48 protein-coding genes, 3 tRNA genes, 1 pseudogene and 1 other annotated feature (1 of these 53 only partly in view) are annotated in these 55,146 nt (G+C 42.2%); of the genes and pseudogenes, 48 read left to right on the top strand and 4 right to left on the bottom strand.

Features of this window, described 5'->3' with window-relative positions:
* Positions 1–290: transposase (locus BM294_RS01330; protein WP_139225832.1), on the top strand; the 290-nt coding region annotated here is incomplete at its 5' end.
* 671 nt (positions 291–961) lie between these two features.
* Here the strand turns inward: BM294_RS01330 and BM294_RS01325 are convergent.
* Positions 962–2,218 carry a hypothetical protein gene (locus BM294_RS01325; protein WP_091204122.1) on the bottom strand — a complete coding sequence of 419 codons (1,257 nt, stop codon included), beginning with the start codon at positions 2,216–2,218 and terminating at the stop codon, positions 962–964.
* 452 nt (positions 2,219–2,670) lie between these two features.
* Here BM294_RS01325 and BM294_RS01320 point away from each other — a divergent pair, with 452 nt between their 5' ends.
* The 5 genes from BM294_RS01320 (at position 2,671) to BM294_RS15775 (ending at position 4,107) form a co-directional block, all read left to right on the top strand.
* Positions 2,671–2,934 (top strand): hypothetical protein, encoded by a 264-nt coding sequence (locus tag BM294_RS01320; RefSeq protein WP_091204121.1) that lies wholly within the window; start codon positions 2,671–2,673, stop codon positions 2,932–2,934.
* A gap of 128 nt (positions 2,935–3,062) precedes the next feature.
* Positions 3,063–3,332 (top strand): damage-inducible protein J, encoded by a 270-nt coding sequence (locus BM294_RS01315; protein ID WP_242944379.1) that lies wholly within the window; start codon positions 3,063–3,065, stop codon positions 3,330–3,332.
* Positions 3,333–3,334: 2 nt separating this feature from the next.
* Positions 3,335–3,691 (top strand): hypothetical protein, encoded by a 357-nt coding sequence (locus BM294_RS01310; RefSeq protein ID WP_330389732.1) that lies wholly within the window; start codon positions 3,335–3,337, stop codon positions 3,689–3,691.
* Entirely contained in the window at positions 3,684–3,962 is a 279-nt protein-coding gene (locus BM294_RS01305; protein ID WP_091204119.1) for a DUF4160 domain-containing protein, read from the top strand. Before BM294_RS01310 ends, BM294_RS01305 begins: the two co-directional genes overlap by 8 nt.
* A 78-nt stretch (positions 3,963–4,040) precedes the next feature.
* Positions 4,041–4,107, top strand: a tRNA-Trp gene (locus tag BM294_RS15775).
* 617 nt (positions 4,108–4,724) lie between these two features.
* On the opposite strand, the gene BM294_RS01300 is transcribed toward BM294_RS15775, so the two are convergent.
* Positions 4,725–6,116 carry an IS4 family transposase gene (locus tag BM294_RS01300; protein ID WP_091204117.1) on the bottom strand — a complete coding sequence of 464 codons (1,392 nt, stop codon included), beginning with the start codon at positions 6,114–6,116 and terminating at the stop codon, positions 4,725–4,727.
* A 177-nt stretch (positions 6,117–6,293) separates the two neighbouring features.
* On the opposite strand from BM294_RS01300, the gene BM294_RS01295 reads away from it, so the two are divergent.
* From BM294_RS01295 to BM294_RS16770, 4 genes and pseudogenes are all read left to right on the top strand, one after another.
* Positions 6,294–6,710: a DUF6465 family protein gene (locus BM294_RS01295; protein WP_139225831.1), complete on the top strand. Its 417-nt coding sequence runs from the start codon at positions 6,294–6,296 to the stop codon at positions 6,708–6,710.
* A gap of 72 nt (positions 6,711–6,782) precedes the next feature.
* Positions 6,783–7,613: a hypothetical protein gene (locus tag BM294_RS01290; protein WP_091204114.1), complete on the top strand. Its 831-nt coding sequence runs from the start codon at positions 6,783–6,785 to the stop codon at positions 7,611–7,613.
* Between the two features lie 224 nt (positions 7,614–7,837).
* Positions 7,838–7,984 carry an ADP-ribosylglycohydrolase family protein gene (locus BM294_RS15625; protein WP_139225830.1) on the top strand — a complete coding sequence of 49 codons (147 nt, stop codon included), beginning with the start codon at positions 7,838–7,840 and terminating at the stop codon, positions 7,982–7,984.
* Between the two features lie 5 nt (positions 7,985–7,989).
* Positions 7,990–8,283 (top strand): annotated as a pseudogene (locus tag BM294_RS16770) (ADP-ribosylglycohydrolase family protein); the annotation flags it as partial.
* A 65-nt stretch (positions 8,284–8,348) separates the two neighbouring features.
* Here BM294_RS16770 and BM294_RS16765 read toward each other — a convergent pair.
* Positions 8,349–8,720: a cation:dicarboxylate symporter family transporter gene (locus tag BM294_RS16765; RefSeq protein ID WP_442950771.1), complete on the bottom strand. Its 372-nt coding sequence runs from the start codon at positions 8,718–8,720 to the stop codon at positions 8,349–8,351.
* Between the two features lie 340 nt (positions 8,721–9,060).
* On the opposite strand from BM294_RS16765, the gene BM294_RS01275 reads away from it, so the two are divergent.
* From BM294_RS01275 to BM294_RS01260, 4 genes are all read left to right on the top strand, one after another.
* Positions 9,061–9,798, top strand: a complete 738-nt coding sequence (locus tag BM294_RS01275; protein ID WP_139225829.1) for a hypothetical protein — start codon at positions 9,061–9,063, stop codon at positions 9,796–9,798.
* A gap of 128 nt (positions 9,799–9,926) precedes the next feature.
* Positions 9,927–10,169: a hypothetical protein gene (locus BM294_RS01270; RefSeq protein ID WP_091204109.1), complete on the top strand. Its 243-nt coding sequence runs from the start codon at positions 9,927–9,929 to the stop codon at positions 10,167–10,169.
* Positions 10,170–10,722: 553 nt separating this feature from the next.
* The gene (locus tag BM294_RS01265; protein ID WP_175494396.1) at positions 10,723–11,535 is read left to right on the top strand and encodes an SDR family NAD(P)-dependent oxidoreductase; all 813 of its coding nucleotides are present in this window, start codon (positions 10,723–10,725) and stop codon (positions 11,533–11,535) included.
* Between the two features lie 137 nt (positions 11,536–11,672).
* Complete coding sequence (locus BM294_RS01260; RefSeq protein WP_091204105.1) at positions 11,673–12,254, top strand: YcxB family protein; 582 nt, start codon at positions 11,673–11,675, stop codon at positions 12,252–12,254.
* 90 nt (positions 12,255–12,344) lie between these two features.
* Here BM294_RS01260 and BM294_RS01255 read toward each other — a convergent pair whose 3' ends face one another.
* Complete coding sequence (locus tag BM294_RS01255; RefSeq protein WP_139225828.1) at positions 12,345–12,782, bottom strand: hypothetical protein; 438 nt, start codon at positions 12,780–12,782, stop codon at positions 12,345–12,347.
* A gap of 272 nt (positions 12,783–13,054) precedes the next feature.
* On the opposite strand from BM294_RS01255, the gene BM294_RS01250 reads away from it, so the two are divergent.
* The 34 genes from BM294_RS01250 to pyrH form a co-directional block, all read left to right on the top strand.
* The gene (locus tag BM294_RS01250; protein WP_091204102.1) at positions 13,055–13,432 is read left to right on the top strand and encodes a hypothetical protein; all 378 of its coding nucleotides are present in this window, start codon (positions 13,055–13,057) and stop codon (positions 13,430–13,432) included.
* A gap of 280 nt (positions 13,433–13,712) precedes the next feature.
* Positions 13,713–14,552: a CPBP family intramembrane glutamic endopeptidase gene (locus BM294_RS01245; RefSeq protein WP_091204100.1), complete on the top strand. Its 840-nt coding sequence runs from the start codon at positions 13,713–13,715 to the stop codon at positions 14,550–14,552.
* A gap of 382 nt (positions 14,553–14,934) precedes the next feature.
* Positions 14,935–15,996 carry an MBL fold metallo-hydrolase gene (locus BM294_RS01240; protein WP_091204098.1) on the top strand — a complete coding sequence of 354 codons (1,062 nt, stop codon included), beginning with the start codon at positions 14,935–14,937 and terminating at the stop codon, positions 15,994–15,996.
* 27 nt (positions 15,997–16,023) lie between these two features.
* Positions 16,024–17,919 (top strand): ABC-F family ATP-binding cassette domain-containing protein, encoded by a 1,896-nt coding sequence (locus tag BM294_RS01235; RefSeq protein ID WP_091204097.1) that lies wholly within the window; start codon positions 16,024–16,026, stop codon positions 17,917–17,919.
* A gap of 370 nt (positions 17,920–18,289) precedes the next feature.
* Positions 18,290–18,373, top strand: a tRNA-Ser gene (locus tag BM294_RS15770).
* A 289-nt stretch (positions 18,374–18,662) separates the two neighbouring features.
* Positions 18,663–19,826, top strand: a complete 1,164-nt coding sequence (locus BM294_RS01230) for a hypothetical protein (RefSeq protein ID WP_091204095.1) — start codon at positions 18,663–18,665, stop codon at positions 19,824–19,826.
* Between the two features lie 51 nt (positions 19,827–19,877).
* Positions 19,878–21,992: a PIN domain-containing protein gene (locus BM294_RS15765; protein ID WP_175494394.1), complete on the top strand. Its 2,115-nt coding sequence runs from the start codon at positions 19,878–19,880 to the stop codon at positions 21,990–21,992.
* A 261-nt stretch (positions 21,993–22,253) separates the two neighbouring features.
* Positions 22,254–22,337 (top strand) — tRNA-Leu (locus tag BM294_RS01220).
* A 217-nt stretch (positions 22,338–22,554) separates the two neighbouring features.
* Complete coding sequence (locus BM294_RS01215; RefSeq protein WP_330389730.1) at positions 22,555–23,343, top strand: SDR family NAD(P)-dependent oxidoreductase; 789 nt, start codon at positions 22,555–22,557, stop codon at positions 23,341–23,343.
* 54 nt (positions 23,344–23,397) lie between these two features.
* Complete coding sequence (locus BM294_RS01210; RefSeq protein WP_091204091.1) at positions 23,398–24,444, top strand: RluA family pseudouridine synthase; 1,047 nt, start codon at positions 23,398–23,400, stop codon at positions 24,442–24,444.
* A gap of 235 nt (positions 24,445–24,679) precedes the next feature.
* Positions 24,680–26,437, top strand: a complete 1,758-nt coding sequence (locus BM294_RS01205; RefSeq protein ID WP_091204089.1) for a YifB family Mg chelatase-like AAA ATPase — start codon at positions 24,680–24,682, stop codon at positions 26,435–26,437.
* Positions 26,434–27,330 (top strand): DNA-processing protein DprA, encoded by an 897-nt coding sequence (dprA, locus tag BM294_RS01200; RefSeq protein ID WP_242944377.1) that lies wholly within the window; start codon positions 26,434–26,436, stop codon positions 27,328–27,330. The genes BM294_RS01205 and dprA overlap by 4 nt, the downstream gene beginning before the upstream one ends.
* A gap of 150 nt (positions 27,331–27,480) precedes the next feature.
* Positions 27,481–27,682, top strand: a binding site (T-box leader).
* 145 nt (positions 27,683–27,827) lie between these two features.
* The gene (locus BM294_RS01195) at positions 27,828–29,714 is read left to right on the top strand and encodes a threonine--tRNA ligase (protein WP_091204087.1); all 1,887 of its coding nucleotides are present in this window, start codon (positions 27,828–27,830) and stop codon (positions 29,712–29,714) included.
* A gap of 470 nt (positions 29,715–30,184) precedes the next feature.
* Positions 30,185–32,179 (top strand): type I DNA topoisomerase, encoded by a 1,995-nt coding sequence (gene topA, locus BM294_RS01190; protein ID WP_091204085.1) that lies wholly within the window; start codon positions 30,185–30,187, stop codon positions 32,177–32,179.
* 319 nt (positions 32,180–32,498) lie between these two features.
* Positions 32,499–33,245: a 30S ribosomal protein S2 gene (gene rpsB, locus BM294_RS01185; RefSeq protein WP_091204083.1), complete on the top strand. Its 747-nt coding sequence runs from the start codon at positions 32,499–32,501 to the stop codon at positions 33,243–33,245.
* Positions 33,246–33,485: 240 nt separating this feature from the next.
* Complete coding sequence (gene tsf / locus BM294_RS01180; RefSeq protein WP_091204082.1) at positions 33,486–34,430, top strand: translation elongation factor Ts; 945 nt, start codon at positions 33,486–33,488, stop codon at positions 34,428–34,430.
* A gap of 172 nt (positions 34,431–34,602) precedes the next feature.
* Complete coding sequence (locus BM294_RS01175) at positions 34,603–35,016, top strand: acylphosphatase (protein ID WP_242944376.1); 414 nt, start codon at positions 34,603–34,605, stop codon at positions 35,014–35,016.
* Between the two features lie 9 nt (positions 35,017–35,025).
* On the top strand, positions 35,026–35,802 hold the full coding sequence (gene truA / locus BM294_RS01170) for a tRNA pseudouridine(38-40) synthase TruA (protein WP_091204080.1): 777 nt from the start codon (positions 35,026–35,028) through the stop codon (positions 35,800–35,802).
* A gap of 75 nt (positions 35,803–35,877) precedes the next feature.
* Positions 35,878–37,245, top strand: a complete 1,368-nt coding sequence (locus tag BM294_RS01165; RefSeq protein ID WP_091204078.1) for a L,D-transpeptidase family protein — start codon at positions 35,878–35,880, stop codon at positions 37,243–37,245.
* Positions 37,246–37,556: 311 nt separating this feature from the next.
* Positions 37,557–38,366, top strand: coding sequence for a L,D-transpeptidase family protein (locus BM294_RS01160; RefSeq protein WP_242944375.1), 810 nt, complete (start codon positions 37,557–37,559; stop codon positions 38,364–38,366).
* Positions 38,367–38,404: 38 nt separating this feature from the next.
* A complete protein-coding gene (locus BM294_RS01155) occupies positions 38,405–40,339 on the top strand; it encodes an EAL domain-containing protein (protein ID WP_091204077.1) in 1,935 nt (644 codons plus the stop codon).
* Positions 40,323–41,189, top strand: coding sequence for a patatin-like phospholipase family protein (locus BM294_RS01150; protein ID WP_091204075.1), 867 nt, complete (start codon positions 40,323–40,325; stop codon positions 41,187–41,189). Before BM294_RS01155 ends, BM294_RS01150 begins: the two co-directional genes overlap by 17 nt.
* Positions 41,189–42,184: a tRNA dihydrouridine synthase gene (locus BM294_RS01145; RefSeq protein ID WP_091204071.1), complete on the top strand. Its 996-nt coding sequence runs from the start codon at positions 41,189–41,191 to the stop codon at positions 42,182–42,184. The genes BM294_RS01150 and BM294_RS01145 overlap by 1 nt, the downstream gene beginning before the upstream one ends.
* A complete protein-coding gene (gene fliB / locus BM294_RS01140; RefSeq protein ID WP_091204070.1) occupies positions 42,181–43,194 on the top strand; it encodes a flagellin lysine-N-methylase in 1,014 nt (337 codons plus the stop codon). Before BM294_RS01145 ends, fliB begins: the two co-directional genes overlap by 4 nt.
* 21 nt (positions 43,195–43,215) lie before the next feature.
* A complete protein-coding gene (locus BM294_RS01135; protein ID WP_091204069.1) occupies positions 43,216–43,824 on the top strand; it encodes a DUF4367 domain-containing protein in 609 nt (202 codons plus the stop codon).
* Between the two features lie 7 nt (positions 43,825–43,831).
* Positions 43,832–44,962, top strand: a complete 1,131-nt coding sequence (gene rsmH / locus BM294_RS01130; protein WP_091204067.1) for a 16S rRNA (cytosine(1402)-N(4))-methyltransferase RsmH — start codon at positions 43,832–43,834, stop codon at positions 44,960–44,962.
* 157 nt (positions 44,963–45,119) lie between these two features.
* Complete coding sequence (locus BM294_RS01125; RefSeq protein ID WP_091204064.1) at positions 45,120–46,502, top strand: MATE family efflux transporter; 1,383 nt, start codon at positions 45,120–45,122, stop codon at positions 46,500–46,502.
* 283 nt (positions 46,503–46,785) lie between these two features.
* Positions 46,786–48,270, top strand: a complete 1,485-nt coding sequence (locus tag BM294_RS01120) for a DUF1846 domain-containing protein (RefSeq protein ID WP_091204062.1) — start codon at positions 46,786–46,788, stop codon at positions 48,268–48,270.
* 481 nt (positions 48,271–48,751) lie between these two features.
* On the top strand, positions 48,752–49,669 hold the full coding sequence (locus tag BM294_RS01115; RefSeq protein WP_091204060.1) for an ABC transporter permease: 918 nt from the start codon (positions 48,752–48,754) through the stop codon (positions 49,667–49,669).
* 89 nt (positions 49,670–49,758) lie between these two features.
* The gene (locus BM294_RS01110; RefSeq protein ID WP_091204058.1) at positions 49,759–50,814 is read left to right on the top strand and encodes an ABC transporter permease; all 1,056 of its coding nucleotides are present in this window, start codon (positions 49,759–49,761) and stop codon (positions 50,812–50,814) included.
* A 10-nt stretch (positions 50,815–50,824) separates the two neighbouring features.
* Positions 50,825–51,889, top strand: coding sequence for an ABC transporter ATP-binding protein (locus BM294_RS01105; protein ID WP_091204056.1), 1,065 nt, complete (start codon positions 50,825–50,827; stop codon positions 51,887–51,889).
* Positions 51,889–52,875: an ABC transporter ATP-binding protein gene (locus BM294_RS01100; RefSeq protein ID WP_175494392.1), complete on the top strand. Its 987-nt coding sequence runs from the start codon at positions 51,889–51,891 to the stop codon at positions 52,873–52,875. The genes BM294_RS01105 and BM294_RS01100 overlap by 1 nt, the downstream gene beginning before the upstream one ends.
* 303 nt (positions 52,876–53,178) lie before the next feature.
* Positions 53,179–54,837 (top strand): peptide ABC transporter substrate-binding protein, encoded by a 1,659-nt coding sequence (locus BM294_RS01095; RefSeq protein WP_091204053.1) that lies wholly within the window; start codon positions 53,179–53,181, stop codon positions 54,835–54,837.
* A gap of 263 nt (positions 54,838–55,100) precedes the next feature.
* Positions 55,101–55,146, top strand: the 5' portion of a protein-coding gene (gene pyrH, locus BM294_RS01090; RefSeq protein ID WP_091204051.1) for a UMP kinase. 659 nt of this gene lie beyond the right edge of the window; only the first 46 of its 705 coding nucleotides appear in the window; it begins with the start codon at positions 55,101–55,103; its stop codon lies off the right edge, out of view.

Raw genomic sequence — 55,146 nt, 5'->3', positions numbered from 1 at the left:
CATCATGGCGAAACAACTGGCCTCAGCTGTCCACGTATTTCAAGTATCCAGGAGAAATCCGAAAACTGATATACACAACGAATTCCATTGAGAATTTTAACCGGCAGCTGCGTAAAGTGACCAAATCCAAGACGATCTTTCCGACAGATGATGCCCTGTTCAAGATGCTCTATCTAGCGATGACGGATGCCACAAAAAAATGGACCGGAAAGTCATGGGAATGGGGACAGACACTTGATCAGCTCTGTATATATTTCAGTGATCGAATCACCCCGGAAGACATTGAATAACCACTGATCAGGCTGTATATAAAGGGTAAAATGAACGCCCGTTAGGAACGGGCGCCCTTGACATACATCCATCTCAGTGGTAGACAATAGCTAAGAGACAGAACAGCATTTTATGCCGCCTGCCTCTCTCAATAATCTTTAATAGATTAAATCAAAACGAAATTTTTATCATCAATTCAATCTGTTTACACAGAATTTTTTACACTACCGAGAAACCTGCACCCTATATAAGAAAAATCTCTAAAACTAACAAACCCCTTATAAACACTAGACTTTTCACACTTTTGAATTTGTTTCAAATCTTTGAAGTAATCATGTGATTGGCTAGAGTTTATAAGGGTTTTAACGATATCCAACTATTAATGATATTCCTATATACAGATAGATGTATCTGTTCTGGTCATAAAATCAAGGTGTTATTTTTCTTGGGTGAGTATTCCGGACTGGATTACACCGCCTGTCCGGTCATAGGAAACCGGTATTCCGGAGTAGGAAACCGCAATTATGATTTGTGTCAAATCCATCATGTCCTGTAAAGCCTGCTAGTGCATCGCTTACGCGACAAGGGCTTGACAGGACATGCCAGATTTGATTAATGGCAGCTAAGCGGTTTTAAGGCAGTTTCCTATCACCGGAATCATGGTTTCCAAAATACTGGACAGGAAGTTTTACTAAAACGGAATATTCACTTGGGGATCAAGCCACATATAGTATTCTCCAGTATCATCTCTATCTATTCCTATAATCATGACTTCTGTATCAGAATTTACGGTATTAGATTTTTCTGGAATAATCTCAACAACACGTCCATTTGTATTTGGAAGTTCTATATATTTATATCCAAAGTATTTAAGTCCTTTATAATAATCCACATACATATTCCAAGACTCATTTTCATCATGATTATCTTTTGCCGAACAATAGGAATAGGAACTCGTCCTAGTCGGATCATATTTGACTCTATCTGATCCAACTAGATACACAGGTGTAGGTAAATCGTGATTTTCTTCAAAGAATTTTTTGTCTGGTCCGTAGATAGATGCCTTACCTGTGACTACTATATGTTGAGCTTCAACCTTATCATTAGCCACCACAATAGGAGTTCCTGTTCCCCATTCACTTTCTCCAACATATTCTCCGTATACAGTAACGATATCATTATCATTGAATTGAGTAAGATCCACGTTATTCCATGTGACAACAAGCAATTTAGCATCTCCTGTCTTGTCAGATAAATTAATCAATAAACAATCATCTTTTTCTGACGTATTATGTCCATTTACACTTCCACTAAAATACACAAGTTGACCTTTGGAAACGTTATCAAGCCTCTGTGAATCTTTGAAATTATCGGCTGTGATTTCAATGGCTTTTTTTACAAATGCGTCTTTGTCAAAGGCAGCAGAAGTGTCATCCACAGCTGTTGTTTCTTCAGTAGAAGTTTCAGAGTTAAGTATTACAACAAGCAAATGACCTGTAGGAGTATAATAGGTTATTCCAATTTTAGGATCAGTAATAATAACATTATCATCTACTCTGCCTTTAATTCTAAATCCTTCTGATTCAAGATATGCTACGTAATCCTCGAAAAATTCATGTTTTGTTTCATAAGCATAATATTGACCAGGAACAGACTCTTCAGGGACATATTTGTAAGCATCTTGGTTATTCATATACCTTAAAGGTGTAGGAAAATTTTTATATTCTTCAAAGTATTGCTTATCTGGTCCATATAATTCTAAGTCTTCTTCAATGGTTGTTTCTTCTGTGGAAGTTTCAGTGATTTCCGAAGATTCTGTATTGTCACTAGACTCTTCAGATACACTTGATTCATCAGAGTCGTTCTTCTTACAAGACGTAACGGTAAGAGCAGTACAAATTGCCATTAATAAAAATATTATTCTCTTATTGTGAAAATATTTCCGCATATATGCACCTCCATGCACAAAAACACATATCTCTTGGTATATTTCGGCTTAATAATAGATTTTATTAACAAAGGATATAAAGCCTTAGAAGCCATATATAGACGTTTTACGGTGAGGAGTGATAAAGTGTAAGGGCAGGGTTTCAAGACTTCGTTAATCTTATCCTACGCACTGTGAGAGCCACTATAAGAATGGAGATATAAGATGAATGACAATGACTTTATTGTACAATTCACAAAAGGTGCGTCAAAACTTACCGTTATAAAGAGAAGGTGCGTTAAATGTCGAAGATTTAATTAAAAGTGCGTTAAAAGTCGCTGATATACCGATAAATGTAGATGAATGGAGTTTAGCGATTTAAAGTCACAAAATGGGATTTATCCTGATAATATATGATGAATTGTAGTAATCATTAACGCGTAAAGTAAGAAAAAAACAAGGAGGTCAAAGATATGACCAATGAGCAAGCTTGGAATTATGCTATAGGTATGATAAAAGTTGATGGTCTTGAACCAACAGAAGACTTTAAGCAATATATAGAAAAAGAAAAAAGAGGAGAAGTTACTACAGAAGATTTAAAACGATACTTAGATGAGAAATACAAGATGAAAGATCAAAATGATATCGAACAAGCTTTGTCAGAAGCTGATGAGTATGCAGCCTCAAATCCTGAGAGATTAACCCACGATGAAGTTTTTGGATTCATCCAACCATAAACAGCATTTAATCAGCTGTTTGTAATAAGCCAATATGCCTTCCATTTTCACGTGCTATAGCACTCAAAAAGCACTTGATTGTTTCCGCTCACTCTGAGATAATATTTATTAGAAGGAGGCAAATAGAAATGATCTCAACCACAGAAGAAATGACAAATTTCACATTTAAAATAGATAAAAAAACCAGAGAAGGATATAGCGCACTTTGTGAAGCTTTAGGACTATCTATGTCCGCTGCAACACTTGCGTTGATACGACAGGCAGTACGTTCTCAGAGCATGACATTTTCATTAAAAGATTCCAACGGCTTTACCTTAGATGAGGCAGCAGAGTTGAAACGTCGAATAGAAGACATTGAAAAAGGCAAGGTATACCAGCACAACATCATCGAGGACTAATAATGAGGAATCTGTTATGGCAGTCTGATGCATGGACAGAGTATGAAGCTATACACTATGATATTCAGTTAAGAGAGGACAATATTTCCATGATGTACCCATACATAACGTTAGGAGATGGAACTGAAATAGTTCATTCACACATTATAAATGACGGAGATAAACAAAAAGTTATAGTTCATTTCGAAAAGCCTGTACCGGATGGTTTTTTAGATGCAAGATGCGAGCTACCTGAGTACAAATGGACTGAAAATGAAGGTTTTTCAGAAGAAGATATAGCTTTCTTCACGAAATTCTTAGAAGCAAATGCCCATTTGTTATTCAGATATGCAGCAGAAGGAGGCATAAACATTGCCTAGTCTATTCAACATCGGAAGCTACAAAGTATATTTCTGGGCCAATGAGAACAATGAGCCTATTCATGTTCATATATCCAAAGGACAGCCTTCACCGGGTTCAACAAAAATATGGCTCACAAAAAATGGTGGTTGTATTCTCGCTAATAATAACAGCCGTATTCCGCAGAAGGAGCTGTCAGAGCTAATGGAAGTTATCTCTGCTCAGTTTTTTGTAATTTGTTCTGCATGGAAGAATTTCTTTGTGGTTGATGAAATTAAGTTTTATTGTTAATACCTAAGAACTGATTTATACCCCGTTGTAAACACATTCAATCAGGTCTCCAATGAGGTCTCCAAAGCCGAAAACCTTAGGAAATCCAATGGTAAGATATCGGTCTCCAAAACCGCTCATGGGGGTTCGAATCCCTCAACCCCTGCTCCTAAAGAGGGCAGTAAATCAAGGATTTCCGAGTAATCGGGAATCCTTTTTTGTTGTATATTGACATGGATTTTTATCAAAAAAGGTCACCGGAGGTCACCAAAGAGGTCACCAAAAAATACTTAACAGGGTGAAATCAAGGCAAAAATGGCAAAAGCTTATCTTGAGACTCAGCAAGATATGTAAAAAAACTTATGAGAACTATAAAGGTATTAAGTTTACCTGTATACTGATTACAAGTTTAGGAAAATAAATAAGACTCAGTTGGCATCAGCTCTTGAGATCAGCATACCTACATTAGACAAACTATTGAAGGATAAAGCTTTAGCATGAGAAATGGTGATTCGACCGTATCATATAAAGGTACGGTCTTTTTGTTTGCTTATAGGAGGGTAGGTCTATTTCTGAGACGGTTTATTATTCTCACTACTGCCCTATGTGCTTCATCCACACAACTGTTTAAATTTATTTTATACTAGAAGTTTTTATGTAAATTCTTAATAGGATATTATGGAAAAATTTTTTCATAGCTTTATAATAAAAAACTTAAACTTCCCACATTAAAAGTGGGCTTCGCACCTTGAAAACTCTATATTCTGGACCATAAAAATATAATTACGCCACTTTATAGTTGCTCGTAAGCGCATCCTGCATATATTCAGGTAACCTAAAGAAGAAATCCTTATAGATTTCATCCACCTGCGCATCTGTGATTTGAAGTACGTTTTTTATGCTTTCAGTCATTGCTTCTATCAGAATAAACATAGAATGTTGGAATGAAATGTCCTCCATTTCGCTTAGAAGTACATAGAAGATTTCACCTATTGTACGTTCATCCTGATCTTTTCGCTGATATACAGAAAGGTACATGTATCTTGTAAATACGATAGCAACATGAGCTGTCAGCGCATCGTATGAAAGGCTGTGACATTCAGTTCTGAGCTTTAGCAAAGATTTGCAAGTCTTGAAAAATACCTCTATGTTCCATCTTTTGCCATAAATACGGATTATTTCACTTTCCGACAAGGACATGTCAGTGCATATGATCGCAAGCCAATCCTTTTTATTGGAACGGTTGCGAACACAAACAATTCTTGCAGGTATAGATGGTTCATCATCAGTTCCTTTACCTACAGTTACATCTACAGAGAGAAGGTATTTTGAAAGACCTCGACGTTTCTTGTTTTGGGCATATATCTGTTTTATGTTGAGTCGCTGTCCTTCATATCCATAAGCAATCCTGGAACTGATCTTGATCATGGCAATGGAATCCAGTCCCATTTCCTTGATTTTCACCAATGTATTAGGAGTCGAAAACAAGCTGTCAAAAAGAACATATTTGGCTTTGTGCCCGGCATTTAATGCGTACTGGAGCAACTCCAAAACAACTACTGGGGCTTTTGTTACAGCTAATTTTCTTCTTTTTCCTGCAAGAGAACGATTATCAGTTTTTGCAAAATCTCCAAGCTGATTATCTACTTTAGAAGATGCAAGGAGACAACTGTTGATTGGAACAAATGAATTCCCATCGGACCAGCCAAGTGTCAGTAGCCTAAAGCCTTTTTTGAACTTCATTGAAACATGATCAAATACCTTGGACGCCATCTGTGTATGTTTATATCCGGCTCTCTCATAAAGAGAATCATCGATGATAAATACATCTGCACGTTCATCACTTGTAAGAGGCTTGAAGAAATTCCTGATTACTGCTAATGCAAGAAGTGTTGTAAAACGAAGCCAGTTAACTCTTGGATCATTCAAAAAACGATAGAAAGTATTTTTTGAAAAAGAACCTGAAAATTGATTTGACTTCATCTGCATATACAGGCTGCTTCTGGAAAATACATTCGCAAGTTTGTATCGAAAGATACTCATCACAGGAATTCCCTTTTGTTTGTTGGCATTGGATTTACGAAGTAGGTTTCCAACCTCAAATGTTGAAATAAAATCTGAAATTGAGCAATTTATTTCTTCCTCTGAGTGCTGTCCCTGTGATAAGATATGCATATGGCGTAAGTCCTTTCTTGGTAAATGTTTTGTAGCAAATCCATTATACCTCATTCGAAAGTGACCTATGCCTTTTTTATTTGTCTAAAATATAGAGTTTTCAAGGTGCATCACACCTTTTGGGTGTGGGAAGTTTGAGTAAAAAATTGTAACATATTTTATGAAAGGGTTATGAGTATGGAAGAAGTAAATGTAATTGATCCGGTAACAGCAGAAGTTGCTAAGGATGAAAAGACAGCCAAGACAACGCCAAAGAAGAGAGGGCCTAAGCCAAAGAAGGACACAACTCCTAAGAAGAGAACTACAAGAGCAAAGAAAGACGCCGTTGTAGAAGCAAAGAAGCCAGTGGCAGAGAAAAAAGCTCCGGCAAAGAAGGCAGCGCCAGCTCAGAAGTTTAACTTCACAAGAACTGTATTTGAGTTTAATAAGATGCAGTTTACAGAGGACACTATCAATAAGAAGGTTCTGGATTATCTTGAGAAACATCCGTATATTCACGCTGAGAAGATTGAGACATTCGTGAACCTCGAAGAAGGAAAAGTTTACTTCACAGTGGACGGATACGGTAATCCGGATTTTTCAATTAGTCTGTGATCAATGATTTTGAATAAGCTATTTGCAAGAAATTGTGGGTAGCTTATTTTTATGTATAAAGGAGATTCTAAAATGGGAAATAAACTAATAGGGTTAGTACTATTATATTTAGTTTCTAGTTTTTTGGCGACGAGTGCAATAACGATTGGTTTTTCAGAATATGAAAACAATAAAGGTTTTGATAATATGTGCGAATTTTTTGATCGTGCCAAACCATATTGCGTATTTATGTTTATTACGGTTATCTTAACCGGAATACTTTTATTTTTAAAGCAATCTCATCATATAACAAGTGATTTCACTTTTGCAATGTTTAGTCTTGCAAGTGGTTGCATTATTAAATTCATATATTTTTTATATCGAATTGATTGGAAAATTCGATCATTTGTTGGTAATTACATAAAGAATATAACATTGCTTAAAACTGCCTCGAAAGCAGAGGGGAATATTTATAAAAGAGCTTTTGATCTGACTATAGAAGACATAGATGTAAAGCGACATAAAAATATGGATGTACGTGAAGAAAAGTTTATAGGATTTTTATCATTAATATTTCTTTTAACATTTTGTGCATTTCAAAAAGGTATGGTCGAATCAAGAAATATTTGTATTGTGATCATAATTAATAACATTTTTGGCTTTATTCCCAACCTTGAGGACGTTCTAAACAATATAAAAATAATAATACCTCAGCGATATTCAGATTGTTGTTTTGTAAGTATGGGCATTATAATAATTGGAATGAATTTTTATATTAATGCAGAATTTCATGACTCACCATATATGCTTAATTCTTTATTAATTGCATTAGGGGTAGGAATGGGTGCTGGATTAGGAGTCTCATTTCTCTATTTTATATTTAAAGAGAATCAAAAAGCTAAAATATGTAACACTAAGCCATAAGTACCATTTACTACATATTAAATGTTACCTAAAAAGGAAGTCTGTTAACAGGCTTCCTTTTTAGGTAACATTGATACAAATGGTAACCTTATGCCAACAAAGCCTATAATAGCTAACAAATGATACAAAACAAATACATCTATATGATATGAATCGTAAGAGTCTTAATTGTGCCCGAAAAAATGCCAGATAAGAAAATTGGATATATAAGTTCGAGGAACGATATGAAACTTGTTAATGGCAGAGATATAGAGGATTTAAAAAAAAGAATACAAGAAAAAGAAGTTTACCTAGATAAGATCCGTGGTTGTTTCATCGGAGGATCGGTAGGAAATGCCCTTGGATATGCCATTGAATTCCAGAATGAGTAACAGATATTTTCCAGATACGGAGAGCGCCGGGAAATACGTGCCTTTCTGCATTACACATAAGACAGGGATCATCTGAAGAATCCTACATAAATTCTATATTGAATAACAGCAAGGGGTGTGGTGGCATCATGAGAGTTTCTCCATTGGCCCTTAACTACAATCACAAAGGTATGGATAGGCTCGATTTGGAAGGAGCAGAGTTGGCAGCCATAACTCATGGTCATCCTCTCGGATATATGCCTGCAGCTGTTCTCACACACATTATTAACAGAATTGTATTCGATGAAGGAAAAAGTGCACTTAAAGATATCATTTTAGAAGCAAGAGATACAGTGGCAAATCTGTTCCATGGCATTATTCATCTTTATGAGTTGACACAAATCGGAGGACATTTTACAAGTACTGATGTCAAAAGCCAGAACAAGATAGCCATAATGAGGACTATTACTACAGTAATAACCAGCGGTTTCCAAACAGAAAATATAATCTCTGTACTCCCATGCCAGATTTGGCTTAGCAGCATAACGAATACATACAGAGGGATAAAGCTACAGATAGTTGAAACTATTGTACGCATAAGTACAGACCACTCGTCTATTAAGGTTCGGATATTATTACCTCGTTCTCCGATAGCAACGATTCCAATGCCTGCAAATAGGGCGATGATAATAATTTGCATTGTATTTCCGGTCTGAAAGGGTGTAACAGGATCGCCGGGCAGAATATCAAATATCATTTGACTGATCTGATCAACAGTCAGACGTATTCGCTGAACATTACATCTTTCCATATTAATTTTGTATAGATAATCCTGGACTTCGCAGGATATGGTATCAACTGCCTTCTCGTTCAATAAAATGGATTTATATATCAATGACATAATGTATCACCCATAACTTATGTTATTCTGCTGAAGAATTAAAACTGTACTGTATAAGTTTACTCAGTTAAACCAGAGAAGATATTAAGGTTTATTCCCGGATAAGAATATGTCGATATTTTTCAAGAATGGCGATTTCTTTCCCATCATGCTTTAGTAAGGGTAATTCAACATTTCAAGAAAGATTAAGTGTATTATGAGAAACTTTAAAAAATCCATTAGCTATCTGACTCTGATTTGTCTGCTGAGTTGTTTTCTGACAGGATGTCCTTCTCCCGGAGATGAATCCAAACAGGCGGAACAACACGTACGCCAGGCTATTTCTATGGCGGAAGAGGTGAAGAAATATTATCCCGATGCTTTGATCAAGGCTGACACTTTTTATGGCATCAGTGGAGTTAATACAGGACCTGATCACCTTATGACAGATTGGGTGGAGGGTACGTATCTTAACGGAGGAACAGAAAATATTCTGATTAATGTTATAACAAGTGATATCTATGTCACCTCCGAATGGTCAGAGGTGAATTCTTATGGAATGAAATATGTCAGGGCTCTTTACAATCTTGATAGTACAAACCTTAACGGTACGGTCTACGGGTATATTGAAAAGCCATATTGCATTGATGATCCGGATAAATACGGTAATCTGAAAATCTGTAATATGCTGGCGCTGGGAACGATGGCTAATGAAGATTTCGCCCGTGATTTATTTAAAAATGAGGATTACAGTTTCCTATATGAGCTGGTTGTGAACGAAGATGTGGATATGAATATATTTGAAGAAACGGATTACAGTTCACTGGGAAGCAACGTTCATATACAAGTGAAACAGTATGACAATGAATACTTCAGACATATGGATACTCCATATTATACTGACTCCCAAGACGATAAGCCCATAGCAGTCTTTGATTCTCAAACTCATTCATGATAATTGATATGGTAATATGGATGTATATGATAATTACAGTGGAGGGCTCAAATGACAATTCAGATTGGTGAAACAGCCCTCAGTATGATGGCGTACAGGTATGGAAGTTTTCAGACACACAGCTCATAATGCAGAGGGGTAAACATTACCGTTTCATACCTGCTGCAGTTATTGAATCTGCTTTGGAAATCATCAAAAAATATGGTATCGATAAGATGGACGAGAATAAAAGTCTCATGCCGGGAGTTTGTGGCGGCAGTCAGTCGGTAAGTTTTTGGGATGGCGAAAAGATGGTTGGAGCTTCTACGGACAGCATTCCGGGCGTGTCAGGCGCGTACTATGAACTGATAGCCCTGTTTACGACGAAGTAAATTCATTTTTAAAAGGTCACATAAAATATGTATAATTCCAAATTTCAATAAATGTTCATGTGCATGATGGAGAAGTAGAGATTAGATCTGAAAAATAAAGTCTTGGAGGCTGTTTGTATGGAAGAAAAATACTGTGAGCTATGAGTTGTTTTCTTTTGAAGATGCAAGAAAAAATATTAAACCGGGAAGTCTTGCAGCCGAATTTCTGAATGCTTATCTCTGTGAAAGATAGAACAGAACCACAATCCGGACACCGCCATATGATGACCCTAATGGGCCAATCATTAATTATGTTGATATTTCAAAATTTGAAAATGGAAATTATAAAGTCTATATTGGAGAAAGCTATAAGGGCGCGCCAATTGATACAGTTTCATCTATAGATCCTTTCGTCCCATGTTATATTGTCGGCGAATATAAAGGGAACCTTACCCTAAGGTATCTGTTATTTGACGGTTTTGATACGGTTTATGTATCGGATTGGCTTTTGCCGTATTAATCGTGTATGGATTATAATAATAAATACAGAGCACTTATTTCGGAGGTGATACAAATGGTAGATTACGGATTAAGCGGCAGAGTGGCTTTAATCACAGGTATAAATAATCCTCAGGGCATTGGCGCAGCAACAGCTTTGGCATTTGCAAGAGAAGGTGCAAAGCTGGTTTTGGTGTATAAGAAAGTAGACCGACCGTTTGATATAGATAAGACAGACAAAAACGGAGTGGACAGATACTATGCGGCCAATGCCGGTAACGCGGATTATCTGGAAGAAAGACTCCGGGAAACGAAAACGGAATATTTGATCCTGGAACGCGATATTTCTCATGAAGATGCCGTAAAAGAGATTTATACATCAGCCTTTGAACGATTTGGAAGAGTAGATATCCTGGTCAATAATGCTGCAACAGATGATGAAACCGGTTGCGACACCATAGAAGCTGTCACTCAAAATGTTATCAATGATACATTTGCGGTAAATGTCCGGGGAAGCCTTCTGATGATAAGGGAATTCGTGAAACATCGCGGCGATTACGGAAGAATTCTTAATGTTTCCACAGATGCAGCACAGATTTTTGCAGGTCAGATCACTTATGGCGCAAGCAAAGCTACGATGGAAGCATTAACACGCAGTATTGCCCTTGAAGTGGCGAAATACGGAATAACCGTTAATTGTATTGCTCCGGGACCGACTCAGACAGGATGGATAGATGAGGATTTTGAAAAAGTGGTTATTCCGCTGATTCCTATGGGAGAATTGATCCGACCCCAGGATATTGCTGAAACGATGTTGTTCCTGGCAAGTAAGCAGGCAAGGATGATCACGGGACAGGTTATAAAAGTTTCCGGTGGGAAAGCTTTGTAATAAGACCAGAATACAGGAACCTCATACTGTATCTGGGGAGGCAGTTCTCTAAAGGGATTATTTGTGAAGATTTTCTTCCATATAAGTGAAGGATTTAGTCCATTTAGTGAAAATGGGGCTGTACTGTGATAAATTTAATGACATCAATCAAAGTAGGACATTTTGAACATAAGAGGGGTATTACAGAAATGGAAACTGCATCCAAGTGGACTATAGAAGAGTTAAAGAAATATCAGTGGGCAACTTTGTTCAGCATGCATAAGGGCTATATTTGTTTTATATTGATTCTTGATATACTGTCTATGATAGCCGCAGTTACTGCATTTCATTATGGATATCGTATTCTGACTGCGGAATTCATCATATTTATACTCATCATACCTTTAGTAATATATCTCATCACCATGTACCGGGTAAAAAAGAATTACAAATCAAGTAAATTCCTGCAAACCACCGTTACAACCTTTAAATTTGCAGAAGACCGATTCGAAGCAATAAGTGAAAGAGGACATTCTGTTATCCGATATGATGATCTCTACAAAGTAATAGAAACAAAAACAAACTTCTATCTTTATATCAGCAATAATCAGGCTCTAACTGTAATAAAGGCAAACTGTTCCGATGAGCTGGTATCCTTTTTAAAAAAACTCAGTAAATCAAAAGGTAAGATATCGGACTCTAGAACAGCTCATGGGGGCGAATCCTTCAGTACATCTTGATAAAAGGGCATTTGAAAAGGACTTTCGAATAATCGGAAGTCCTTTTTTATCCGGAGAGTAGTCCTCTCTAATATCGCAGCTTTTTATACCTTATTGAATTCTCGTATAAGTATTACGGTTCTCCAGGTACAAATCCAAAGTACCGTTGTCATACACTTCAAGGCCTCTGGTGCCGTATCCACCTTCGTCCCAATACATCGTTTCCTCGGATAAAACAAAATCTATCGCCTGATTATTCATGAATACAGTTATGGTTTCCGGATCTTTTCTCACAAGAACAATATTTTGTAACCCCGGTTCTATGGTGTAATAGTTTCCAACTCCTTCCACCAGTCCGGAAGTGAATGTATACGTTCCATCAACCTGAGGGCAATCAGCAGCTGCTCTGTATAAACCGTAAGTTCCATCAGCATTCACGTACCACCAGCCGCTTACGCTGTCACCGACCCAGCTTCCTGCCATTGAAGTCACCGCCATGGCACAAATACTGCCCAGAGTCACCATCAGTAGTTTCAAGCCTTTTTTCATATCTGCTCCTTTCTCTATACTCGCCTTTTCCATTATATCCAATAAACAAATGGATATTGTATATTACGATGCAATGTTTATTTAAGCATAATTCAGCCATTATTAATCTTTCTATTAAGATTTATGATAGTTTTGCTATAAAGAGTTTTATTTCCTTGAAGATCAATATTATGCCGAGGATTATTCATGTCGAAGTATCAGAGGAATGGTTAGTTGAAAAATGAAATGTTAAAGAAACTGCTTATTATTTAAGAAGAAGGAGGACCACCAACATGAAAATAACGACCTTTAACCCTCTCATTGTCACCAGAGATGCCGAATCAGCTATTGCTTTGTTCGAGAGTCTGGGTTTTGAAAAACGTCACACAAAGGAGAGCATAGGCATAGATAATGTCACAGATGTTCGTATGAAGAATGCCAATGGCTTCTATGTGGATATTTCTCAGGGGCACAATGAATACACTATGATCCGCATGAATGTTGATGATCTGACAGAAGCAATCGAGTTTCTGGAGGCACGCGGATTCCATAAGGCACGGCATGCGGCTGCAAATAAAACAGTTGATACCGGTTCGTCCAGATTTAATATCATGGTATCTGAATCCGGATTTATACTTGCTGTTTCACAGCATACCAAAGATCAGGAATAATCCACGATATATCTTATATTAATATACTGTACTTCAGTGTTGCCATGTAAACTCACAGAAAAGCATTACCAGAATTTCCGGATAATATTTCCGAATGAAGCATTATATAAACAGCCTTAATCCTCCAATCTATCCGGTGGATTAAAGCTGCTTTATTTGTCATTCCGGAAATTATTTCTTTTTATCGAAAAGAAAACTTAATAAAAATAGCGGGATATATTCAGACTGATATGTGACAATATAAAAGACACATTTTGATCACACATCATTTGGAGGGGAAATGAAATTTTCAAACAAAACTAAGGCAGTATTATTTGGCATTCTGGTATTGATGTTATTCCTTTTTATTCAGCTACTGTCAGGAATAGCAGGTGGTATAGTATCTACAGTATTTATGATGATATCATCGGAAGGGGCAATCGATTTTAACGAGATAATCATAAAGGCTCAACCGTATATATTATTTGTCACAGAGTTGATCTGTATACTTGTTTTCGGAATCTGGTACTACTTGAAATATGTTAAGACTTCCACAGGTCAAAGACAAAGTGACTCCGGATCCGCAAGCATTTTCAGTATAAGAAGCCTAAGCCTGATCATCTGTTACACCATGGTTTCATTCTGCATTGCTTTATTGCTGAGTGATACTGTAACTAAATTGTGGCCCGCTTCTCACGAACTATTCAGTTCACTCATCAGCAAGGTCATGGGCGAAAATTCACTGGTCGGATATGTGACTATCATACTGCTTGCTCCCATCTCTGAAGAACTGGCATTCAGAGGAGTCATTCTCAGAAATTCAGAGCGGGTATTCGGTCTGACAGGATGCATAGTACTTAATGCAATATTATTCTCCATCATGCATCTCAACCCACTGCAGTGTATTTATGTCATTCCTATCGCAGTAATGCTTACATACCTTGCTTATAAATACAATACAGTATTGGCCTCGATCATTGCGCACATCATCAACAACTCCCTTGGAGTTCTGATACCTTTGTTTTTAAACAGAGAAATAAAGACTACCGAGATCATCCTGGTTATGATCATATTTGCTGTACCAATCTATCTTTTAAGCGATAAACGTAATACTTTAAGAACTGCAGCTGAAAACTCATGACGGTAAAGAACTGTCCCGAATTCTGATCATGGTTCTATCGGGAATACAAGTGAATCAAACAGAATAGTATCAAACCTAAAGGTGGTCACAAAATCAGTGATCACTTTTTTTAATGTCTGCGGCTGAAGACATCTATTTAGCCTCTATCCGGATTCAGATAAACTCATCGTCATAGTAAATCCCAAAACCACGGTTTACATATCCGCATTTAACCCTGAATATACATTGTTCAAAAGTGCAATAGTCTCCTTTTTATAACCGGAGAAAATGTGCTATGATAACTGCGATTATAACTACAACTTATTGAAATCATCACATATCGAACGCCGGTCTTTTTCAAAGCGTTTATCCGGACTGACGTTCATAGTGAGGTAAATGATTTATGGATAAAAACATTTCAAAAGAAATACTTCCCGGAATCCATCAGGTAGACCTTTCGGATACCACCATAGAACAGGGCGTCAGCAGCATTCATATATTTATCATCCCAGGGAAAGACGGCGTAAATGACGGACGAAGCCTGATGATAGATACGGGGTTTAAGAATGACAGATGTCTCGAGACTCTGGAGGCAGCGCTCAGAGAACTTCATATCTCCAAAGATAAACTTGACATATTCCTGACTCACAGGCATCATGACCATTGCGGTCTTGCAGGCACTATGTCGAAGGAAGGTGCCCGGCTCTTCATGAATCCTTCTGAAGAGCGTCACCCCTATGACTGTCTCGCCTACAGAGTGAGCGAAGAGTCCAAAGCAGCACAGAAAAAAGTGCTTCGTTCCTGCGGGCTTACAGAGGAACTTACTCCGGAAGTATGGAAAACCTTCATGGATATCTCTGACCGTGTTCAGCATCACGGCGAATGGGTTCTGGCTATCTGGGGATTCCCTTACACCGAAATTCACGATGGAGACATTTTTCAGTACGGAAACTACAGATTTACTGCAAAAGCACTGAAGGGGCATACCTACGGTCAGATGGGACTGATGGAATGGAACAAGAAACTCTTTTTCACAGCAGACCAGATCATACACAGGATTTCTCCCATAGTAGCCACAACATACCCCGATGAAACGTTACTTCAAAGTTTCTTTGACTCACTGAGATTCATCAAGGAACAGTGTTCAGACTGGACCATCATTCCATCTCACGGAGAGATTCTTAAAGACATTCCGGGAGATGTTGACAAGACGGTTTTCAGTTATCTGAACAAAACCACAAATGTTCGCGACCTGTTGAAAACGAAAAACGAGATGACCACTCATGAGATTGCCGAAGTCATCTATCAGGTCACCAAAATACCTGAAAACGAAGCAGAGTTTTTTACCTACAAAATGCTGATTACCAAAACCTACAGCCTTCTTGAATACCTCTACGGGCTTGATTTCATAAACCGTACAGAGCGTGACGGTATATTCTACTGGAGTTATAAGAAGCCTGATTAGGAAACCAGATTTAGAAAGATACACTACATGGCACAGAATAACATAATTACCATTGAACATTTATCTAAAGTTTTTACCGAGAGAAAGATCTTTGAAGATACAGAATTCTCCATGCTCGAAGGTGAGAAAGTCGCCCTCATAGGCATTAACGGAACCGGTAAATCCACGCTTCTAAAGATAGTTGCGGGGCTTGAGGAACCGGACGAGGGAAACATTGCCAAAAGAAGAAATCTGGCGGTGAGATACCTTCCCCAGACTCCCGAATTCAACCCGGAAGATACCATACTTGAGGCTATAATTCATGATAATGAAGGAAAGCAGCACGTATTCAACCTGGAAACCGAAGCAAAGAAGTTCCTTTCAAAGCTTGGTGAAAATGATCTCGACCAGAAGATCAAGACCCTCTCAGGAGGTCAAAAAAAGCGTGTTGCTCTTGCAAGTACACTGCTTTCAACAGCGGATCTTCTGATACTTGATGAGCCCACCAACCACCTTGACGGAGAGATGTCCGAGTGGCTGGAGGATTATCTCCATAACTATCGCGGAACGCTACTTATGGTAACTCACGACAGATATTTCCTGGATTCCGTTTGTGACAGAATAGTTGAGCTTGATCAGGGAAAGCTTTACAGCTATAAGGCAAATTATGCAGGCTATCTTGAGCTTAAGGCTGAACGTATGGACATTGCCCGTGCTCAGGAGCGCACCCGTCAGAATATTCTGAGGAATGAGCTTAAGTGGGTAATGCGCGGTGCCAAAGCGCGAACCACAAAGCAGAAGGGACGTCTCCAGAGATACGAAAAGCTGTCCCAGATGCACGGTCCTACTGAAGAAGAGGAACTAAAGCTGAGTTCCATCAAAACAAGACTCGGAAAGTCAACCATCGAGATCGATGATGTCACCAAGAGCTTTGACGGACGAACCCTGATTCAGAATTTCAGCTACAACTTTCTGAGAAATGACCGTATCGGAATCATCGGCCCAAACGGTGCCGGAAAGTCTACACTCATCAAAATGATTACAGGATGGGAGACCCCGGACAGCGGTGAAATCCGAATCGGCCAGACCGTTCGTATCGGATATTTTTCTCAGGAAAACGAAGAACTTGACGGTAATCAGCGTGTCATCGATGCGATGACTTCCATAGCGGAATACGTTCATACAGTTGACGGTCTTATAAGTGCCAGCAACATGCTCGATCAGTTCCTTTTCCCGCCTTCCCAGCAGTATATGAAGGTGGAAAAGCTGAGCGGTGGAGAGAAGCGGAGACTTTATCTTCTTAGAGTTCTTATGTCTGCACCTAATGTTCTGATACTTGATGAGCCCACCAATGATCTCGATATCCGCACCATGACCATCCTCGAGAACTACCTTGATCACTTTGACGGAATTGTCATCACGGTTTCCCACGACAGATACTTTCTTGACCGTGTGGTGAACAGAATTTTCTCATTTGAAGGAAACGGAAGTATTTCCCAGTATGAGGGCGGCTATACTGACTATCAGGTAGAGTATCTGAGAAGACATCCGGAGGCAGAAAGCATTTTCCAGAATGCAGGATCCATCTCAGGAGTCGGCAAAGCTGTCGGAAACGACACTGCGTCATCAGCTAATGCCTCAGACGATACTTCATCAACCGTACGTAAGAGTTCAAAAGACACCTGGCACGACCATTCAAGACAGGCTCTTAAAATGACATATAAGGAAGCTAAAGAATGGGAGACTATAGAGGCGGATATCGAAGCACTTGAGCAGAAGATAGCTGAACTTGATGACGAAATCCTGAAAAACTCCCGTGACTTTGTAAAGCTTAACGAGCTCACAAAGGATAAAGAGGAAGCCGAAAACACACTTACCGAAAAAATTGAAAGATGGGAGTACCTGTCAGACCTTAACGAAAGAATACTTGCACAGAAGAAGTGACTCTGACAGTTTGTCCGAAGAATGCCTTGTGACAGAGTCAAAGGGCATACATTAAAAAACGTTAAGCTGAGTCGAGAAAAATCAAAATCAGAATCCTTAGAGGCACTTGGTTTTATTCATTAGCACCCACGTCAATTCTGAGTTTTTCATCAGGAAAACTCAGAAACTGACGTGGGCCTTAGTGCCTCTTAGGATCTGATTTCAGATTTTTCCGTCGAAGCGCCCCGTTTTTAAATGGATGTCCTTTGTATCTGACTCCAATATTAATTCCGCAGCTTAACTGTCACTCCACATCAGAGGCACATGGAATGTTTTTCCTTGTTTCTCTTGACGCATTCCTGATTCTTTGCTAATATAATGAAGCTGTTATGACGAGGTGTGATAATGGTAGTCGGCCAGCCTGGAAAGTTGGTGCCCGTTCTGCGGGTTGTGAGTTCGAGTCTCATCCTCGTCGCTTAGAAAAACCGGTTCATTTGAGCCGGTTTTTTTGTTATAATTTAATGATGTAAGGGTCAAAAGTACCAAATAACGTGCTTGCACGTTGATTTGAGACTTTATGACCCGCCTGAACACGAATAACGTAGTCATTTTGCATAGCAAAAGGACGTGAGTTATGAGTGTTCAGCAGCACATTGCACACGAATGTGTGCGTGCTGCGCATCATCAGTGAGTGGCAAATACTTTTGACACTCACGTCATTTAATAGAAAATTCCTGATGTTCAAAACAAAGGAGGTCATCCTTATGCTCGAACTGCTCAAACTACGTATCGACGGATTTGGTGTTGGTGAAAGTTCCATAAACATATGGACTCAAAACGGACATTTGCGCTATTCCTATGACCGTTCACCACTTGATACAGATCCCGGTATCATAGTCAAGGTTCCGGAAAGCATAGCCGATAACTTTCTTGATAAACTTCAGGAGATTCATGTATACCGCTGGAAAGATCATTATGAAAGAACTGCTGCGGATAATCGCAAACAGTCTCCTCTCATGGATGCCCACTGGAGCCTCATCTACAAAGAACTCGGTTGTGAAACTCTGGCATTCACCGGAGATGGCGCATACCCAAAGAACTGGGATAAATTTATTGACCTTGTAACAGGTCTTGTTAATGAATCACACGCAGTACATCTTAACGGACTTTCACATCTGGATATCGTTTTTCATGAGACACGGACACTTAAGGGTTACGATTATGTCAATCAGTGTCATGTCAAAAAAGCGATACCTTACAGCGAGACTCTGACCATCGACCGTAGAGAAGGAGTTCTCCGCTATACACAAGTCCCCAATGATCACACCTCCGTAAAGCATGAATACAACGTACCTGAAATCATCGATCATCTTTTAGGCAATTGTGAAAGATACTTTCATGATTTCGAAAACAAAAGCTACAATCACATAGATCCCGGCAAGCCCGTCATTTCCGTCCGACTCATTTATCAAAATGGCAAAACGGCAGGTTTCAAACGCACTTATGATCGTTTCGGTGTTCCTGACGACTGGCGCGAGCTTCTGGTTGATCTCCATGAAACCATGTCTTTCTTCGGTCTTTACGGGCCGATCTTTGACGAACGTTTATACAGACATGGTCTAAAAAAAGGTGAACTTATTTATCTTTCAGTATCGGATACCGAGGGGAAAAGTTACTATTATCGTACTCTGGACGAAGATCTCAATATTGGAGATCTGGTCATTATTCCGGCTAAAAATGTCACCAAAAAGAAGATAGCTATTATTTCCGAAATCGTATACTGCACGAAAGAAAATGTCCCGAAGCCGTTGGAAGAAACCGGCTTTATCATCGGGAAATACTATGAAAGTGACAGTGATTCCTGCTTCGACGGTCATGATCCTGAGGATTATGATTTCTATGATGATTTTGATGACGATGATTTCTGATAATCATTTCGGCAGTCCTGAGTGACTGTCTATATTTGCAGGAGAAATCTCGTGATAATTTTAGTTGATTTTGAAAACACCCATGTATCCGGGCTTGATGGATACGAGTACCTCAATGAAAACGACACCCTGGTTATGTACTACAGTGATGAGAACAGTGCTGTAACACGCGGTATGGTTACCGATTTAAAAAGCAGAAATGTACATGTAAGTCTTGTTAAACTTCTAAAGCAGCACAGCAATGCTCTCGATATGTACATTGCCTCCACAACCGGTATGTTCCTTGAGTCGGGGGAGAAGATATGTATCGTTTCCAAGGACAAGGGCTACGCCGCTGTCCGGGACTTCTGGCACAGCCTTAGAGGCGCCGAGATATTACTTGGTGAAACAATCAGAGAATGTTTTCTTAACTCTGAAAAAAATGATGATGAACGTATTCGCTTGTGCAAGGAACGCGCACAGAAGGCTACTCTGGTAGAGTCATTTGCCACCATGAACACGATTCCTACCCGTCCTACATTAAGCAGGATGAATCAGCGCAGAAAAAACAAACACATCAACTTCACAGAAGTATCTGAGCCGGCATCACTTATTCCGAATCCTCTGATGGGAGAAACTCCGGCAGACCAGCTTGCAAAGCAGCTTAGCAATGCGGCTTCGACTCAGGAGAAGGAAGAAGTAAAAACAGAATCAGCACCGGCTGCTGTCACCGAAGAACACGAATCAAGAACCGACAGGTTCAAGGCCGCTTCATCACGTGGCAGAAACCGCAACAACGAAACTTCAGATCGTGTCAGATCGGAAGACAAGACCTCCGGAAGGAAAAATGCCGATAAATCAAGACGTGAGGATACTTCGTCAAAAACAGGCAGCAGGCAGAGACAGGACAACCGCAATAAGGATAATGTCTACAATCACGGCGGCTATGACGGAATCAGCAAGGTAAATGAAGCCTCCCGTATCGAAAATCAGAAGAAGGCAGAAGCCGTACAGAAACAGGACGATAAGCCAAAGGCTATCATAAAGGCCGAGCCTGAAAAGACCTCGATAGTTGTGAGACCTGAAAAGAATACTGCATTGGCAAAAACCGAGCCCAAGTTCGACCCTAACAGAGTTCAGTTTGTATATGATCCGGTTTCCCGCATGATGAAGAAAGTCGGTGACGAGAATCAGGAAAGTGCCGTAACACCAGATTCAAAAGATACTGCTGCCGAATCCGGTAATATTTCTAACGGTACTGAAGGCGAAAAGACCGTGGACGCAACGGAGAACACCACAGAAAAAAGGACTGTGATGGATATCCTGGAAGAAGCCGGAGCTAATTTCGTTAATAAAGTAGTAGAGGAGCTCACTTCAAAGATTGAATCCGAAGCTTCAGATTCTTCAAATATCAGTAATGATACTGCAGAAACATCCAACGAAGAGCTTACCGCTGATTCAACTGATAATGTTTTCTCTCAGGCAACTTCCGAAACCGACGTTACTGCTGTCGCTTCATCAGAAGACACACTTTCTGAAGTCACAGAGGTGAAGAAGGACTCAGAGAAAAAGAAAAAATCCACCAAAACTACAGCTTCGAAGAGAAGAGGCCGCACTAAAAAGACAGTTAAAGAATCAGGCAAAGAAACCACTGCAGAAAGTGCAGCCGAGTCTGACGATAATACTGTAAAAGCTGCCGACACCGCACAGGAAGTCCTAAAGGATACATCATCAGAAGCTACTGAGACTGTTTCGGATGATAACTCAGCGAACGATGACAAGACAACTTCTGCATCTGCAAAAAAGAGCAGCAAAAGCAGCCGTAAAACCGCTGAGAAAAAGACTGAAAAGAAAACTGCAGAAAAGAGCACAAAGTCAAAACGCGGCAGAAAGCCAAAAGTGACTGCTGAAGTCAAGGCATCTGATGCCGCAGAGAATTCCGTAAAGGAATCATCCGCAGCAAACGCTGCACCGGAAACCATAATAACCGTAAATCCTGATGAAGCAGCAGAGAAGTACGGCCGCACAGCCAACACCCTTCATACCTATTATGTCCGCCTTATAAAGGCATTCGGAAAAGAGCAGGGTAAGGCAGTATATGATGTAAGCAAAAAGACTGTTCAGGAAGACATCAAGAAGAGAAAGGCTGCAGAGAAAAAAGTCACTGCTGATCTTCCGGCTAAATGACTGACCAATGATACTTCAAAGCTACACCGGCATCTGATATGTGATATAAGATCCATCAGATTGACAGAAATTGAAGATGATGCCTCAGTCGGGGCTTGAGTTAGTTCGAATCAGAGGGCATTGATCTAAAAACGATGCCCTCTGATTCTGATAAGAACTCAATCTCCAACTGAACTGTCACAATAAAAAGAGAATTTTTCTCGATTTTTTCAAAATGCTTGTTGACATAAATACATTCAGTTGCTAATATATACGAGTCGCGCGGAGGTGCTGAAATTGGCAGACAGGCAAGACTAAGGATCTTGTGTCCGGTAGGACGTGTGGGTTCAAGTCCCATCCTCCGCATAATCAAAAAGTTCTCTTGCTAAGCAAGAGAACTTTTTTCGTATCGAAGTGTCCTTGGAACCCACGTGGGTTCAATCTACGCTCCGCTTCGGTCGGCGCTAAGCAGGCGCCACTGGCGCCTAGCGCCCCATCCTCCGCATATCAAACGGAAGTCATATGACTTCCGTTTTTTTATGTTTTGTTTTAATGTATACTTATCGAAACGAAAACGAGGTATATGATGAAAACAGCTATCATAACAGGTGCAACATCAGGTATGGGGCGCCTCATGGCTTTAACAATAGAAAAAAACATTCCAAACATTCAGGAGTTCTGGCTATTAGGCCGCCGTACGGATCGCCTTGAAGCATTGAAAGATGAACTTCACACTCCATGCAGGATTTTCACTGCAGATCTGCAGGATATACATTTCCTGAACGACTATGAAAAAGCATTGGATGAAAACAGACCTGAAATCGTATTTCTTGTAAATGCAGCAGGCTATGGCAAAATCGGCAAAGTAAAATCTATAGGTTTGGCTGATCAGCTGGGAATGATAGACCTTAACATACGTGCACTTACCGGCATCTGTAAACTAAGCATTCCCTATATGTCAGAACATTCAAGGATCATAAACTTTGCATCAGGTGCAGCATTCCTTCCGCAGCCTGCATTTGCCGTTTACGCAGCAGGAAAGTCCTATGTTCTCAGTTTTTCAAGAAGTCTGAACGAAGAGCTTCACGAAACAGGATGTTACGTTACGGCAGTGTGTCCGGGGCCTGTCAGAACTGAATTTTTTGACATTGCCGAAACCACAGGAAATATACCGGTATATAAGTACCTTTTTATGGCAGATCCCGAAAAGGTTTGCAGACTGGCTCTCAGAGACAGCATACTGAAATCAGAAATATCTGTGTATGGCATAACCATGAAGGCTCTTATGATCATCACAAAGCTTGTACCCATAAAAGCCATTCTCCTGGGAATGAGACTTGCCAACTTTTCAGGTAAAAACAACATAAAGTAGAGAGACGAAACATTGAAAGAATTAAACATATCACTGAATGAAGCAGGTCAGCGCATGGACAAACTTTTACACAAGTATCTGTCAAACGCGAACACCAGCTTCATCTACAAAATGCTCAGAAAAAAGAATATCGTTCTGAATGATAAAAAGGCAGAGGGAAAAGAGATTCTCAAAGACGGAGACATTATAAAGATTTATTTCTCCGATGAAACACTGGAAAAAATGACCGGTGGAACATCCGGTATAACAGGAGTTTTACATTCTTCCGGAGAAAATGGCCATTCAAAAAAGCCAGGCATAAAGTCTGTCAACTCCGGCAGCGCCGAAAACTCTTCAAGAGCAGAGAATATTAAGAGCAGAAAGACAAATAGTCTGTCATTAGATGCTCTTAAAAAACAGATAGTATATGAAGACAGCCATATTCTGATGATTGATAAACCCGCAGGATGGCTCAGCCAGCAGGCAGAGCCCGGTAATGTCTCCATAAACGAGCTTTGCCTCATGTATCTCATCGAAAAAGGAGAACTGACAGAGCAGCAGCTCAAGACATTTAAACCAGGGATTGCAAACCGTCTGGACAGAAATACCTCAGGACTCATCCTCTTCGGAAAAACTCTTCCGGCTCTTCAGACTCTGGCTGAACTTCTGAGAGAACGTACCGTAGAAAAGTACTATCTTGCCATTGTATGCGGAAGGATTGACGAAACAAAGAAAATCAGCGGGTATCTTTTCAAGGACGAAAAGCATAACAAAGTCATCATCAAAAAGGAAATGTTCAAGGACGCATCAGAGATAAATACCGCATACAGTCCCGTGAAAAGTACGGATGAGTACACCGTTCTGAAGGTTCACCTGATTACCGGAAAGACTCATCAGATACGTGCGCATCTTGCATCCATTGGGCACCCCATCATAGGCGACCCAAAGTATGGCGATATCAAGAAAAACAAGCATTATAAAGGGATTGCATCTGTCAACCGGCAGCTTCTTCATTCATGGCAGCTTACATTCCCGACAGATTTATGCGGTGTCCTTAACCATCTTGCAGGTCATACCATAACCGCAGAACCTCCGAAAGAATTTGAGTGGTTCATGAAGTGAATGTTCCTCATTCTTTTGGCTCTTGTATCATATGATGCGCAGCACGCATTCGTGTGCATAAAGCAGGAATCCTTACAGATTCCTTTGAAGCACTAAAAGCCTCATGGCTCCTTCGATTAAAAATTGAAGGCAGGTATGCTGCATCATCATATAGTCGTTTTTTAGACCTTATCAGCCGACCTGAAATATGCTATGTTCTTAAACGGTTATAAACATTCCTCTGAAACGAGGTTATATGTTAGCAAAAATTAAAAGTGCCGGTTTATCCGGCATGGACGGTTTCATCGTCACAGTAGAGGTCGATGAAAGCGACGGTTTACCTAAATTTGTCATCGTGGGTAATGTTTCTGCTTCGGTCAGAGAATCACTGGATCGCTGCCAGGTAGCTCTCAGAAATGCCGGCATAAACATTCCCCCAAAAAGACTCACCATCAATCTGGCACCGGCAGACAGGCGAAAGGACGGAACTTATTTTGACCTTGCCATAGCCACCGGCATCTTGAAGTCTATCTTTTTGGACAATTCTTTCTCTCTGGACGATTACGGTTTCGTCGGAGAGCTGGGACTTGACGGAAGAATACGACATGTAAACGGAATTCTCCCTATCGTAACAGAAATGAAAAATGCCGGACTGAAAGGTGCTGTTGTACCGAAAATCAACGCACAGGAAGCATTGGTGGTTTCCGGCATGGATATACTTGGTGTTGAAGATCTGACAGACCTGTGTAATATCATTTCCAAAAGAGAAAGTTTCCGTGATTATCCCCGTGAGACTCCCATGATTCAGAAGTCCGAAGAGTCTTACTCTGTAGACTTCTCCGACATACACGGTCAGTCATTTTCCGTGAGGGCGGCGCTGATAGCCGCAGCAGGCGGACACAACCTGTTGCTTTCCGGTGTCGCCGGTTCCGGCAAAACCATGATAGCCCGACGTATCCCTACGATTCTTCCCAGACTCACGAGAGAAGAAAATATCGAAATCACCAAAATCTATTCTATCGCAGGACTTCTACCCGAAGGTTCCGCACTCATGAATCAACGTCCGTTCCGGACACCACATCACACTATAACAACGCCTGCACTTGTAGGCGGTTCGTCATCCTCCGGCATCGTACCCGGAGAGATAGCTCTTGCATCCAAGGGCGTTCTTTTCCTGGACGAGCTGCCTCTTTTCTCAAAGGCATCTATAGAAGCTCTCCGTCAGCCGCTGGAAGAAAAGAAAGTTGTCATAAACCGTTTAAACGGCAGTTTTCTGTACCCTGCAGACTGCATGCTCGTTGCGGCCATGAATCCCTGTCCCTGCGGGTATTACCCGGACAGAAATAAATGTCATTGCACCGAAAGTCAGATAAGACATTATCAACGGGGCATATCAAAACCAATTCTGGAACGTATCGATCTATGTGTTGAAGTGTCTCCTGTAAGCTTCAGTGAGGTCACAAGCAAAACATCCTCCATAAGTTCAGAAGAACTACGCGAAATGGTGCAAACCGCAAGAACTCTGCAAGCCAAACGTTTTGCGGCATCAGGCAGTCTGAACGTTAACGCTGATATGAGCGCGAAAGATATCGAACAATTCTGTAAGCTTAATGACGAAAGCCGAAACTTCATCGGCAGAATCTTCGAACTTAAATCCATGTCAATGAGGACCTATCACAAGGTTCTGAAAGTAGCAAGAACCATCGCGGATCTTGAAGGAGCGCAGGATATAAGTATCAGCCATCTGAGCGAAGCCGTAAGCTACAGGGGCCTCGAGGATCACCTGTATGGTGCCACTGAGGAAGTCTTTCGGAGCCCGGATTCTAATGAACGAATCAGAGGAGCTTTCAGGCTTTCAAACAGACGTACAAAAACAATCAGAAAAGACTCTGATAAACCGGAGATCGCTGTATCCGGAAAAAATAGATGTTCAAAATCAGAATCAACACCTGAATATCCCGGAATTTCCGTTTCCGGAAACCAGAAATCAAATGGCAGGAGGTGCAATAAATGACAGCTCAGGACATGAATTTCAAAATGCAGGTCCGAGAACTGACACCTCTCGATAAAGACTATCCTGAACGTTTAAGACAGATATCCAATCCACCTGGCACTCTATATGTAAAAGGAAGCCTCCCACCTGATGACATGCCTACCGTAGCCATCATTGGCTCCAGAACCTCAACAGAATACGGCCTTGATGTGGCAAGAACCTTCGGTAGAGTACTTGCTTCACAGGGAATTGGCATTGTAAGCGGAATGGCGCTGGGAGCTGACAGCGCAGGACAGTGGGGTGCCCTGGAGGGTAACGGACACACCTTTGCGGTTCTGGGATGCGGAATCAATATCTGTTATCCCGCAAGAAACTACCGGCTGTACGATGAGATACTACGGAGCAGCGGAGGCATCATGTCAGAAGTACCCCTTGATTCTCCTCCGCTTCCAAAACAATTTGCATCAAGAAACAGAATCATCTCGGCTCTTTCCGACGTGGTCATCGTCATAGAAGCCCGAGAACGTTCAGGAACCTTTATCACCGTCAACAATGCTCTTGAACAGGGCAAACAGGTATTCGCCCTTCCCGGACGAATCACCGACCCACTGTCAAAAGGCTGCATTCAGCTAATAAAAGAAGGTGCCGAAATCCTGACCTCTCCGGAGGATGTTCTAGAATATCTTCATCTGAAAACCCAAGGTGAACAGATACTTTTCGGGAAAGACACCTCCAATCTGACTCCCGAGCAAAAAGCGGTGTACGAGATCCTGACTACAGATTCAGTTCATCTCGATACACTTGTTTCAAAATGCCGGATGCCTGTACCGGAACTCACCCCCATACTTCTCGAACTTGAGATATTGGGGTTTTCCGAGTGCACGAAGACAGGTTTCTACAGAAGGAAAATGTAAATGTCATTTTTTACATTTTCTGTACCACTTCATAGCCAACAGGTAACACCGGAAACAAAAAAGAATTCAAAAACAGAAAAATATTGACATTCCCACCTGCACGCAATAGAATAGTGCCGTCTTTAAATTTAACTTCCGGAATGGAAGTGCTATAAATCGTTGAAGAGGACAGTAGCTTTTTCAGCCTGCTTCAGAGAGGAGCCGTTTGGTGCGAGGCTTCGCAGCAGAAGATGTGAAAACCACCTCCGAGAGGTCCTTAATCGGATCCGTTGATTACGTTATAATCAAAAAAGTGGTTGTTGCATATATGCAGCAGCAATTTGGGTGGAACCGCGAGCTTATCGTCCCAATCTGTGACTACAGTCATGGATTGGGACGTTTTTTTATTGTATAAAGCCCGGTTGCAAAGCAACGAAGCAATCCACAGGGCTTTTTACATGCAGTTTTCAAAAAGCTTCCCCAAAGGGCTTTTCAGTTTATCACAAGGGAGAACCAAAATGGAAAAAGAAGAGATTTTAAAGGTTTATCGTCATTCTCTTGCTCACATTCTCGCTAAGGCTGTTATCGAGATCTACGGCAAGGAAGTACAGTATGCCATCGGACCTGAAATCGAGGATGGGGCTTACTATGATTTTGCATTACCTGAAGGCAAGACCATAACAGATAAGGATTTCAAGCAGATTGAGAACAAGATGCGTGAGATCATCAAGAGAAGAGAAGACTGGACCCGTAAGGAAGTTTCAAAGGCAGAGGCACTTGAGATATTCAAGGATCAGAAGTTCAAGACCGAGCTTATAAATGATCTTCCTGCTGACGAGATCATCACTATCTACTACACAGGTGAAGACTATGTTGACCTCTGCCGCGGACCTCACGTAGACAATTCCCAGGAACTCATGAGCGCGGCCTTCGAGCTTCACGCTGCATCCATGGCTTACTGGAGAGGCGACGAGAAGCGTGACAAGCTTCAGAGAGTATACTTCTACGCATTCCCAAACAAGGATGAGCTTAAGCAGCACATCAAGATGATCGAGGAGGCAAGAGAGCGTGACCACAAGAAGATCGGTGCCCAGCTCGAGCTCTTCATGTTCGACGAGACAGCTCCGGGTATGCCATACTGGCTTCCACGTGGATGGGTAATGTATCAGACTCTCCTCAAGTACAGCCGCGAAATCCAGAAGGCTCACGGATACACAGAAATCTCTGCTCCGCTCATCAACAACAAGAAGCTTTGGCTCATCAGCGGACATTGGGCTCACTATCTTAACAACATGTTTATCGTTCCCGGTATCGAGGGACACCTGTCTGCAGATGCCGATATCAACGGCGTTATCGAGAACCTTAAGAATCAGGAAGAAGCACCTAAGGCTGTAAAGATCCAGGCAGGTTCTGTAGTATACAACCGTGAGAACCTTGACACTATGGCAGCAAAGCCTATGAACTGTCCTAACGCAATGATGACCTTCAAGCGCAAGAACCGTTCATACAAGGAGCTTCCTATCCGTTACAGCGAGTACGACGTTCTTCACCGTAAGGAGAAGTCCGGTCAGATGAACGGTCTTTTCCGTGTACAGGAGTTCCGTCAGGATGATGACCATACATTCGTAATGGAGTCTCAGATCAAGGACGAGATCAAGGATATCATCTCAATCGCTGATGAGATCTACACAACATTCGGTGTAACATATCGTGCAGAACTCTCAACACGTCCTGATGATTTCATGGGTGACATCGAAGTCTGGAACCAGGCTGAGGCTGACCTTAAGGAGATTCTTACAGAGCAGTACGGCGAGGACGGATTCGAGATCAATGAAGGAGACGGTGCATTCTACGGTCCTAAGATCGACCTCCAGATCAAGGATGCCCTCGGCAGAGAGTGGCAGTGCGGAACTATCCAGCTTGACTTCCAGCTTCCTCACAACTTTGGTCTCACATACATCAATGACCAGGGCGAGTCAGTTATGCCTGTAGTTATCCACCGTGCTATCTACGGTTCACTTGAGCGTTTCATCGGTATCGTTATCGAGAACTTCAAGGGAATGTTCCCGTTCTGGCTTAACCCGTATCAGGTAGGTATCGTTCCTATCCGCGAGAACCACAATGAGTACGCAAAGAAGGTTGAAGAGGCTCTGACAGCTGCAGGCGTACGTGTTGAAGCTGACTACTCAGACAATAACATGAAGACCAAGATCAAGGGCTTCAAGAACTTCAAGGATCCTTATATCCTTGTTCTCGGAGATAAGGAGGCAGAGGAGAATACTGTTTCCATCAACATCCGAGGAACAAACAAGCAGGTTCAGAATGTTCCTCTTGATAAGTTCGTTGAGATCTGTAAGAAGCTTAATGCAGAGCATACTCTCGAGCTTCCTGAGAACTTTGACTGATATTTTTATTAGATGAATAATCAGAAGACCGTCATCACGGCATAATGTTCGTTATGAACCGCTTCTGTAAAACCGGCACCGGTGCGAAGATCAGATTCTTCCGCACCGGTGTTTTTTACCACATCATATGCTGCTGAATACTCAAACCCGGGGCCTTTTGCCGCGCAAAACGTCTACATTATTCGTGTCCGGGTGTGTCATAAAGTCTCAAATCAACGTGCAGGCACTTGATTTTTAACATTTGCCCCTTGCATCATCATATTTGACACGAAAATCTGTTATTTACTGTCAGGCACAAAAGCATTATAAAACCGTCATTTAACCGCTTTCATACGTCTGCAAATTGCACCGCTTCAGAAAACTGTTGCTTGCAAAATAAAAAAGAGTGGTGTATATTGACCTCGATTTACGCTTGTAAAAATCAAATTATGATATTTATATAATTAATTTATAAAGGTGAATGCATAAAAATGGCAAACAGCTTAATCATCGTTGAGTCTCCTGCAAAGGTTAAGACTATAAAAAAGTTTTTGGGCAAGACATATACAGTGGATGCAACCATGGGACATCTTATCGATATGCCTAAGAGTTCTCTCGGTGTAGACGTGGAGAATGACTATGACCCTAAATATATAACTATTCGCGGAAAAGGCGAATTGCTTTCAAAGCTTAAGAAAGAAGCAAAGAAGGCTGACAAGATATATCTCGCAACCGACCCTGATCGTGAGGGAGAAGCCATCAGCTGGCATCTTAAGAACGAGCTGGATAAGGATGCGGCAAACAGAGATAAGATATCCCGTATCACATTTAACGAGATCACAAAGAATGCGGTCAAGAACGCCATTAAGAGTCCGAGAGACATTGATATGGATTTGGTCAATGCGCAGCAGGCCCGTCGTGTCATCGACAGACTTGTAGGCTACACCATAAGCCCATTATTATGGAAGAAAATCCGTAAAGGTCTTTCCGCAGGACGTGTACAGTCTGTTGCACTTCGCATGATCTGTGACAGAGAAGCCGAGATAGCAGCATTTACTCCTGAAGAGTACTGGTCACTGGATGCACATCTGCTTTACGGCAAAAAGAAGCTCACAGCAGCATTTTACGGCAAAGACAAGAAGATGCCTTTATCCAACGAGTCAGAGGTTGATGAGATCATCAGCAGCATCGGAGACGAAGAGTTCACCGTAACCGATGTAAAGAACTCAGAACGCCGCAAGAAGGCTCCGCTTCCTTTTACCACAAGTACAATGCAGCAGGAAGCTGCCAAGTCCCTCGGTTTTGCAACAAGCAAGACCATGAAACTTGCACAGACCCTTTACGAGGACGGTTACATCACCTACCTTCGTACCGACAGTACACGTATCTCTGTTGAAGCCGATGCTGCAGCAAAGATCTATATCTCCGACAAGTACGGTGAAGACTATGTAAACGGCGGTTCACAGGATGCAAGAAAGCCACAGGAGAAGGAAGTCAAGATTCAGGATGCTCACGAGGCTATCCGTCCTACAGATCTTGATATGACTCCTGATGAGGCCAAAGCGAAGCTTCAAAGAGATGAGGCACGATTATATACTCTTGTCTACAAACGTTTCCTGGCAAGCCGAATGACCGCAGCGGTTTATGATACAGAATCGATCAAACTTGACTCTAAGGGTTATACATTTACACTTAGCGGATCAAAGCTTCGTTTTGACGGTTTCCTTTCTGTTTATATGTCTGAAGAAGACAAGGAAGACAAGGATGTATCTCTTCCGGATATGAAGGTTGACGAGAAGCTCAAGCTCACTCACTTTGACAAGGAACAGCATTTCACACAGCCACCTGCACATTATACCGAAGCATCTCTTGTAAAAGCACTTGAAGAGGACGGCATAGGCAGACCTTCAACATATGCGCCTACCATCGGAACACTTCTTGCAAGAAGATATATCACAAAGGAAAAGCGTAATATATTTGTGACCGAGCTCGGGCAGGCAGTTGACGACATGATGCAGAAGAACTTCCCGACTATCGTGGATACAGCTTTTACCGCCAACATGGAATCTCTTCTTGATAATGTTGCCAACGGAAATATCAACTGGAAGACTATAGTTGAGAATTTCTATCCTGATCTTTCCGAGGCCGTGGAGAAGGCTCAGCTTGAAGTTGAGAAGATAACCATCAGAGACGAAGAAACTGATATCGAATGCGATAAATGCGGCCGTAAGATGGTTATCAAGTACGGTCCTCACGGAAAGTTCCTGGCATGTCCCGGATTCCCTGACTGCCGAAATACAAAGCCTTATGTCGAGTACGCCGGCTTTGTATGTCCTGAGTGTGGTGCAGAATGCGTTAAGCGCCGCTCAAAGAAGGGCCGTATATTCTACAGCTGTTCAAGATATCCGGATTGCAATTACATGACCTGGAACAAGCCGAAAGAAGCAGCCGTAGGCGAGAAAAAAGACGGTGAAATCATGGCATAAGCATATAGATTCCATTCCGGATTATGTAATGCTTTCAGAGACTGTCAGCGATTACTCGTTTATGACGAAACTCGTAATATCGGTTCCTTAAAGTACACATATCAGGGTGGAAATATGTCTTATACAAAATCGTTGACATAAATTAATAACCTATGTTATATTACAAGTCGCGTCCAAGGTGGGCGCGACTTTTGCGTATTGCAAAAGATACATTATAAAGCACATCTGACCGAAAACCGGGATGGTACCTGATGTTCATCAGGCGAAGCCGGTGAGCACACACGATCAGATGGAAGATTTTAACCAGGAGGTATTTAAAATGAGTGCAATTGGAATGAAGCAGCTCCTTGAGGCTGGCGTACACTTTGGTCATCAGACAAGAAGATGGAACCCTAAGATGGCTCCTTACATCTACACAGAGCGTAATGGTATCCACATCATCGATCTTCAGCAGACAGTTAAGATGGTAGACGATGCTTACAATGCTATGGTTAAGCTTGTACAGGACGGTGGTACTGTTCTTTTCGTTGGTACAAAGAAGCAGGCTCAGGATGCAGTTAAGTCAGAGGCTCTTCGTTGCGGTGAGTTCTACGTAAACGAGAGATGGCTTGGCGGTATGCTTACAAACTTCAAGACAATCCAGACACGTATCGATCGTCTTAAGGAGATCGAGAAGATGGCTGAGGACGGTACATTCGATGTTCTTCCTAAGAAGGAAGTTGCCCTTATCAAGAAGGAGTGGGACAAGCTTGAGGCTAACATCGGTGGTATCAAGGATATGAAGCAGATTCCTGATGCAATCTTCGTTGTTGATCCTAAAAAGGAGAAGATCTGTGTTAAGGAAGCTCGCGCACTTGGCATCACACTTTTCGGTATCGCTGATACAAATGCTGATCCTGAGGAGCTTGATTATGTTATCCCAGGAAACGATGACGCTATCCGCGCTATCAAGCTTATCGTAGGCAAGATGGCTGACGCTGTTATCGAGGCAAAGCAGGGCGAGATGACAGAGGAAGAGGCAGCAGCTGCTACAGCTGGTGACGATTCTGTAGTTGCAGAGGCTTAATTAATGAAAGAATCCCTACGGATTCTTTTGAAGCGCTCAGATTCGCGTAGCTCCCGCGATTGAAAATCGTGGGCAGAATTAAGTAAACAACAAGAACCCAGCATTAGACAATTTCATAGATTGCTAAATGCTGGGTTCTTTATTGTATAAGTCCGGTGTCAATTGCGGGATTATACATAAAACACGTACTACATTCGAAGATTTTTCTTCTATATATTATGAATCCAGGAGGATACAACAATGGCAATTACAGCAGCTCAGGTTAAAGAGTTACGTGACATGACTGGTGCAGGTATGATGGCTTGTAAGAAGGCTCTCGGTGCAACAGATGGAGATATGGACAAGGCAATAGAGTTCCTTAGAGAGCAGGGTCTTGCAGGTGCAGAGAAGAAGGCCGGCAGAATCGCAGCTGAGGGTGTTTCTTTCACAAAGCTTTCTGATGACAAGCACACAGGTGTAGTTGTTGAGGTTAATGCTGAGACTGATTTCGTTGCTAAGAACGAGAAGTTCCAGACATACGTTGCTGATGTAGCAGCTCAGGCTCTTAAGTCTTCAGCAGCTGATATCGACGCTTTCCTTGCTGAGAAGTGGGATCTTGATAACTCAAGAACAGTTGCTGAGCAGCTTTCAGAGGAGATTTCAATCATCGGTGAGAACATGCACATCCGTCGTTTCCAGAAGCTTACAGAGAACGATGGTTTCGTACAGGACTACGTTCACGGCGGCGGACGTATCGGTGTTCTTCTTCAGGTTAAGTCAACAGTTGTTAACGATGCTGTTGTAGAGATGGCAAAGAACATCGCTATGCAGGTTGCAGCTCTTAAGCCAAAGTACACATCACGTAAGGAAGTTGATCAGGCTTATCTTGCAAACGAGACTGAGATTCTTACAGCTGCAGCTAAGAACGAGAAGCCAAACGCTCCTGAGAAGGTTATCGCAGGTATGGTTCAGGGACGTATCAACAAGGAGCTTAAGGAGATCTGTCTCCTTGATCAGACATACGTTAAGGCTGAGGATGGCAAGCAGTCAGTTCAGCAGTATGTTGATTCTGTAGCTAAGGCTGAGAATGCAACTATCGAGGTTGTTACATTCGTTCGTTTCGAGACTGGTGAAGGTCTTGAGAAGAAGAACGAGGATTTCGCTGCAGAGGTTGCTGCACAGCAGGCTGCTGCAAAGAAGGCTTAATCCATTCTTTAAAAAGCATTTATAAAGACTTCGGAGCATGTCTCCGAAGTCTTTTTTTATGAAAAAAACAGTATGTCCTTAAATTTAAAGATGTTCTATAGTTTTTTGTAATTTAATTTATGGTACAATTGTTTTGATGAAAAGTGTGCGCTGCGGAATGAGGTTCCAATGTATGTTGTTTGATTTTTTGAAAAAATATTCAGAACAATTTGATATCACATCCGAAAAATCCGGCATAGGTCCGGACAGCAGTTCCGTAAATAAAGGAGATTCTCAATACAGATCAGATTCTCCCGAAGTCACAGCGCGAAAAACAATGATACGTAAACATTTTATCTTTCACGGCTCGGTACAGGGAGTCGGTTTCAGATACACCTCATATCATTTTGCAGAATCACTCCGGCTTACAGGATGGGTCCGTAATGAATATGACGGGACTGTATCCTGTGAGGTTCAGGGTGATAATGCATCCATAGACGAATTTCTACAAAGACTTAACAATCATCGCTGGATACGGATTGATCACATAGAGTCTGATACTTTAGATATTGATCCGGATGAAAAAAGTTTTCGCATCAGAGGTTGAAAGGAAACAATGAAACACAACTATAAAATGATTTTAAGCTATGATGGATCCCGCTACTTTGGTTGGGAACATCAGCCTAACACGGAGCTAACCATTCAAGGCAAGCTTGAACAGGTATTGACCCGCATGATATATGGAAGTTCCTATACAGCGAAGGATTTTGCCTCCTTCCCTGTCACCGTCATCGGCGCAGGGCGTACTGATGCCGGAGTCCATGCCAGAGCAATGACTGCCAATGTCATACTGGACACTGACAAAACAGAAGAAGAAATTCGTGATTATATGAACAGGTACCTGCCTGACGACATAAGCATTAACGAACTTAAGCTTTGCGGAGATAAGTTCCACAGTCGCTTCAAGGCAACAGGAAAGACCTACAGATACAGCTGTTGGTACAGTGATCAGAAGCCTGTATTTGAAAGAAAATACCTGACGGTTCTTGAACAGCATCCGGATACGGAAGCAATGCGAAAAGCCGCTCAGTATATCATCGGAGAACATGATTTCAAATGTTTCTGTGGCAACTCGCACATGAAGAAGTCCACAGTCCGCAATATTGACAACATAGAAATATCGGAAAACGGTCCATACATAAGATTTTATTATCACGGTACCGGTTTTCTTCAGAATCAGGTGCGCATCATGACCGGTACACTTTTGGAGGTGGGTTTCGGTAAACGCACTCCTGAATCCGTAAAGGATACTATAGAGAGTAAGAACAGACAGACCGCGGGATATACCGCTGAAGCCCAGGGCTTATGTCTGATGAAGGTCGACTACGACTGATTTATCAGTCATGTGATGATTTTTCATTATCACATGCAGTATACATAATATTTACGCACGAGGGGGCAATTAGTAGTGAAAAGCAAAGGCATCGCGATAATATTGGGGGTTACAGCGGGACTTACTGCCGGCTATCTGGCCAGCACGGCTTTTATGATGAATAAGATGATGCCGGGAACCATCATCAATGGAGCAGATTTTTCCATGATTCCCAGAGAAGAACTGAATCAGCGTTTATCAGCATTGGAACAGGAGAATTATTCACTGACAGTTCGTGACATACACGGAAATGACACTGTCATAAACGGTACAGACATTGATCTCAGCGCCGACTATCAGACATCAGATATACGTGTGCAGAATCCGCTTATATATCCGTACTATATGCTGAATCCGGGTACTTATTTCATTGCACCGGCTTCTGTTTCATATGATGAAGACAAGCTTATGGATATCATCAACAACACCATACTGCCACAGGCAGGTTCAACTGTTGTTCCTGAAGACGCTTATCTCACGAACTATATTCCGGGAGTCGGATACGCCATTGCGGAAGAGGTAGACGGAGATACTCCGGACGCAGGAAAGGTATCTCAGGTTATAAAGGATGCCATATCTGAGGGAACTCATTATATTGACCTTACATCTTCCGATTGTTATCTCAAGGCTTCCGTCCGCCGTGACGATACTTCCCTCAACAGTGAGGCCGTATCCCTTAACGACGCACTTTCCGCTTCCATAACCTATGATTTCGGAAATCAGAAGATAACATTAAACTCGGATACATATTATCCGTGGCTCATCACTGAAGAGGACGGCACTGTTACTCTGGACAAAAAGTCAGTAGAAGAATATGTCAGCAGGCTTAAATCCTCAACGGATACAGCCTACACCACAAGAAGCTTCAAAACCGTTTCCGGACGAATGATCAATGTCAAAGGTCCTTACGGCTACAACATCTCAAAGAAAAAAGAAGCTGAACAGCTTGAAGCAGACATACTTTCCGGTACAACTGTAGAACGAGAGCCTGTATACACAACAACCGGAAAAGAAAGATCAGCTCAGGAATACGGAACCACATACATCGAAGTTGATATGTCAAACCAGACTGTTTACTTTGTTCAGGACGGACAGGTCGTATTTACATCAGACTGTGTAACAGGAAATACAAGTTTGGGACGAGGTACTCCAACCGGCCTTTTCAGCATCATGTATAAGGCCAAAAATGTAGTCCTCCGTGGTGCAAACTACGCATCACCCGTTACCTACTGGATGCCTTTCTATAACGGTTGCGGTTTCCATGATGCATCCTGGAGAGGTTCCTTCGGCGGCAATATCTACAGATACAGCGGTTCACACGGCTGCGTCAATATGCCTATTCCGAAGGCCAAGGAGCTTTACGGGCTGGTAGAAGCAGGTATGCCTGTAATTATTTACTACTGATATCAGGACATATAATGTGATGTAAGGGTCAAAAGTACCAAATCACGTGCTTGCACGTTGATTTGAGCCTTTATGACCCGCCCGAACACGAATAACGTAGTCGTTTTGCATAGCAAAAGGACCCAGGTTTGAGTGTTCAGCAGCACATCTGCCTACGATTTTTAATCGAAGGAGCCACGCAACTTTGAGCGATTCAAAGGAATCTGTAAGGATTCCTGCTCATTGCACACGAATGTGTGCGTTGGCGCTAATCAGTGAGTGGCAATACTTTTGACACTCGCATCATAATGTGTTAACTCGAAAGGAATACCATGAATAAATTCAAACATCGTTTACTTGCAGTTTCATTAACAATGGCACTTAGTATCTGTACCGCGTTTTCTGCATTTGCAGAGTTCGGTCCTACAGGTACTTCCGGGGCAACAGCATCTGTAGAAGGTTCAGGTACTTCTGTCAACTCATCAAATGATGCGCTGATACCTGCAGAATCCACCGTAGCTGCCACTTCCGGTAATGCTTCAACCACTGTTGATTCCGTCTCCGATAAGTTAAAAAACACCATGACAGCTCAGCTTACAGACCAGATCATATTGGTGAACGATCATAATCTGACCCTTTGGAACAGACAAACTGACGGAAACTGGAAGAAGGATATGGACGTTTACTGCGGCTACGGAAGAAAAGGTCTGAAGCCTTTCAACGAGAGAAGAGAGGGCGATGAAACAACACCTATCGGATCATTCCCTATACTCCACGCCTTTGGCTTTGGTTCCAATCCGGGAACTGCCATGACATGGCGCGAGATAACAGCCAATTCCTACTGGTCCGGAGAAAAGAGCACCTACAATACATGGGTGGAGAGTTCAACACCTGTAGGAGGCGAACACCTCATCGAATATAACATCTGCTATAAATATGCAATGGCTATAGGTTTTAATATCAATCCAACTGTATATAAGCGCGGTTCTGCCATCTTCCTTCATTGCAAGAATCCGGAGTCCTGGGGATCCGCAGGTTGTGTTTCTGTAGTTGAATCTGATATGATCGAACTTCTTTCAAGATGCCATAACGGCTGCTACATCATGATCGTACCTGATGAAAGCTACATATCAAATTTCTGATTTACTAAGGAAAGATAATTTCAGGAAGGATACGGTAGATGAAATCGAATCTTAATTTTGAAATCACAGCACTTGGGCTGTCCATACTGTTGCTCTTGTCGTATCTACCCAGGAACTATCTGCCACTCAGGAGAAACCGGTACTTTTATATGACCATATCAAGTCATATTTCACTTATTCTGATCAATATAGCAGCATCCATAACAACTGCTTATTACGAAGTGTATCCGGTATGGTTTCTCTATCTGGTTAATATTGTCTTTTTTCTGATGCTGACCATAGAGTATTATCTGTTTTTCAACTACACTATGTCCATCTCAAGACATTCTTTCTTTAAATCGCCTGTCAGACAGGTACTGGTATCGATTCCCATGCTGGTAATGTGTGGAATCGTCATATCCACACCTTTCACCCATATACTGTTCACTCTTGATTCCGTAAATGGATACACAAGACAATGGGCATACTACTACATACTTGTTCCCTATATGTACTGCTATATCATTTTTTCAGCAGTATATCTGTCATATTTCCATCATGATATAGTGACCTCTCAGATGCTTGCGGTTTTAGGTTCTTATGCGCTGATAGTATTGGGAGCATTTCTTCAGGTCTCTGTTTTTCCGGGAACACTTTTGATTAACTATTTCGTTGCTTTCGGACTTCTGATCATTTATATGTCGATGCAGAATCCGGAATACTACATCAGCGGCAAGGCTTCATGTTTTAATTACAGAGCATTTATCGATTTCACAACGGAATATGCGGACTCCTACCATAATTTCTCTATATTAAACTTCCGTGTACATCATTATCAGACCCTTGTCAATGCTTACGGCGATATGACCATCAACAGTCTGTTGAGACAGATTGCTATGATGCTGAAATCCAATTTCAAATCTTCTCTGGACAGGGTTGTCATTTTTTATCTTGATGACGGCATTTTTTCTATTATAAAACGTGGAGATATGAACACCGGAGCATTTATGGAAACCATAAGTTCCCGCTTCGAGCGACCATGGACCACTGCAGTAGGCGATATCCAGCTGGATATCAGTTTTTCATATCTTCCCAAAGAACTTGCCAGCGACAATTCCCACAATCTGCTGGCTGTTGTGCGCAATTCATTGAATTCTGCTGCTTCCATGAGCAAAAACCAGTATGACGTCATAGAAGCTGATATGTTCAAGGCCCAGACAAGAGACAATGACGTACATAAAGCTATCCAGAAGGCACTGGAATATGATTCATTTGAGGTATACTATCAGCCAATTTATGATACAAAAAAGAAAAAGATCATTTCGGCTGAAGCACTTGCCAGACTCTTTGATGACAAGCTCGGCAGCATTCCTCCGGATGAGTTCATCGTAAAAGCGGAACAGGATGGTTCCATCATTCAATTGGGACAACAGATCTACGTGAAAACTCTGCGCTTTATGAAAAATCACAAGGAGCTTTTCAAGGAACTTGAGTATCTGGAGATCAACCTTTCTCCGGTGCAGTGCACTACGCCAAATCTTGCGGAGCAGTTCATCGATCTTGCTTTTGATAACAGGGTGGATCTTTCAAAAGTCAATCTGGAAATAACCGAAACCGCAACCTATGATATAGCGATTCTGAAAAAACAGATGAAAACTCTCCACAATTTGGGAGTCCGCTTTTCACTTGATGATTACGGAACGGGCTTTTCAAATCTTACCATGATACTTCAGCTGCCTCTCAGTACCATCAAGATAGACAAGAGTCTGGTATGGGCATATTTCGACGGCTCAAACTACATGCTCCGAAGTATAGTAAAGATGTTCAAGGATCAAAATCTCAAAATCATATGCGAAGGTATCGAAACCAAAGAGATGGTTGATACCCTGACAGAGATAGGCGTTGATTATCTTCAGGGATATTACTTTTCAAAGCCCATACCTGAAGACCAGTTTATAGACTACGTAAAGGAATTCAATGAACGAAAAAACTAAAAAAACCGGATTAGTATGCGAAGGCGGCGCAATGCGCGGCCTTTTCACAGCAGGAGTGCTGGATGTATTTCTTGAAAATGATATTAGCTTTGATGGAATGGTAGGCGTGTCCGCCGGTGCAACATTCGGATGTAACTATAAATCCAGACAGATCGGAAGAACCATACGCTACAGTCTTCAGTTTGCCAATGACAAACGATTCGGAAGCTTTGAGTCTCTGATAAAAACAGGTGACCTATTTGATGTGGAGTTCTGTTACCATACACTCCCCAATGAGATATTCCCCTTTGACTGGGATACTTTCCTTGACAATCCTATGAAGTTTTATCTTGTGGCAACAGATGTCAAAACAGGAAAACCGGTATATCATGAAATCAAAGACCGGGGAGATAATGAGCTTGAATGGATGAGAGCAAGTGCCTCCATGCCTCTCGTATCAAAGCCTGTTCATGTAGACGGATATGAGCTTCTGGACGGAGGTATATCCAACTCCATCCCCCTTGAGTTCTTTGAACACATAGGCTACAACAGAAATGTTGTCATTCTGACTCAGGATTCCGATTACAGAAAACCTGCAATGAAAGGACTTCCTGCTGCCAAACTTCTTCTAAAAAAACAACCGGCCATCTATACAGCGATGGAACAACGTCATATAATGTACAATGCTCAGTTGGACTATATCAATAAGCGTGAACAGAGCGGGGAGATCTTCGTTATCCGTCCGCCCAAACCACTTGATATAAAGCGAACAGAGCATGATACAGATGAACTGGAACGGGTATATAAGCTCGGCAGATCCACTGCCACAGAAGCTCTTTCCGATATAAAAGATTTTTTGAATAAACCATAATGAGATTTTATTTTGCACCTATGGAAGGCATTACCGGATATCCATTCCGTAATGCCTTCCAACAATGTTTTCCGGGGATAGATCGTTTCTATACCCCGTTTTTATCGGCCAACGATACTTTTTCATTTACAACAAGAGAAATCCGGGACACTGATCCTGAACTAAACAAAGTTCCGGAGCTTGTTCCACAGATCATAACAAATAATGCCGAGATGTTCGTATGGGCCATAGAAGAGATGGTCAGACTTGGTTACAGGGAAGTAAACCTTAATCTCGGATGTCCTTCCGGAACAGTGGTTGCCAAAGGCAAGGGTTCAGGCATGCTGAGATCTACGGAAAGACTTGATGAATTTCTGGAAAATACATTTGAGTTTCTTGAACGACGCGGCATATCATATGATCCTTGCGGTAAAGCAGATGTAGATAAACCCCATGTAAATATTTCCGTAAAAACAAGAATCGGTATACATGATGCAACCGAAGCCGAGTATCTCATACCGGTTTACAACCGTTATCCTTTAAATGATGTCATCATTCACAGCAGAGTACAGAAAGAGTTTTATCGCGGAGAAATACACTATGATGTATTTCGTGAGTTCATTGAGTCATGCAAACATCATCTTGTATATAATGGAGATATATTTACAAAGGCGGATTTCGAAAAGGTTACCGGGCTATTCCCGGAGATTGATACTTTCATGCTGGGGCGCGGACTTCTCATCAATCCTTCACTTCTAAGAGAGATAAACGGTGGTGCCGGTGCCACACTTGATGAACTTAAGCATTTCCATGAAGTTCTTATAGAGAACTATCGTCCGGAGATGGGCAGTGACCGTAATCTTCTGTATAAGGTCAAGGAGTACTGGAGCTGGCTCAGCAGATCTTTTTCCGGATCAGAAAAGTATATGAAGGAAATCCACAAGGCGAAAACATTACCCGAATATAAATCCGCAGTTCGCAATCTTATGGCAAACTGCAAACTGGAGATACAATGATCATAGAATACCCTGAATACTACGAACGTTTCCGATGCATCGGCGGTGAATGTCCCGATACATGCTGTGCCGGTTGGGAAGTAGACGTAGACGATGACTCGGTTCAATACTATAAATCCGTAGAAGGTCCTTTCGGCGACAGATTGAGAAAACATATATGTGAGGAAAACGGGGACAGCTTTTTTCCCTTGACTGAAAAAAGACGCTGTCCCTTCCTTAATAACAAAAACCTCTGCGACATTTACATTAACATAGGCGAAGAGAGCCTTTGCCAGACCTGTACAGAGTACCCCAGATACTTCATGGACATCGGTAATTATGAACAGATGGACATGAGTTTGAGCTGTATGGAACTTGGCAGGATTTTTTACACAGAATGCGATAAGATAAATTACTTAAGAGCAGAGAATGATGTCCCTGGCGAGGCATTATCTGAAGAAGAACAGGGAACACTTATAGAAGTTCTGGCACTCAGAAACCGGTGTATAGAGATGATGCAGGATTCTCCGGCTTCTTTCCATGAAAAGATGGAAGTCCTGAGAGGGATGATAGCTGAAGCCCAGGGGATGACTCCCGGGGAAAAGGACAGTGAAAGAACATTTCTAAAGGAAGATTACAGAGATCTCGTTTCACTGCTCGAAACCATGGATTCCATCAATGACGAGTGGTCCGGGAAATTATCCGTTTACAGAGCACTTGCTGACGATCCTTCACAGCTTGAAAAGCTTGATGTTTTCTTTACCGACAATGCTTCACTGCTCAACACATGGATGTCAAAGACAGCAGTATACTTTATATTCCGCTATCTTATTGACACATGCATCGACGGCGATATAGAATACGAACTTTGTCTCATACACAGGAGCCTGAAACTGATATATTTCATGCTTTTTGCCGAATGGCTTAAGAAAGGGAACATTGGCGTCAATGATATGATCTATGTTTCCCATCTGTATTCAAAAGAAGTGGAACATGACGACAGCAATGTGGCTAAGATAAAGAACCTGTGATGTTCCCGAAAGGACTTTTATATGTATCGTTATATCAAAAAATACCTGTATATCGTCCTCATCACTATGGCGATGCCTTTCATAGTCTCATGCGGTGCCAGAAAACAGCCTAAGGAAACTGTCTCTGCCGAGGAACTCAGTCAGGATATCATCACCGGTATTGCGGAAGGTTTCAAAAACGGTGAAATAGATGTGACTTCCAGAGAGAGAAAGCTGATCTCAAATCTCATAGATTATGTGGTTTCAAATCCGGAATCCTCACTTATCACACTTAAAGAAGCTGCACAAAGAGCCGGTTTCAATGCTGTCTTCCCCGATGATATCTCAGGTGCAAAGCCGTACTTCACCGCCATATCCGGTATACTTGAGGCTTCCTACGTTACAGATGACGGTAATGAGATCATCATACGAAAGAGTGAAGATAAGGATGCCCCGGAAATGGAGCTTCCCGAAGGTATAAACGGCATCAAAGTCACAAAGAATATAGACGGTAAAGAAGTAAGCCTCATTTCAGAGGATGACAAAATATACACTGTCAGCTGGGAGAATGCTGAAAAAGCCTACTCCATAATTTCAGAGAACGGCATTGACGAAGATACTCTTAAATCAATCATTAAAGAGGTAAAATAAAGTTTCCATGACAGACAAGAACACAGAAAAAGACATTAATATAATTGCTGATCCGACTTCCGTAAACACCACAGCTTCGTCAGAATCAGGCACCGGAGATGCTCCCGTACATCGCCGCCGCAAACGATACAGCGGCAAGTATCCCCGTAAATTCGAGGAAAAGTATAAGGAACATCAGCCGGAAAAATACAAGGAAGATATTGATAAGATCATCCAGAAGGGCAAGACCCCTGCCGGCATGCATATCCCGATCATGGTAAATGAAATCCTTGAAGTCCTTAACATTAAACCCGGAGAAGTGGGTATGGATGCAACTCTCGGCTATGGCGGACATACCGAAAAGATGCTCGAGAAGCTCCGGGGCAGCGGTCATCTCTACGCTACAGACGTTGATCCCATAGAGTCTGTGAAGACAGAGAAGAGACTTCGTGACAAGGGCTACGGAGAAGACATTTTCACTATCAAGCGTACCAACTTCAGAAATGTAGAGACCGTCGCGGATAATGGCGACAAGTTTGATTTTGTACTTGCCGATCTCGGAGTATCCTCCATGCAGATCGATAATCCCGAACGCGGCTTCAGTTATAAGACTGATGGGCCTCTGGATCTCCGCCTGAATCCGGAAAGCGGAGAAAGTGCGGCAGAGCGTCTCAGAAGCTTAAGCTACGACGAGATAGTCCATATATTTATAGAGAATTCGGATGAACCCTATGCGGAAAAGATCGCAAAGGAGATTATCCGCGCCTACCATAAAGGCGAACATATAGAAACAACCAGCGAATTGCGTAACATTGTAAAGAAAGCTCTCGGTTTTCTACCCGAAAAAGAACAGTCCGATGCGGTAAAGAAGTCCTGCAAGAGAGTATTTCAGGCTTTGCGTATAGAAGTAAACAGCGAATTTGAAGTACTTTATGATTTCCTGAACAAGGTTCCCGACTGCATGAATCCGGGCGGCAGAATCGCAGTTCTGACTTTCCACAGCGGTGAAGACCGGCTTGTAAAGCAGTTCTTTAAGGAAATGAAACGCGCAGGAATATACAGTGATATCTCCCGGGAAGTTATACGTCCGGGAAAAGAAGAGTGCTTTATCAATCCACGCGCTCACTCTACGAAATTACGCTGGGCCATCAAAGCATAGAAAGCAACAATAATGTGTTATTGAGCATCTGCGTCTATACCTTGTAGACCGTTACAGTATCTTTAATACTTACTGAGTGTATACGGTATTCCATGTTTATCATTGCTTTCTATCCATAAACATTACATCCAAGCAGAAAGTAAAGACAGGCAGGCGTATGAAGAATAAATTAAATACAAAAAACAATTCTGTTTCAAGTACCTCTTCCCAGAATTCCATAACAGAAGGCGTAATGTGGCGTTCACTTATCCTTTATGTCATTCCTCTTATCATGGGCACCTTCTTTCAGCAGCTCTACAATACTGTAGACGCGGTTGTAGTGGGAAGATTCGTGGGTAAGGAGGCATTATCCGCAGTAGGCGGAACCTCCGCCATGCTCATCAATGTCTTCGTAGGATTTTTCGTCGGTATCTCTTCAGGTGCCGGGGTTGTTGTCGCCCAGTATTTCGGCGCGGAACATCCTGAGGAAGTCAGGATCACTGTACACACATCCCTGATGCTGTCCATAGTAAGCGGTGCCATCCTCACTCTTGTCGGCTTCTTTATGATGCCGGTGTTTACAGTATGGATGAAGACCCCTGAGGACGTCCTGGATCTTACCGTAAACTATCTCAGAATCTATGCTCTCGGCATGATTCCGAATCTCATATATAACATGGGTTCCGGCATACTTCGTGCCATAGGCGACTCCAAACGTCCGCTTTACTTCCTTATCGTTTCCTGCATCACCAACATCATACTTGATGTTCTTTTCGTACTGGTGCTTCACATGGGAGTAGCAGGAGTAGCCATCGCAACAGTGCTTTGCCAGCTTGTAAGTGCCATTCTCGTTATCAGAGCACTTACATCCACAAAAGAGTGCTACCGTTTTATACCGAAAGAACTTAAGTTCACACAGAAGCAGCTATTCCGCATTCTTTCCATCGGAGTTCCCGCAGGCATACAATCGCTTATGTATTCATTGTCCAATGTCTTTATCCAGACAGCCATCAATGAATTCGGAACAGATGCCGTAGCCGCATGGGCATCCTTTGCGAAGATCGATGCACTTTACTGGATGGCCTCCAGTTCCTTCGGAATAGGTGTAACCACCTTCGTTGGTCAGAACTATGGGGCAAGGCTCTACAAAAGAGTAAGGAGCTGTGTCCGTCAAAGCGCAGTGATCATGGGTATCATAACCATTTTCTTCTCGGTTATTTACTATAATTACGGGGATCTGGCCTTTGCGCTTTTCACTGACGATCCAAATGTCATGCAGATCGGCAGGGTAATGATAAGATATCTTTCACCATTCTACATTACATATACTGCCATTGAGCTTTTCTCCGGATCTCTCCGAGGAATGGGCGACAGTCTGCGTCCTATGTTCATATCCGTACTGGGTGTCTGTGTCCTTCGTATAGGCTGGATTATGTTTGCGGTTCCTGTATGGCACCGGATCGAAACCATTGAGGCAAGTTATCCGCTTACTTGGATAACTACATCGATAATGTTTTTGATATATTATTTCTGGTATGTAAGGAAGCATCACATATATTGACAGAGTATACGACAGTACTCCGGCATCAGTGTATCCTCGATTCAAATAAGGAAATACAGGGATTAACTTCGTAATTCAGCATTTCCCTATATTTCACACCAATCAATTTTGCAAAAGATTTTTAATCCTGCTTCAAAAACCGTCGTTGACATCTGATTTATCTAAAACTATAATTTCAAAGATTGTAAAAGAGGACAATGTAATATTTGGACATTGTCCTCTTATTTTTAAGAAATCCTTTCATATAGCAATTTGTTTTCATTTCATTTTCAGGGAGTTAAAAATGTTTAAAAAAGGTTTTGACAATGACAAGTATCTGAAGATGCAGTCTGAGCATATCAGAGAGCGTATTTCAAAGTTCGGCGGCAAGCTGTACCTCGAGTTCGGTGGCAAGCTTTTCGACGACTACCATGCATCCCGTGTTCTTCCGGGTTTCCATCCCGACAGTAAGATCCGCATGCTCACTCAGTTGAAAGAGGATGTAGAGATCGTTGTCGTTATCAATGCCGGCGATATAGAAAAGAACAAGGTCAGAGGCGATCTGGGCATCACTTATGATATGGATGTTCTCCGTCTCATCGACGCTTTCAGAAGCTACGGGCTTTTCGTTGGTTCTGTAGTACTTACCAGATTTGACGGTCAGGAAAGTGCTATTGCTTACCAGAAGAAGCTTGAGAGCCTTGGTGTAAAGGTATACAGACATTATCCTATTCAGGGTTATCCGGGAAATCTCCCTCTTATCATTTCAGATGACGGATTCGGAAAGAATGATTACATCCAGACAACTCACTCCCTGGTTGTTGTTACAGCTCCCGGTCCCGGTTCAGGAAAGATGGCGGTATGTCTTTCACAGCTTTATCAGGAGAATAAGCACGGTGTCAAGGCAGGATATGCCAAGTTCGAGACATTCCCTATCTGGAATATTCCTCTCAAGCACCCTGTCAACCTTGCCTATGAGGCAGCGACTGCTGATTTAAATGACGTTAACATGATCGATCCTTACCACCTTGAGGCTTACGGCAAGACCACAGTTAACTATAACCGTGACGTTGAGGTATTCCCTGTCCTTAACGCTATGTTCCAGCGTATTTACGGCGAGTCTCCGTACAAGTCACCTACAGACATGGGTGTAAACATGGCGGGCTACGGCATCGTTGACGATGATAACTGCTGCTATGCATCACGTCAGGAAATCATCCGCCGTTACTACACAGCGCTTTGTGATGTTCGTAAGGGTGACGGTTCACAACAGGTAGTAGATAAACTTCAGCTTCTCATGGAGCAGGCCGGTATCTCTACGGATGACAGACCTGCGGTTGCCGCTGCCAAGCAAAAGGCAGAGCTCACAGGCGAGCCTGCAGCAGCCATCGAGCTTTCCGACGGAACCATCGTAACCGGAAAGACCTCCACACTTCTCGGAGCATGTTCAGCTATGCTTCTGAATGCTCTTAAGGTGATGGCAGGAATCGATGATTCTGTAAATCTCATTTCAAGAGAGATCATCGAGCCTATACAGCACTTGAAGACCGAACATCTCGGCAATCGTAACCCGAGACTTCATACTGATGAGATTCTTGTAGCTCTCACCATCTGCGCCACAACAGATGACAATGCAGAGCGCGCTATGCAGCAGCTCGAGAAACTTAAGGGCTGTGAGGTACACAGTTCTGTTATCCTTTCAGAGGTTGATTCACGTACTTTCAAGAAATTAGGTGTCAATGTCACCTGTGAGCCTCAGTACCAGACCTCAAAACTTTTCCATAACTGATGATGCAAAGAGGCACCGGACCATCATTTCGGTATCCTTTTGTCTATCCATAAACGAATCAAGCTTCGCCGGATGAAACGGCGAAGCTTTTTTATTACATGATGTGAGGGTCAAAAGTCTCAAATCACATGCCGGATTTACAGATGTTCCCAAGGAGTGTCATAAAAATAATCCACAGTAACTTTTACAGATAGTAGCAACATTTCCCCTGAAGATTTTTGATCAGGATACTTATAACCGGCAGGGTATAGCCGAGACATATAATAGTCTTTTTTGTTATACTAATTTTTTATAGATAAATACGAAAATGCTCATTTTTCTTCGTACGCGTACACAAGACAGTTGTATGTCCGCAACGAACAAACAAGTTTAGCAATTTAAAACTAATCCGCTTTAAACCATTAAAATTTTAACTTGAAATAGTGATAACTATAATGTATATTTCACATTACGTCTGTTAATCAAGGAGGTATTTTTAATTATGCCAAAGTACATAGCAAAGAGAGTAGCCATGGCTGTGATAACGGCATTCCTTGTCGCAACTTTAACCTTCTGTATTATGAATCTGGTACCGGGTGGACCATTTCTTGCAGAAAAAGCCGTAACGCCTCAGGCTCAGGCTGCGATGGAAGCAAAGTATGGTCTCGATAAACCGTTGCCACAGCAGTACATCACATATATCAACGGTCTTCTTCACGGAGATTTCGGTTTGTCCTTAAAGAAACGAGGACGTACAGTTGCCGAGATCATCTCAACCAAGTTCCCCGTATCCGCTCGTCTTGGTGCCTGCGCACTTGTTTTTGCAGTCATCATTGGCGTTCCGCTCGGATCAGTCGCAGCATTTAACAGGGGGAAACTTGTAGATAACATACTGGTAGTGCTTTCCACTGCGGGAATAGCCATTCCGTCATTCCTTTCATCAACACTCCTTATGTATGTTTTCACCACGAAGCTTAAACTGCTTCCGTCTTTGGGACTTACAACTCCGGCAAGCTATATCATGCCGGTTACGGCACTTGCACTTTACCCGACATTTTACATTGCACGTCTTATGCGTTCCTCCATGCTTGATGTCATGGGTCAGGACTACATGAAGACAGCAAGAGCAAAGGGTGTCAGCACAGTACTTATCATTTTCAAACATGCTATGCGTAATGCGATCCTGCCGGTAGTTACATACCTTGGACCTTTACTTGCATCACTTATGACCGGATCATTCATCATAGAAAAGATCTTCAATATCCCTGGTCTTGGATCTGAATTCGTTGGAGCAATCACTTCACGTGACTATCCCATGATCATGGGAACCACCATATTCCTGGCGGTTTTCGTTATCTGTATGAATGTGATCGTAGATGTCCTTTATGCAGTGATCGATCCACGTATCAAACTTAAGTAATTTCAAGTCCTGTTCCTGAATGATACATATACCGCAAAACGGCATGCTGTTCAGATGGACAGGAAAACAACCGAAAGGAAAGTTCTCATATGTCTGAAAATAAAGCTAAAAACCTATTGAGTCTTCAGCTCAATGTTGACGACTTTGCTCCAGCCTCATCGGAGGAGAAGCAGTCCTTAAATGTGATGCGTGAATCTGTAAGCTTCTTTAGAGACGGCATACAGCGATTCCGCAGAAATAAGATTGCAATGACAGCACTTTCTATTGTGCTCATCATCATGTTTTTCTGTTACATAGTTCCTATGTTTTATCCTTACGGATATGAGGAACAGCTCAAGGGTTCGGAAAGACTTGCCCCTATGGCATTTTCAAAGCTCGAGCAGCAGAAGATTGCTGCCGGCGAAAACATTTTCCCTCATATTCTCGGAACTGATCAGAACGGACGTGACTACATGATCCGTGTTCTCGTAGGCGGAAGAGTTTCCATGACAGTCGGAATCGTTGCATCACTTCTTATCCTTGTGATCGGTTCACTATACGGTGCCATAGCAGGTTACTTCGGCGGAATGGTGGATATGATCATGATGCGTATAGTTGATATCATCTATACAGTGCCTGATGTCCTGATCATCATTCTTCTTGCTCAGACACTTAAGTTCCCGCTGGAGAGTCTCGGTGAAACTCCGGGATTCGGATGGATACAGAAGCTTGGTCCTAATATGATCTCCATGTTCATAGTATTTGCCCTTCTTTACTGGGTAGGTATGGCACGTATAGTCCGTTCACAGATCATGATTCTCAAGCAGTCAGAGTATGTTACAGCCGCCAAGGCTCTCGGTGCTGATGACAAGCGTATCATCGGTAAGCATCTCATCACAAACTGCATAGGAACACTCATTGTTACCACAACACTTCAGATCCCAAGTTCGATCTTTACTGAATCTTTCCTCAGTTTCCTCGGTCTCGGTGTTCAGGCCCCAATGCCTTCACTGGGTTCCCTTGCCAGCGCTGCTCTTAACGGCTTCCAGACTTATCCTGAAAAGCTTTTTGCACCTGCTGCACTTATCTTTATCATCATCCTGAGCTTCAATCTTTTAGGTGACGGTCTTCGCGATGCATTCGATCCTAAGATGAAGCAGAAGTAAGGAGTTTAACATGGCAGAATCAGAATACTTAGTAAATATACAGCATGAACGTCTTTCCTTCTTCACCCCGGCCGGTGAGGTCAAGACATTAAATGATGTAACTATACAGATGAAAGAGGGCGAGGTTCTCGGAATAGTAGGTGAGTCAGGTTCAGGTAAGTCAGTAACCGCATACTCCATCATGGGTCTCACAGCAGAGAATGGAAAGATCATGGGCGGCTCCGTTGAATTCAACGGTCACCGCATTGATCAGATGTCCGAAAAGGAACTTAGACGTATCCGCGGACAGGAAGTATCAATCATTTTTCAGGATCCCATGACATCTCTTAATCCGGTATGGACTATAGGAAATCAGCTGGAAGAAGCTATCAAGCTTCATACTGACAAGAAAGGAAAAGAAGCTACCAGAAGAGCGAGAGAGCTTCTCACTTTGGTCGGCATCAATGAACCGGACAAGAGATTAAAGCAGTTCCCTCACGAGCTTTCAGGCGGTATGCGTCAGCGTGTCATGATTGCCATGGCTCTTGCCTGTGAGCCGAAGCTTCTCATAGCCGATGAGCCTACAACAGCTCTTGATGTTACCATTCAGGCTCAGATCCTTGAACTTATGCAGGATCTGAAAAAGAAGCTTGGTATGGGAATCATCATGATAACCCACGATCTCGGTGTAGTTGCCAGCATGTGTGATCACATTGCCGTTATGTATGCCGGAGAGATCGTTGAATACGGAACTACCGACGATATTTTCTACAATCCGAAACATGAATATACAAAGGGGCTTCTCAAGTCTATTCCGAACCTTGCCGAAAAGGAGTACGAAAGACTTGTTCCTATCGAAGGACAGCCTGTGGATCTTCTGAATCCTCCCAAGGGCTGCGGATTTGCTCCGAGATGTGCAAACTGCATGAAGATCTGTATAGATAAAAAGCCTCTGAGAAACCACTATGAGGGCATACATTACTCAAGATGCTGGCTTCAGCAGAAAGAAGATTTTGAAAACGGAAAAACCACCGTTTCTACAGATGAGCAGGGTAATGTCATAAAGGAAACATTAACCAGAGGAGGAGAAAACTGATGAACAAAGAAGATATCCTACTTGAAGTATCCCACCTCAAACAGTATTTCCCTGTGGCAGGAACAAACAAATCAGTCAAAGCCGTAGATGATGTCAGCTTCTTTATAAAGAGGGGTGAGACATTCGGTCTGGTAGGTGAGTCAGGATGTGGAAAGACAACAACCGGTCGTTCGATTCTGAGACTTACAGAGCCCACTTCCGGAAAGATCGTATATGACGGAAATGTTATCTTTGATTCAGAGACCGGCACAAAAGCAAATATGCTTCCGTACCGTCGTAAGATGCAGATCGTATTCCAGGATCCATACGCGTCTCTTGACCCGCGTATGACAGTCGGCGATATAGTCGGAGAGGCTCTGGATATACATAAGCTTTACAAGTCAAAGGAAGAGAGAAGAGAAAAGATACTCGATCTCCTTTCAACAGTAGGTCTCAACAGTGAACATGCCAACCGTTATCCTCACGAGTTTTCAGGTGGTCAGCGCCAGCGTATCGGTATTGCAAGAGCACTTGCCGTTAATCCTGAATTCATCGTCTGCGATGAGCCTGTATCCGCACTTGATGTTTCCATTCAGGCGCAGGTTGTAAATATGTTCGAGGATCTCCAGAAGAAGATGGGGCTCACATATCTTTTCATCGCCCATGACCTTTCCATAGTAAATCATATTTCCGACAGAATCGGTGTTATGTATCTTGGCCATATGGTTGAACTTGCGGATTCCGATGAGCTTATTTTCCATTCTATGCATCCGTATACCAAGTCACTTATTTCTGCCATACCTATAGCAGATCCAAAGACAGCAAGGGCTTCAAAGCGAATCATCCTTAACGGAGACGTTCCTTCACCGGTTAACCCGCCTTCAGGATGTCCGTTCCGTACAAGATGTCCTTATGCCGATGATCTCTGTGCACAGAAGACACCTGAATTCAAGGAAGTCAAGCCGGGGCACTATGCTGCATGTCATCATCTGGATAAAGTAAACTGAGGAAACACTGATATAATCAGCATTTCCTCAGAGCCTCCGGTGTCGGGGTACGGATTTTTAAAAGAAGTTGATGCTTCGCATCGAAAATTCGACCAGGGAAACGCTTTAATCATCGTTTCCCTGAAAGATTTCAGTGATTTAAGGGTCAGTATAGTTTCATGTCTGCCTGAATTATCTTTGGACAACCTTTCATACGAAAGCATCCTGACCCAAATCATATATATCCGGTGCACGGATCAAAACAGCACAATGATCATTTCAGCATTTTAAAAGCTGATAATCCTATTTTTAAGGAGGGTATTTATGAAAAAGAAAGTAACTGCTGTACTTGCATCATCACTCGCTGCAGCACTTGTTCTGTCAGCCTGTGGCGGTTCATCTTCAACTTCTACACCTGCTGCAGAAAGTCAGGCACAGGGAGGCGAAGCTGAGAATGTCATCGACGTTCAGATCGGACCTTCTCCTGAGACTATTGACCCTGCACTTAACTCAGCATCAGATGGTGCAAACATGATCATCCATGCTTTTGAAGGTCTTCTCAAATTCGACAAGAACAACGATGTTGTAGGCGGTCTTGCTGAGAGCTGGGAGCAGTCAGAGGATGGTCTTACATGGACTTTCCATCTGAGACCTGATCTCAAGTGGTCAGATGGAAGCGCTCTTACAGCAAACGACTTTGTTTACTCATGGAAGAGAATCGCAGATCCAAATACAGCTGCACCTTATGGCTATGACCTTCTCAATGTTATCGCAGGTTATGAAGAGGCATCACAGGGCGATGTTGATGCACTTCAGGTTGAGGCTCCTGATGACAACACCTTTGTTGTTCATCTTTCAAGCCCTTGTGTGTACTTTGACAAGATTGCCGCATTTGCAGTTACAGTTCCTGTACAGCAGGCAACTATCGAAGCTGCAGGAGACGGCTGGACAACAGATCCTGCAACCTACATTACAGACGGTCCTTACTATATGACTGAGTTCACAGACGGTTCTCAGATCGTATTTGAAAAGAATCCTAACTACTGGGATGCAGAAAACATCACTTTCGACAAGATCGTATGGCACCTTATCGAGGATTCAAACACATCATACACTGCTTACAACCAGGGCGAGATCGACCTTATCAAGGATGTTCCTACAGAAGAGATTCCTTCACTCGAGGGCAATGAAGAGTTCCATGTTGAGCCGCTCATGGGAACATATTCTGTAGTATTCAATACTCAGAAGGCTCCTTTTGATGACGCAAGAGTACGTGAGGCACTTTCACTCGCAATCGATCGTAAGTATGTTGCAGAAACTATCATGCAGGGTACATATTCACCTGCAACAAACTTTGTAGGTACAGGTGTTTCTGATGCTGCAGAAGGTTCTTCTTTCGAAGAAGTAACCAAGGAGAAGTATGGAGATCACTTTGACATCGATAACTACGAGGCTGATCTCGAGAAGGCTAAGGAGCTTCTTGCAGAGGCAGGCTATCCAAATGGTGAAGGCTTCCCTGCATTTGACTACCTTACAAACGATACATCATATCACAAGGCAGTTGCCGAGTATCTCCAGTCTGCATGGGCAGAGCTTGGTGTTACAATGAATGTAAACATCCAGGAGTGGAAGACTGTAACTGCTGACCGTCGTTCAGGAAACTTTGATGCAGCACGTTACGGCTGGGTATATGATTGGGATGATCCTTCAAATATGATCAACCTCCTTGAAACAACCAACGGAAACAACGATGGCAAGTACTCATCAGCAGAGTTCGATAAGCTTGTTAATGATGCAAGAAATACAACCGACATCAACGAGCACTATGACCTTCTCCACCAGGCTGAGCAGGTTATGCTTAAGGATGCTGCTATGGCTCCTCTTGCATACTACAACGAGTTCTGGCTCCAGAAGTCAAACCTCAAGGGTACATGGCACTCACCATACGGCTACTGGTACCTTATGTACGGTTCATTTGAATAAATATTGATGTTTTAGCCCTGCGGCATATACTGCCGCGGGGCTTTTTAATTATCTGTGTACTGATGTCATGACTCATGTGAAGCATACCATATCAAAAGAAGCGGCACGGTTGTTTACTGTGTTGCCCCTAAGATTTTAATATGCTAGAATATTTTTTAATGTAGGTTATTAATATTAGCCGCATTACAATCTAATAGAAGATATCAGTGAGAAGGGTTATCTTTCTCACTTTATGCCATGTTTTGGCAGAATGGAGATTTTGTATGTCAGATAAACGCAGAGTTATGCTGAAGCTTTCCGGCGAGGCAC

Origin of the sequence: Oribacterium sp. WCC10 (genome assembly GCF_900113415.1) — a bacterium.
Taxonomy (GTDB): domain Bacteria; phylum Bacillota; class Clostridia; order Lachnospirales; family Lachnospiraceae; genus Oribacterium.
The sequence above is the reverse complement of the archived record's forward strand: the minus strand, read 5'-3'. Positions and strand labels throughout refer to the sequence as shown.

Excerpts from the sequence above, each read along its gene's own strand:
- BM294_RS01175 (WP_242944376.1), top strand. The coding sequence starts at position 34,603 with ATGTTGTTTGATTTTTTGAAAAAATATTCAGAACAATTTGATATCACA.
- BM294_RS01205 (WP_091204089.1), top strand. The coding sequence starts at position 24,680 with ATGTTAGCAAAAATTAAAAGTGCCGGTTTATCCGGCATGGACGGTTTC.
- BM294_RS01135 (WP_091204069.1), top strand. The coding sequence starts at position 43,216 with ATGTATCGTTATATCAAAAAATACCTGTATATCGTCCTCATCACTATG.
- BM294_RS01275 (WP_139225829.1), top strand. The coding sequence starts at position 9,061 with ATGAGAAACTTTAAAAAATCCATTAGCTATCTGACTCTGATTTGTCTG.
- BM294_RS01210 (WP_091204091.1), top strand. The coding sequence starts at position 23,398 with ATGGACAAACTTTTACACAAGTATCTGTCAAACGCGAACACCAGCTTC.
- BM294_RS01320 (WP_091204121.1), top strand. The coding sequence starts at position 2,671 with ATGACCAATGAGCAAGCTTGGAATTATGCTATAGGTATGATAAAAGTT.
- BM294_RS01270 (WP_091204109.1), top strand. The coding sequence starts at position 9,927 with ATGCAGAGGGGTAAACATTACCGTTTCATACCTGCTGCAGTTATTGAA.
- BM294_RS01100 (WP_175494392.1), top strand. The coding sequence starts at position 51,889 with ATGAACAAAGAAGATATCCTACTTGAAGTATCCCACCTCAAACAGTAT.
- BM294_RS01115 (WP_091204060.1), top strand. The coding sequence starts at position 48,752 with ATGCCAAAGTACATAGCAAAGAGAGTAGCCATGGCTGTGATAACGGCA.
- BM294_RS01145 (WP_091204071.1), top strand. The coding sequence starts at position 41,189 with ATGAGATTTTATTTTGCACCTATGGAAGGCATTACCGGATATCCATTC.
- rpsB (WP_091204083.1), top strand. The coding sequence starts at position 32,499 with ATGAGTGCAATTGGAATGAAGCAGCTCCTTGAGGCTGGCGTACACTTT.
- BM294_RS01300 (WP_091204117.1), bottom strand. The coding sequence starts at position 6,116 with ATGCATATCTTATCACAGGGACAGCACTCAGAGGAAGAAATAAATTGC.
- BM294_RS01260 (WP_091204105.1), top strand. The coding sequence starts at position 11,673 with ATGACATCAATCAAAGTAGGACATTTTGAACATAAGAGGGGTATTACA.
- BM294_RS01250 (WP_091204102.1), top strand. The coding sequence starts at position 13,055 with ATGAAAATAACGACCTTTAACCCTCTCATTGTCACCAGAGATGCCGAA.
- BM294_RS01235 (WP_091204097.1), top strand. The coding sequence starts at position 16,024 with ATGGCACAGAATAACATAATTACCATTGAACATTTATCTAAAGTTTTT.
- BM294_RS01290 (WP_091204114.1), top strand. The coding sequence starts at position 6,783 with ATGGGAAATAAACTAATAGGGTTAGTACTATTATATTTAGTTTCTAGT.
- BM294_RS01265 (WP_175494396.1), top strand. The coding sequence starts at position 10,723 with ATGGTAGATTACGGATTAAGCGGCAGAGTGGCTTTAATCACAGGTATA.
- BM294_RS01095 (WP_091204053.1), top strand. The coding sequence starts at position 53,179 with ATGAAAAAGAAAGTAACTGCTGTACTTGCATCATCACTCGCTGCAGCA.
- BM294_RS01325 (WP_091204122.1), bottom strand. The coding sequence starts at position 2,218 with ATGCGGAAATATTTTCACAATAAGAGAATAATATTTTTATTAATGGCA.
- BM294_RS01315 (WP_242944379.1), top strand. The coding sequence starts at position 3,063 with ATGATCTCAACCACAGAAGAAATGACAAATTTCACATTTAAAATAGAT.
- BM294_RS01155 (WP_091204077.1), top strand. The coding sequence starts at position 38,405 with ATGAAATCGAATCTTAATTTTGAAATCACAGCACTTGGGCTGTCCATA.
- BM294_RS01160 (WP_242944375.1), top strand. The coding sequence starts at position 37,557 with ATGAATAAATTCAAACATCGTTTACTTGCAGTTTCATTAACAATGGCA.
- BM294_RS01240 (WP_091204098.1), top strand. The coding sequence starts at position 14,935 with ATGGATAAAAACATTTCAAAAGAAATACTTCCCGGAATCCATCAGGTA.
- BM294_RS01295 (WP_139225831.1), top strand. The coding sequence starts at position 6,294 with ATGGAAGAAGTAAATGTAATTGATCCGGTAACAGCAGAAGTTGCTAAG.
- BM294_RS15625 (WP_139225830.1), top strand. The coding sequence starts at position 7,838 with ATGAAACTTGTTAATGGCAGAGATATAGAGGATTTAAAAAAAAGAATA.
- dprA (WP_242944377.1), top strand. The coding sequence starts at position 26,434 with ATGACAGCTCAGGACATGAATTTCAAAATGCAGGTCCGAGAACTGACA.
- topA (WP_091204085.1), top strand. The coding sequence starts at position 30,185 with ATGGCAAACAGCTTAATCATCGTTGAGTCTCCTGCAAAGGTTAAGACT.
- BM294_RS01150 (WP_091204075.1), top strand. The coding sequence starts at position 40,323 with ATGAACGAAAAAACTAAAAAAACCGGATTAGTATGCGAAGGCGGCGCA.
- BM294_RS01245 (WP_091204100.1), top strand. The coding sequence starts at position 13,713 with ATGAAATTTTCAAACAAAACTAAGGCAGTATTATTTGGCATTCTGGTA.
- truA (WP_091204080.1), top strand. The coding sequence starts at position 35,026 with ATGAAACACAACTATAAAATGATTTTAAGCTATGATGGATCCCGCTAC.
- BM294_RS01255 (WP_139225828.1), bottom strand. The coding sequence starts at position 12,782 with ATGAAAAAAGGCTTGAAACTACTGATGGTGACTCTGGGCAGTATTTGT.
- fliB (WP_091204070.1), top strand. The coding sequence starts at position 42,181 with ATGATCATAGAATACCCTGAATACTACGAACGTTTCCGATGCATCGGC.
- BM294_RS01230 (WP_091204095.1), top strand. The coding sequence starts at position 18,663 with ATGCTCGAACTGCTCAAACTACGTATCGACGGATTTGGTGTTGGTGAA.
- tsf (WP_091204082.1), top strand. The coding sequence starts at position 33,486 with ATGGCAATTACAGCAGCTCAGGTTAAAGAGTTACGTGACATGACTGGT.
- BM294_RS01105 (WP_091204056.1), top strand. The coding sequence starts at position 50,825 with ATGGCAGAATCAGAATACTTAGTAAATATACAGCATGAACGTCTTTCC.
- BM294_RS01195 (WP_091204087.1), top strand. The coding sequence starts at position 27,828 with ATGGAAAAAGAAGAGATTTTAAAGGTTTATCGTCATTCTCTTGCTCAC.
- BM294_RS01110 (WP_091204058.1), top strand. The coding sequence starts at position 49,759 with ATGTCTGAAAATAAAGCTAAAAACCTATTGAGTCTTCAGCTCAATGTT.
- BM294_RS01310 (WP_330389732.1), top strand. The coding sequence starts at position 3,335 with ATGAGGAATCTGTTATGGCAGTCTGATGCATGGACAGAGTATGAAGCT.
- rsmH (WP_091204067.1), top strand. The coding sequence starts at position 43,832 with ATGACAGACAAGAACACAGAAAAAGACATTAATATAATTGCTGATCCG.
- BM294_RS01125 (WP_091204064.1), top strand. The coding sequence starts at position 45,120 with ATGAAGAATAAATTAAATACAAAAAACAATTCTGTTTCAAGTACCTCT.
- BM294_RS01120 (WP_091204062.1), top strand. The coding sequence starts at position 46,786 with ATGTTTAAAAAAGGTTTTGACAATGACAAGTATCTGAAGATGCAGTCT.
- BM294_RS01215 (WP_330389730.1), top strand. The coding sequence starts at position 22,555 with ATGATGAAAACAGCTATCATAACAGGTGCAACATCAGGTATGGGGCGC.
- BM294_RS16765 (WP_442950771.1), bottom strand. The coding sequence starts at position 8,720 with ATGATATTTGATATTCTGCCCGGCGATCCTGTTACACCCTTTCAGACC.